The following is a 57,671-nucleotide window of genomic DNA, read 5'->3' as shown; positions in this document are numbered from 1 at the left end:
CGGCACCAATTAACCATGCCATCATCAACGGGGAAGAAGTTACTGGAGTATCCACATTTTTATTGCAACATGAAATTGATACAGGAAGTATTTTACTATCTAAAGAAGTTACAATTGCACCAGATGACAATGCCGGAATTTTGCATGATAAACTGATGCATACAGGAGCTGAAATACTGCTCAAAACTATAGCAGGTTTAAAAAACAATACACTTACACCAAAAGCACAGAGCAACTTATTAGCGGAAAGTGAATTAAAACATGCACCTAAAATATTTAAAGAAAACTGCCAAATTGACTGGAAAAAGGATGTAGACAGCATTTATAACTTGATTCGTGGCCTAAGCCCCTATCCAGCAGCCTTTACCAGCCTAGATAATAAAGTATTAAAACTATATGCAGTATCCAAAGAATATGCAACCCCAGATATTGCACAGGGAGATTATAAAACGGATGGAAAAACTTATCTTAAATTTGCAGGCAATAACGGCTATATCAGCGTAAAGCAATTACAGATTGAAGGTAAGAAAAAAATGGAAATCATTGACTTCTTAAGAGGGTACCGCTTTTAGTCGCTTTGCTCCTCCTCTTTTGTTACCTCAGCCGTATCCGTGACATACTCCATGATATCTGCTGGCTGGCAGTGCAATGCATGACAGATAGAAGCCAAAGTATCCAAACGCAATGCTTTGGCTTTTTGATTTTTAATAATCGAAAGGTTTGACAGTGTGATGCCTACCCTAGCACTAAGCTCATTCAATGACATTTTGCGATCGCGCATTACTTTGTCTAAATGTATAATAATTGGCATAATCAAAATTATATGTTTATTGAAAAACATGTATTTCATAAAAAAGTTTTGGTCATCGAAAATTTAATTTCTTGTAGAATCAAATGTATCATTTTTTTTTAGAAATTTAGTTTTTCAATACTATTCTTAGTCGCAATTCCGTTACACAAGCAAAGCGCATTCATTACCAAATGATTACATATTTATTTAGAAGTTCAAACACTATTATGACCGAATTCAGTCATTTTGGAATAATTTTTGTTGCGTTATAAAGTAAATAAAATTCCTCATAATCAACAAGATATAATCACATATCAACAACAAATATTAAAATAATTCGTTTTTATTTTGTATTTTTGCAAACATTTCAGAGAAGAAAGGTATTAATATAATTAATGAGACAGCTCAAAATTACACAATCGATTACCAATCGTGAGTCACAGTCGTTAGACAAGTACTTACACGAAATTGGTAAAGTAGACTTAATTACAGCAGAAGAAGAAGTTGAATTAGCACAACGTATTCGCGAAGGTGACCAAGTTGCCTTGGAGAAATTGACTAAAACCAACTTGCGTTTCGTCGTATCTGTAGCAAAACAATATCAGAATCAAGGATTAACCTTAGGTGATTTAATCAACGAAGGTAACTTGGGCTTAATAAAAGCAGCTAAACGTTTTGACGAAACAAAAGGTTTTAAATTTATCTCGTATGCGGTATGGTGGATTCGTCAATCAATCCTTCAAGCTATTGCAGAGCAATCTCGTATTGTGCGTTTACCTTTGAACCAGGTCGGTTCATTAAGTAAAATTAGTAAAGCATTCTCTAAATTAGAACAAGAGTATGAACGCGAGCCTTCACCAGAAGAATTAGCAGACATCCTTGAAACAACAGTCGATAAAGTTTCGGATACATTAAGTAACTCTGGAAGACATGTCTCTATGGACGCACCATTCGTGCAAGGGGAAGAAAATACCCTATTAGACGTATTAGAGAATCATGATCCAGATACAGATAGTTCCCTTATCGATGAATCTTTATCTGAGGAAATCAGACGTTCACTGTCAACGCTGACAGAGCGTGAAAGAGAAATAATTGTATTATTTTTCGGACTTGGATCAAACCACCAGTTATCCTTAGAAGAAATCGGTGAAAAATTCAATCTTACCCGCGAACGTGTCCGCCAGATCAAAGACAAAGCTTTACAACGCTTACGTCATACATCTCGTAGCAAGATCTTAAAATCTTATTTAGGTTAATAGTATTAACAGTATTTCTTAGATGCGCAGCCAAAAACTGCGCATTTTTTGTTCTATTAGATTAACACAGTCATTGCTACTCACTGTAAACGTACTGAACACCATTATTTAATTATACCATATTTACTTATTTCTTTGACCAGGTGCAAATGGTTTCGCAGATTTTGCTCCAACAGCTTTCTTGGCTTGTCCGGGAGGTACTTTACCGCTATTTCCAGCGGTTCTTGTCGTGTAACAAGAAGTCAAAAATACCATACAAATAAGGGGCAATACTAAACAAATCTTTCTCATAATAATTATGTTTAATTATAAAAGACTAATAACGTGCCAAATATATTTTTGCAGACATCCCAGCCCATAGAACACGATATAGTAATTTAAAAAATTATCCGATTAAAGATAATTCTCCCAACTTTTTAAATTGATAGATATGATCAAATTCATATTTCATTATTTTAATTTTTATAATTTATAAATTCTTTAAGAAATAGATAGCATATATAACTGAAATCGGGGATTTTAAAATTATAAATTCGCACGATCTTTATAGAAAATAAAACAGACAATTTTAACAGTAAAAAACGAATATGCAACAAGTGCTCATCCTTTTTATATTATCTCTATTTTCATTCAGTTGTTCAAGGGAAACTTCCGCATCGGATATGATAATCATTAAAAAAGATTGGTCTGTGCTAGATCTTGAATTTGAGAAATCCACAATTGAAGATTTTATTTTATTTGCATCGTCAAAAAACATAGAATTTGAAAGAGATTCTTTATTCTCTTATAGTCAATACGATAGTATAGAATTTTCTAAAGATGACGATTATGAACAGAAAATTTGTTTTACAAATGAACAGCTTGGTTTAAAATTTATTTTCTCTCAACAAAATGAAGATGAGGATAATCAGAACGCTAATCATACTTTCGAAAAATATGAAATTTCAAATTTTTCAAAAGTTAAATTTGCAAATGGCCTATTACCAAAATTTCCTTCAAAGGAACGTGATCGAATTTTCGTCAAAGATTCTTTATTAAACAGCATAGATTTGTATGAGGCCTACAGCAAGAATAATTACATTACTGCTGGAGTACAAAAAATAAATGACTCTATTTCTGAATTAAAAATAATCATTGGATCACAAAAAATAAATTAAACAAATAAAAACAAAGCAGAATCAAACCTACTTTGGTTCTTGAAAACTATTCATAAAGTTGCTATTTTCTTTATTTATAATTTCATCATCAAGAGCAGTAATTGAATGTATTGGAAAAGAAATAAAAACAATCGTCCCAACATCACTGATGTTTTCAAAATAAATTTTACCTCCTACCCGTTGGAGAAGATCCTTACATAATGAAACCCCAAGTCCTGCCCCTGTACCATTAACAGCTTTTCTATGATCCCAACTGTTTCTATTATTAAGCTTTTCAACAGTCGATTCTGGCATATTTATTCCTTCATTTTCTATATATAACAAGAATTCATTTCCTTTGATCTCCGAAACCCCTAAAGTAATTTTACCGGCATATTTACAAAACTTGACGGCATTACTAACAATGTTCCTAACGACAAAAGAAAATATATCCCTGCTCATATACAAATAAACATCTTTAGGAAGACTCTCTTCTAAAGAAATATTATTTGACATTAAATCTTTTTGAAATAACAACAAGACATGCTGAATCTGTTGAGAAATATTAAACGTTTCCTTGTTTTCTAAGTTATCACGGAGCTGAGATTCTGCCCATAAAAGCACCTCATCCAACATATTTTGTGAATGAGAGATCTCTGATCCTAATTGCAGTAAAACTTGTTCCATATCAAGTTTTGACATAAGCGATAAGTCAACGGTATTCAACAACATATTCATTGAAACAAAAGGAGTTCTTAAATCGTGTGAAGCAATTGACAATACCTTGATCTTAAAAAGTTCGGAAGCCTTCAATTCTTCATTATACTTTTTAATTTGATCAGCCTGCTCTTCAAGTGCTATATTAGTGCCTAAAAGTTTGACTTTTTCCCGCTTTAAAATGCGATTTTTCCGAATCAATTCATAGAGTAAAAATCCGATAATAATTTTACTCACAATAATCCCGGTTATCAGAATTGTAATAATTGTTTGACTTTCCATAATTTCTCACACCCTAATATCTTTCATGATCAAGTAATTGATCAATAAAAATACCATTACATTAAGCACTTTTACAAAAGATAGATGTTTTGTGGTATTTTAAAAAAAACCTAAAAATACCTAACAAGTAAATATAAGTATTTTTGAGTTCCAAGTATGTTTCAATATCTGTAACAATTTCTTAAATAGCATGAATTCAATAAAAAATACGAAAGGTCTTCTGTATTTTTACAGAAGACCTTTGAGATGGTACATGAATAAATTCGAGTTCTCGACAGTAATTACTTTTTTTAAGTACTATAATGAATATTTATTTTTACTATCGCCAAGCATATGATAAGACTTCATATTATTCTAGAGTAGGATTAAAAGTTCCACCCCAATCTTTATTCTGTGATATTTTAGGATTTTTATCAATCACAGATTGAGCTAATGGAAAAAAGTAATAAGTATCGGGTACAAGATTTACTTTATTTCCCGTATTTGGAACTTGTAAAACACTGTATTTAAACTGATTTTCCTTAAGCTGATAAGTTTTGGCAAGATTTGCGGCCTCATCCAAATCCATTTCAGCTCCATTACTAAGAATAGCAATAGCCTCTACACCATATTTGGTCGTATTATTAAGTATATTCAATTTTCGAGTTCTTCTCAGATCCCAGAAACGGTGTCCTTCAAAACAAAACTCAATATTCCGTTCTGCCAAAATTGCATCTCTCATCTGAGTACGGTCAATAGCGGTAATACCGTAATTTCCGTCACTTCCTGCTTCAATACCTGCACGCATCCTGATCTGTTTTAGAATGGTTAATGCGGTATTAAAATCCCCGGTTTCGTTTGCAGTTTCAGCATAGTTGATCATAACCTCCGCAAATCTCATCAGTACAAAATCCACATCATATTGAGTTTCTACTTCTGTTTGCTTCAGCGATAACTTTGAATTTTTAAGTATAAAAAATCCACTATATCGATTCAGATTTTCTGATGGTGTTTTAGCCTTAGGATTAATACCAAAGTTATCCAGATCTGCGGCTATACCCACAGAGGTATATTGACGTTTCCCTGATTTCCCAGAAACTTCGTAAATCTTGCCATTCCATACAATAGATTTGTCGAACCGAGGATCTCTATTTTCCCAATAAGATTGTAAAAACTGCTCATTCGTTTTAAAATACTTTCCTGTCGGATCTGAGAAAGTTTTACCATCTTTCATGGGAAATGACTTGACAAAATCCCATGTTGGAACTGCACCTGCTGCGCCTCTACTTTCAGAACCCGGGCGCACTCCATTATCCCAACTCGCCACTTTATTCGGATACGAATTGATTACAGCAAAAACAACTTCAGATCCCTTCTCCTGCAAAGCAATGTTAGCATAGTCTGGAGTCAAATTATATCCATCAGCCTTTAACTTATCATAGGCAGCTTTATTTGCAGCATGCGCTTCTGCCCAATACACATTATTATAAGGGTTAGTTGGATTAAATTGAGGGGAAGCCTTGTACAATAAAACTTTAGCTTTAAAAGATAGAGCAAAATTCCCATCGATTCTACCATAATCTCCTGAACTTTTGGCAATCATAGGCGGCAATAAGGCAATTGCCTGATCTAGATCTTTTATCATTAAATCAAAACATTCCTTCGTTGTGTTACGAGGTGTTTCTAAATCATCTTTCTCCAAATCCTGCGGTACAGTAATATAGGGTACACCACCATGATATCGAACCATATTAAAATACATATATGCTCTCATAAATAAAGCTTGCCCAAGAATAGCATTTTTTACATCTGCATTTAATGCTGCACTTTCGGTTACTTTTTGAATTGCAGTATTAATTCTACGGATAGTGGTATAATCCCAAGATTTATAAGCGGCATTGTTAACTGTGATAGCATCCAAAGGAAAAGATATGCCCATTAACTGCTCTGAATTGGCATCCGCTGAAGCATTCCAATTTCCAAACATGGGATAAAGATTCGTTATATAGGCATTCACAAGATTCGGATCGTTCCATACCTTGCTTTCGTCAAGTGAATTAAGATCTTCAATATCTAACACATTTTTACAAGACGCTACTGTAACTAAAAGTGCTATTAGGGTATAAAATATCGTTTTCATAGTTTTTTCAATTAAAATTTAACATCCAAACCCAAGGTAAATGTTTTCATAACAGGATAGGAATCATACATTTTCTGTTCCGGGTCGTGAAACTCGGTCATAGGAGAAAGCACAAATAGGTTTGTTCCATTAAAGAATACATTCACACTGTTTATTTTCATCGACTTTGTAATTGACTGCGGTAAACTATAGGATATATTTAAATCTCTTAGGCGCAAATATGCACCATTACGAATCCAAAAACTCGAAGCACCTGTTCCCGACTCCTGCCAGTTGGAACCCACTACTCTCGGATAATCTGCCTGTGGATTATCTGCTGTCCAAACATCGCCTGCCCAGATAGGATAATACGGTCGAAAAGTACCGCCATGCTGACGAATTCCTCCACCTTCCAAATTACTTATAACACGATCATATGCCAGTACTCCCTGCAATAAAGCTGAAACAGAAAAACCTTTCCAGTTTGCATTTAGCCCAAAACCGTAATTGATGCGTGGTGTATTATTTTCGGAAAGCAACGTCAGATCATTATCATCGATCTTACCATCTGGGCTTTCAGAATAATTAGCTCCACGAATATCTTTGTACAAAATCATACCTAAGTATGGATCACGACCATATGTTTTAAACCCACTGCTCTTCAGTGCATCTAATTGCTCCTGTGTTCTAACAAGATCCACAGCTTCAAAGCCGATGATTCGATTTTCAGGTCTTCCAATTCGAGATTCGAAATTGCGCGTTCCCCCAACAGCAAATGCAGGCTCTTCATCATAGACATCCCAACGATCTTTTGCATACCCCATATTAGCTGTGATTCCATAACCTACTTCACCCACACGATCATTCCAATTAATAGATACCTCTCCACCTTTATAACTTCGAGCAGCATAGTTTTCCGGAGCCAATGACCGTCCATAATTATCAGGAATTTTCAAAGTACGCCGTCCTAAAATATCTGTTTCCTTACGATTAAACACATCTATTGAGCCACTTAGTTTATTATTTACAAAACCAAAATCCAAACCGATATTAACACTTTTGGATGTCGTCCAAGTCAGGTTCTGTGTAGGTGTATCACCATAGGCAATACCATTATAATAACGATCACCAAACATGTAGCCACCCGCAGGCCTATATTTTTCCTGATACAAAAATTGTCCGATCCTTTGCGCATTAACATCAAGATCATTCCCTGTTGTTCCATATGAAGCTCTTAACTTTAGATCACTCACCGTATTTTTGATATCTAAGAAAAACTGTTCTTCCGACACACGCCAAGCAGCTGACATGGATGGAAAAAATCCCCACCGTTTATCACCGGGGAATAAGGGCGAACCATCATATCTAAATGAAAATTCAGCGATATATTTATCTGCATAGTTATAATTTGCACGTCCGATAAATCCCCTTCTAGAATTAATTGTTTCATACGCATCTGTAGCTCTAAAATTACGATCCGTCGGGTAAATAAACATTTGATCAATACTAACAATTGGATTTTCAGCACGGGATGTTACATAGGTTCCACCAGCTTTAAATTGTTCATAGACCAACAACGCATCAATGGCATGTTTATTAAATTTACGGTTATAATTCAAAAACCAGTTGACCTGATATTCCCACTCCCGTTGAGGAGAATAATCCATAAAAGGCTGTGCTTGACTAAAAGTAAAAATATTCACTTTGTCTTCTGAAGGTGGTGCAGGTATAAACCTATTTCCATCCGGATTCAGAGAAGTAAATGTGTAGTTCTTTTGGAAGGTCATAAATCTTTTACGCATATAATCTTCTGCGAGATAGCTACCTACAACTTTTGTAGACAAGCCCTCTATGAGTTTATCCAACTTATAATTCAACGTCATGATTGGGTTTACCTGACGAACTTTACGATCGATATATCGATTCCCAACTACTTGGTCAATCACATTCCAAGCTTGCCAGCTCCCCATGGGTGTCTGAACAGGATATGCTGTTGGAGAATTACTTGGAGATCCATCTGCATTTAAATAAAACGGATACATTTTAGGCCAATTGAATGTTACGCGATAAAAATCTGACACATCAAAATCATCATCATTAGCGGAAGTACTAAATGGCCAATAAAAACGCTTGGAATTGATTTGATTGGCCGAGATATTAACATCAATCGTAAAATCATCCGTAATCTTGGCACTGACATTACTCCTTAAATTGAATTTTTCATGATCCAATGATTTGTAAGATCCATTTTCTTTACGATAACTGACTAAATTATAATAAGTAATTCGGTCTCCACCACCCGACACTGAGATCGATTGTCGGTGACTAAAAGGGTTTCTCCAGATATTATCATTAACACTGTAGTCCTTATCCTTAAAATAATCAAACTCAGCCTGTCCATTGGGTGCTACCCATGGTTCTGTTTTAGAGCCATTTTCCCACAGAAATTGGGATACCCGATTTTGATAAGTCAGTTCATCAGCCGCAGTCGTAATATCTGCTAAAAGCGTTTGAGTAGGAGCACCAAAACTATAATTACTTTGCACATTAAATACAGGCTCCTGAGCTGATCCCTTTTTAGTTGTGACAACCACAACACCGTTACCTGCTCTTGTCCCGTAGACCGCAGCTGTTGCAGCATCTTTCAAAAAACTCATCTGATCCACTTCATTGGCTTCCAAAGCATCAAATGCCGCTTTATCCCGTACAATTCCGTCAATCACATACAAAGGTTCTGCAAAACTACCACGAATGCGTAGGCTTGAGGAAGCTCCCGCCATACCCGAAGTATTCGTAACATTTATACCTGCGGCACGTCCAGCTAAGGCATTAGAAAGGTTAGAAGGCGAAATATTCTTTAATTGTTCAGCATTGACCGAAGCCACTGAACCTGTAATATTTGCTTTTTTCTGCTTTCCATAACCAACTACTACAACCTCTTCTAAACTTTCCTGTTCTTGCTCTAGCGCAACTGTAATAGCAACTTTATCTTTTGAATCAATATTATAGTTACTAAGTACTTTGGTCTTGAAACCTACAAAACTGATTTTAATTTCGTATCCCTGCCCCTCTGGAATACGGTCAAACGAAAAAGTTCCTTCTGCATTCGTCGTATTCATCTGTTTATACTTCGTAGACAGATTTTCAATACTTACAGTAGCGCCACTGATGGGATTATTACTTCCATCCCTGACAACTCCACTTACAGAAGCTGTTGACTGGCCGTACCCTACATGAAATCCCATACTCAGTAATCCCAACATTCCGAGTCGAAGGGGCCAGTTAGTACGTGGACTTTTAAATCGAAGTAGCAGCACAGTTTGAAACTGATGCTTTTTAGATAAAAAGTTGTTCATAATTTGTTTGGTTTAATTGTTTATTATTGTGGATTGGTGTAGTTTATACCGGCATGATGTAAGTAGTTAATTTCCCTGATGATTTCTTCAAAGACATTCGTTTTATTCGTAAAAGTTCCGCTGTAAAATTTATTACTGATCAATGATTTATCGTATTGCAACTTGATGTCATAGTTTTGCATCAGAATTATCAAAACATCCTCTAGGGCTATATTTTTAAACTGGATGATCTGGTTGTTTTGAAGAAAATGACCACCCCGATCTGTTCCTATTGTATGAGTCTTTATCTCCTCGACAACCTTTAATTCACGATGATCCAAAGTAATCTCTTCGTGCGGCAAAAAGGTTCGCACTAATTCTTTCCCTCTCTGATGATCCACAGCTTTCACCTCTATTTTACCTTCCATCAATTTGATCTGGGTTTGAGTAGATCGCAATTCATCAACACTAAAAACCGTTCCTAAAGCTGTAGTGACTACACCGGTGGAATGTACACGAAATGGCTTGGATTTATCTTTGGCAACCTCAAATTTAGCTTTCCCCTTCAAATACAGCACTCTCTCCTGCTGGGTACTAAAATCTTCAGCATATTTGATTTCTGACTGCGGATAAAGTGTAATAACAGATCCGTCACTTGCCGTTAATAACATATTGTCATTGCCTGAATTTATGTAATATAGATTACTTATCTCCTCTTTCTCATCTTCAACAGAAGCTATTTGTCCAAGATGGGGTGCAGGCTTATTTAATAATGGATTTAAACTCACATAAAAGCCAAGAATAAAAACAACTATAGCAGCCGCAGCGGATACAATGCGAAGTAATTTCCTGTTATATTTTAAAACATTTTGCTTTTTAGCAAAAGCTAATATTTTATCTTTGATTTCCTGCTGATTGGGATAATCTAAATTTTCGTCAGTAAGATCCCATTCTTCTTTAGACAATAGCTGATCAAGAGATTCTCCCAAATGTGCTATGTAATCTTCCAGATAAGCAGCCTCTTCAGCCGAACATTGATTCTTTAGGTATCGATTGATAAGTTCTCTCGTAATCTTCATATAATAAGAATACGGCAGAAACGTCACTTACCCCCAAGCCTATTTTAAAAAAAATAGATGAATGATAAACACAAACATTTTTTTCAAAACTTTTAATGCCAAAGCGATATGATTTTCAACGGTTTTGGGTGTAATCGACAATCTTTCTGCGATCTCTTTATAAGTCAAATTTTCGAACCTGCTCATCATGAACACCTTTCTTCTAGATTCTGGCATTCTTGACACGATGTCCTCGTACCGTTCATTCAGTTCCTTTAAGCGATATAACTCTGACGGTGTGGGAACTTGATCAGTTTCAACTTTTATATGCAATAGATCCTGCCTCTTCCTTTCTTCTTTCACAATATCCAAAAGTGTGGTACGAGCAATGCAAAATAGTTGAGCTTCTATTTCCACATGCACGTTCTTTTGAAAAATATTATTCCAAAGCTTGATAAATACACGTTGTACAGTTTCTTCGGCAATATAAGTGGAAGAAGTCTTGCTTAAAGCATATTGATAGACTTTTCGGTTCCATTTTTCATAAATACGCTCAAATTCTGCGGTAGAGATCAAGGTTTGGTTAGACATATCTTAGGTTAGTGCCGAAACTAAGATAGCTATTAATACCAATTATTCATAATTATGTTACAATTGATTAAAAACAAATAAAATCATACACTAAACAGAGTTATAGGGGCTAGTAAATTTTATTTAAACCATTATTAAAAGAATTTAAAACCATAAAATATCTAAATGAATCAATTTAATCGCCTTTTAGAATAAAATAAAGATCAATAATTGAATATATATGTATCCATAGAAAAAAATATTCAAATTACATTTTCAATAACAAAGAAACGTAAACATATACTTACGAATTTTTAAAAAGTATCGATTGAAAAGGAAATTGATAGTAGTAGTGACATTTAACTTAATGAAATCATTGTAGATACTGGCAAATTTACTTAAGTTTATATAAAATATATGTTATGAAAATAGCCTTCTTTTCAACCAAGCCATACGATCGAGAATTCTTCGAAAAAGAAAATGAAAAATATGGTTTTGAACTTCATTTTTTTGAAACACATCTAGGACCTCATATCGTAAATGCAATTGAAAATGAAGATGCAGTATGCGTTTTTGTAAATGACAAACTAAATAGAAATGTCATTGAAACTCTTGCAAAAAAAGGAGTTAAGTACATTGCTTTAAGATGCGCGGGATTCAATAATGTTGATTTACAAGCTGCTAAAGATTTTGATATTCAAGTTTGCCGTGTCCCTGCTTATTCACCAGAAGCTGTAGCAGAACACGCAATGGCTATGCTATTGACCTTAAACAGAAAAACTCATAAGGCTTATAATCGTGTGCGTGAACAAAACTTTGCATTAAACGGTTTATTGGGTTTCAATCTCTACCAAAAGAAAATTGGTGTGGTCGGAACCGGTAAAATAGGAAAGGCATTTGTAAAAATAGCGCTGGGATTCGGAGCAGAGGTTATTGCGTATGATTTATACCCTGACGAAACGTTGATTAACCTAGGTGTAAAATATGTCGCATTGGAAACACTCTTTATGGAATCTGATATCATATCGCTGCACTGCCCCCTTACAGCAGACAACCATTATCTAATTAACAAAAAATCTATTGATAAAATGAAATATGGTGTCACAATAATCAATACGAGCAGAGGTAATCTGATTAATACCAATGATGCAATACAAGCATTAAAAACTAAAAAGATAGGCCTACTTGGTATTGATGTATATGAGCAGGAAGAGAAACTTTTCTTTAAAGATTTATCGGCAACAATTATTGACGATGACACCATTCAATTGTTATTGAGCTTCCCTAATGTTTTGGTTACTGCCCATCAGGCTTTTTTCACAGAGGAAGCATTAGAACAAATATCTCAAAGAACACTGAAAAGTATTGATGATCTGATAAAAAAAGGAACAACTGATCCAGAAGTATTACTATAATTGATTAGCTCCTGTAAAAAAATCCCAAGCTGCTTTAGCTATATCTGAAATAATACGTTCGTTCGTTTCCTGATTTTCTTTCGAATGGGTTACAAAGACACTGATCACAAAGTACTCACCGTTTGGAAGTAAAACAACTCCAACATCATTGAGTGCAGCCGTTATTCCAGTTTTCTTATTAGTTCCAGATGAGCCAGTCTTATGTGCTACAATTGTTTGATCAGGAAGTTGTCCTTTCAATTGTTTAAGACCTGTATTAGTAGACTTCATAGTTGTCCACAAAAAATCATACATCGGCATCGAAAGCAAATTATTCTTATTCACATAATAGGTCTGCAAAATTCGAGTCATTTCTTTGGGTGTTGACCAGTTCAAAAACTGTTTATCCCAATTACTTTGCATCGTCTTTTCATTAATTTTAATCGATATATCCTTAAATCCTTTTTTTGCGAAATAGCTTTCTACAACCTGAGGTCCGCCGAGAAGTTTTAAAAGAACATCACATCCTACATTGTCACTTAAAGTGATTGTATATTCCAGAATTTCCTTTATCGTAAGCGTTGTTCCGGTAGGATATTTTTCCCGAATTGGACTCCAAATTTCTGGTGTAAGATCACGCTTTGTAATTTCTATCTTTTGATCAAGTTTAAAATTACCCTTATCGATTTCTGTTAACATGACAATCGCCAATGGAAATTTAAAAACACTTTGCATAGGAAGTCGTCTATCGGCATTTACACCCAATGTATCACTATGATTAATGCCGTTTATTGCTACACCAACAACAGCATCTTTGTTCTGCATGATCTGCTGAATATTTTTTCTTAACCCCTCTATACTTTGTGCATGAGCAGTTATAGTAAATAGTAATGAAAAGAATGCAATTTGTAAGAGTTTTCCCATGAGATTTAAATCATTTATGTTCTGATATTTTAGGAAGAATAGATAACAGTTAACCTATCTATATATCCTCATTCATTTTGATTGCTTACTATTGATAATAGCAAGCAATCACAGTCGGTCGACCAACTGTAAAGTTAAAATTATTTTTTACTAATCACTGTTAACATCAAGTCAGGTTATTAAAAAAATAAGCCGTCTACACGAATGCAAACGGCTTTACTTATTATATATTGAGTTAGCTTCAATAAAATAAAGAAACAACCATCATTTACAACAATCTAATATACAAATAATTAACAAACTCATCGCAAAATTTTTTCCATTTTTTTCCCTTTTGCTAATTCATCTATTATCCTATCGAGATATCTAACTTTCTGTGTTAAAGGATTTTTAATTTCCTCTATACGATAACCACAGATTACACCAGTAATAAGACTGGCATTAACATTAAGATTTGCATTTTCAAAAAATGTTTCAAAATTTACTTTCTGATCAATTTGACCCTGCAACTGTTGTTCATCAAAACCGGTTAACCATTTTATAACCTGATGCAGCTCCTCTTTTGTTCTACCTTTCTTTTCAACTTTTTCGAGATAATGAGGATAAACCGATGCAAATATCATTTTTGCTATTCGTTCATCATGTCCAGCGGTACTTTTCATACTATTATTTTATTTGACGATGCTATTCAAGATCCCCTATTGGTTCCCAGAGTTCAATGATATTACCTTCAGGATCTAATACATGAATAAATTTTCCATAATCATACTCCGAAATTTCATCTACGATAGTGACATTATCTTTTTTTAATTCCTCAACCAACGCAACAAGGTTTTCGACGCGGTAATTGATCATAAAGGGCTTTACAGAAGGATTAAAATATTCAGAATCACGAGGAAATGTACACCATGCTGTCGCCCCCTTAACCGATGGATGATCAAGCTCGCACCATTTAAAAGTTGCGCCATATTCACCAGCTTCCAAACCTAGATTTTTGGCATACCAGTCGTTCATCTTTTGAGGATCCTCGCATTTAAAAAACACACCTCCAAGCCCAGTTACTTTTTTCATATTTAGGATTTCAATTAGTGATAAATTTCTAGAAATTATCGCTCATTTTATTAGAATAAATATACTAAAAAAATAGGTCCAATAATATGTTTCGTACTATTTCTTTACTCAGATTGATCTCCGTAATTTATTGCAAGCTGTATACTGCTAGCTCATGTTCATACAATTATAAAAATTTTCCCTTTCTTAAAATATATCCAATTTATTCTATATTTCAATTTTGACCAATATCAAGATGAGAACCTAGAAGTTTTATTTAATGCTATAACCACTTGTTGGAAGAGAATCATTTTTTTAAGAAAAATGAATTTTTACAAATTATGTTAACGCTACAAGAAAATAATCTCAAAAAAACAAATAACCTCTAATTTCTTAAATTGTTTTCAAACTAAACATTACAGGGAGGCTTCATATTTGCATGCTTCCTCTATCAATCGTTCTATATCGTTTCCACATATAAATGACTGTAAATGTTTAAATTTCGCCTCATCCCAATCATAAATTTTTAAATCACGCAATGAAATAATCGTATCCGATTGAAACCTAAACTTAATATGCTTTGCCGGATTTCCAGCAACAACACTATAGGGTGCAACATCTTTTGTAACAACAGCTCCTGAAGCAATAATAGCGCCCTCTCCAATCTGAATACCCGGAAGAATCATAGCACGCATCCCTATCCAAACACCATTACCAATTATAGTATCTCCTTTACTTTGATACGATTCTACGATAGATTCAACAAAAGGATATAAACTAAACCAATCAGACCGATGAGTATTATTTCCCCCCATCAATATTACAGCTTCAGCTGCTATGCAAACATGCGAACCAATATATAACTGATCTATTACCCAGGCAGGTTCCCATTGATTTAAACTGTACACATCTCCATACAAATAACGAACAACACATTCTTCAAAATTTCCAGTCCAGGCGTTACTGTAATAACTTGTGTTGCCCTTAATATGAATATTGGGATTGGTATGAGTTTCGTGCAAATATTCAACACGGGACCAATGCTTAATCTGATCTTGTTTTGTACTCATTCTAGAATCTTTTTATGCAATTTATAAAATATTCTCAAATAGGGTACGATATGAATATGATATAGGAAGTAGTTCTAAAAAAAAGGAGTATCATTTCTGATACTCCTTTTTTTTAGAACTACGCTAAATTTTATCCTGCTAAAGCTGCTTCGACAGCAGTGGTCAGCGAAGTTGTTGGACGACCGATCATAGTAGATAACTGTTTTTCATCATCATACAAATCACCATTTGCAGCTCCTTTATCAAAACTTGCGATAGCAGTTGCTAATCCTTCAGGTAAACCTGCTTCTATTAAAGCTTTCGCATAATCTGACTCACTTAAATTTTTATAAGGAATAACTTTCCCGGTTTGATTTGAAATCTCTTCAGCCAACTCAGCTAAGGTGTAAGCGTAGTCACCTGCTAACTCGTATACCTTATTTTGTTGATCTGCACTGGTTAAAACTACTGCTGCCGCTTCAGCATAATCAGCTCTCGCTGCAGATGCTATTTTCCCCTCTCCTGCACTACCAAATAATGCACCATTTTGTAAGGCTGTAGGAACAGAAGCGGTATAATTTTCAGTATACCAACCATTGCGCAAAATAGTAAAAGGCACACCCGATGATTTTAGAATTTCCTCCGTTAATAGATGTTCATTTGCCAACACCAATGAAGATTTATCAGCATGTAAAAGGCTCGTATATACAATCCATTCTACTCCCGCCTCTTTTGCAGCCTTGATAACGTTTTCATGTTGCGCCTGACGTTGTCCAATTTCATTTCCTGATATCAATAATAAATGATTAATTCCTTTCAATGACTCAACCAAAGTATCCGGTTTATTATAATCAAATAAGCGTGCTTCGACACCTAAGTCACCAGCTTTTTGAGTGTCACGCGCTAATGCAACTAAATTGTTGCTTGCAGTCTTTTCTTTTAATTTTCCCACTACCAGACGTCCTAGATGTCCAGTAGCACCTGTAATTCCTATTTTCATAAATCCTATATTGTAATAAATTTTGTTACATTTAAAAGCAAAAAAAACTAACGAAATTTCTTCGCGAAATTTTCCAATGTCAGCCCTTTTAAAGAATTAATCACCAACTGATCGGTATCAGAATAAAGCTGATCTAACTCCTTATTAATCTGTTTACCAACTGGACATTGCGGATTCGTATTCAAATTCTTTTTACCTAGCACTTCAGTATTCTTCACTGCCACATAGATATCTGCCAATGAAATTTGACTACTTGGCTTATTTAATCGAGAACCTCCCTCTTTGCCCTTACGTCCTATGACAAACCCTGCATCTTGCAATGCACTTAGTTCTTTCCGCACCATCGCAGCATTCGTGTTAATACTACCTGCAATCCAATCCGAGTTCACCCAATTTTCTCCACTATCAGCCAGCAATGTTAATATATGTATAGCTGTTGAAAATCTTGTATTATTCATATCACCAACAAAGTTAGGAATATTTTTTATATTGTAACAAATTTTATTACAATTGAATTTGAAATGACAATTCCCCGGAAAAAATCATAAAAATAGCATGAGATCCACAACAAGACTTAGGTCTAGATTATCCTAATGAAATATTATTAGAGATAACCCGTTCTGCATTTTAAATAGTGCTAATTTTTAAATTATTGATATTACTCTTAAAACTCCCAATATTCTTTCGTAATTTGCGAATAGGTTGTTCATTCTAAATCGTTTTGTCGTAAAAGCAATTTACTGATTATCAGAGTAATGAATAACTTCTTTATAGCCCTAAATCATAATGCGCAACGGGTTTCTTTAATTTATTAAATCTGTTTCAAAGGTCCTACCTCCAGTTTACATTCACCCTGGAATAATGACACCTGATACCGCTCAAACCTTTATCTTACCCAAGTGCATACTGTCTGTATTATTACCACCATAGCTCTCTACAAAAAAGATAAACACTTCATACGTCACTTCCTTTTTATGTTTCGGAATTTTAACATTTTGTTTGCCAGATATTAAGCTGTCTTTCGAGTCGTTCATCAAAAGTGGATATTCCCCCCCCATTATCTTCTGCATTATACAGGATTAAAAAGGAATCGTAAGACCTGGTGTTAAACTTCTTCTCCAGATAAACATCATATTCCCAAGTAACCCGAATCACTTGATTTTCTTGATCGAAATCCATCGTATAGGAAGTGATGGGATTCGGGCTTCCTTTGGCAATCATAAATTTCTGCCAGTCAACTACAAAATCGTCTTCTTTCTGAATAAGTGCTTCGTTCAAATTATAAGACATCGCCACATCATATGCCCGCTTAGGATAGCTGTATGCCTTATAACCAATATTGATAATGGGATTTAACATACTAATATGCGACCTCACAATTTTGAAGCGTGTTCTACTGAGCTGTTGCTCAGGTGTAGGTGCCCGTTTTTTAACGCGAGGGAGAGAACGCACATAATTTCCTGTTTTCGTTAAGACAAACACAACAGAACCTGCTTTCCCGGAAACAGTCCCATTAACGCCATTTTTGATGATTGCCATAATTACCTGATTAGTTTATAGATATTTAAGATAAACATTAAAAACGGAAACATCCTAATACCAGATTTTAATTAATAGCAATTTTTAATCAATTTTTATACAGTAATCAGTCAATATTGATACAGTCTACACTGAGTGATCACTGAGCAAGTACTGAACAAACACTGAACAAACACTGAACAAATAATGTTAAAAGTTATAATTTGGTAATCATCTGATCTTCGTTTGCTGCACCTAAAATTAAAGAGAGGAACCTCCGGTTGTGTAACAAAAATATTCTGGCTGAAACTCATTGCACTTAGTAAAACTGATGAAATGGAAGAAATAGGCATGAGCCTGCTCCGGCTCGCATGAAAAAACAGTTTACTGATTATCAGCGTAATGAATAACTTATTTATCTTATTTATAGCCCTAAATCATAATGCACAACGGGTTAGCGATATATTAAATCAAACTATTTATATTTTTTTTATCAAGAATTTTGGCAAAATTACCCAGTTGTTTCAGTTCAAATTGCAATTCGTTGTTCCAAGGAAGTCCATAACAAAGCCTCATACAGTTATTATATTGATCTTGGAGGGTAAACATCCGGCCTGGTGCAATACTTATATTGTGTTTAAGTGCAAATTCGTACAGTTCGGCCGTATCTATATTTTCATTAAACTCAACCCATAATGCAAGTCCTCCTTGTGGACGACTTATTTTAGTTCCTTCCGGAAAGTATGAAGCGATAGTATGGGCATAATGCTGAAAGTTGTCGGATAGTGTACTTCGAAGATGTCTAAGATGATTGTCGTACCGTCCAGATTTTAAAAAGTTACCTACAGCTTCGTGAACCACAGATGTTGAAGATATAGCATGTACGAGTTTTAACTTTAAAATCTGCTCTTTATACTTGCCCGGAGCAATCCAACCTACCCGATAACCTGGTGCCAAAGTCTTTGAAATAGAACTGCACCAAAGCACATTTCCTTCTGTATCATAAGATTTACAGCATTTTGGTCTTGTAGAACCAAAATACAAATCTCCATATACATCATCCTCTATTATTGGAATATGATGCTTTGCTAATAAATGAACAATTTCATATTTATTACTATCGGGAATACAGCTTCCCAACGGGGTATTATAATTTGGCACTAAGAGACATACATGAATAACTGGTATTATTTTTTTTAAAGACTCAATATCAATTCCTGTAATCGGATGGGTTGCCACTTCAATAACTTGTAATCCTAGACTTATAGCAAGCTGTAAAATACCAGGATAACAGGGACTTTCTAATGCTAAAGTATCACCCGGTTTAGTTAATGCCATTAAACATAAAGATAAAGCATGCATACCGCCATTAGTCGTTACCAAATCACTTTCTTGCAACTTCCCTCCCCATGCTAATGATCGGACAGCAATCATTCTTCGTAATTTTGAATTTCCTTCTATTGGTTCATATTCAGTTCCACCTTCCTTTAACGCCCTTGTAGCGAGAATAAGTTCTTTTTTCAATTTTGCTAATGGCAACAAATTACCAGAAGGAATACCAATAGAGAATAGTGTCAGATCTGATTTCCCCATATTTGCATATACACGACTAATAAGTTCCTTTGGCTCGACATTGTCAATGCCTAGTGAAGTTTTACTTACTTCCGTTAATGGAATCTTTAGGTAAGGCGCCGGACTAACAAAATAACCCGACTGAGGCTTGGATTGAATAAGAGACTGTGCTTCTAATTCAAGAAATACACGTTTGACAGTATTCACACTTACCCCTTGCTCTTGACTGAATGTTCGGATTGATGGCAGGCGATCACCAGGTTGCAATAAACCACTTTTAATTTGACTACTGATTTTACGAGCAATTTCATCGTATAAAAAATCTCTTTTCATAATATAAATATAACTGTATCCATTAAATAAATCAAAACTGATACTGTGCTCATAAATGATGTTCATGTACTTTTGATCAAATGAAAATTTAATGAGAAAAACAGCTATAAATTATGAAACAAAGATTCGATCTAACGGATGGATTAATGGCATTATAGGCGTATTATTATTCAGTGGCTCTCTTCCTGCAACAAGAATTGCGGTATTAGATTTAAATCCTATATTTCTAACAGTTTCCCGTGCCACTATTGCTGGGTTACTTGCTTTAGGCGGATTAATAATTTTTAAAGAGAGAAAACCTACACAAAAACAAATTATTCCTTTGTTTATAGTTGCAGTCGGTGTTGTAATTGGTTTCCCTCTTTTAAGCGCTTTAGCACTACAATATCTTACATCCGCAGATTCACTTGTATTTTTAGGACTACTTCCACTTGCAACCGCTAGTTTTGGCGTGCTTCGAGGTGGTGAAAGGCCGAAACCTTTATTCTGGTTATTCTCAATAATAGGTAGCCTTTTTATAATAGGTTATGCTATTGCACAAGGAATAACAACCTCACCACTTGGTAATTCATTGATGTTAGTTGCCGTGATACTGTGTGGATTAGGATATGCAGAAGGGGCGAAACTCTCAAAAACATTGGGGGGCTGGCAAGTAATTTCCTGGGCGCTAGTCTTATCACTGCCATTTATGATACCCCTAGTATTTTTTTACAGACCACTATCATTTGCAAACGTAGATATAAAGGCATGGTTCGGGCTAGCATACGTCTCGATTTTTAGCATGTTTATAGCTTTCATATTTTGGTATAAAGGATTAGCTCAAGGAGGAATTGCATCTATTGGACAGTTACAATTACTTCAACCGTTTCTTGGACTAGCCGTAGCATCAATTTTTTTGAATGAAAAAGTAAGTCTTAATATGATAGGAATAACGATGGCTGTCATACTCTGTGTTGCAGGATCAAAAAAATATGCTAAATAATAAATCCCATTTAAAATAAAATTATGTTTATACCCAATAATTTTAAAATTGAGCATGAAGCTGAGCAGATTGCTTTCATGAAAAAATATAGCTTTGCCACCATAATTACAGTAAAGAATAATATTCCAATTGCTACACAGCTACCTTTTGTTGTAAACGACACTTCAGATAAACTTATTCTTACTGCCCATTTTGCAAAAAATAATGAACAAGTCGCGTATATTTCAAAAAATACTTCGCTAGTCATCTTTACCGAGCCCCATGCTTATATATCTCCTCTACATTATGATAAAGTAGAAAGCGTACCTACTTGGGATTATATTGCTGTTCATGCTTATGGAACTGCAAAAATTATAACAGATGAAGAGGCTAAAATCAATGCTTTAGAGCAAATGATTTTATTTTATGAAAAAGATTACTTACAACAGTGGAATAATCTATCTGAAAAATTCAAAAAGGGAATGATGCAAGGTATAGTAATCTTCGAGTTAGAGGTAAATGAGTTACAAGGGCAGAAGAAATTAAGTCAAAATAAAACAAAAGAAGAACGTCAACGAATTATACAACAACTAAAAAGCAGTCCAAGTAAAATGGATAACGATCTTGCTTCATACATACAGGATACTTTATAATAGATAAATCGACAGGTCGTTACTATGAGCAGTTAGTTTTAAGAAACTAAATAATGAACTCAATGATTAGATTTCTTACATTTTATTAAAAAAAAGGGTTGACTTTCATCAATTTCTTCAATTTCAAATAGCCCAACATGCTTAAACTCGGATTCAATAGCATGCTCATCATAGAAAAAAAGCTTTACCCCTTCGAATACTTCATAACGATCCTTATCAATATATCTTCCTTTTTTGTAACTATTAGCCTTCTTAGAAATTGCCGTAAAAAACATATATCCGTTGACTTTGAGTTGATCATAACAATCCTGAATTAGTTTAATCCTTTCTTGGCTGTCCAATAAATGAATTAAAGCATAACAAAATATACCATCATATTTATTTTGATCAAAAGGCATATCAGTAACAGATCCATTAAAAATCAGCATATCCGATCCATAATGAGCCCTCGCCATCTTGATTGCTGTCTTCGATATTTCTATTCCCGTAACACCCATACCCTTATCTTTAAAAACCTGAGCATTACGACCATACCCTATTCCCGGGATAAGTACATTTTTAACAAGCTCTTTGATAAAAAAATCAGCCGTTAAAACCGCTGCTTTTGCTGGTTCGAAACCCCACATTTCATTTTTTTCAACAAAAGCAGATTCCCAAAATTCTGCTTTTTCTTCTTTATTTTTCATTTCTATCATCTAAATACCTCCGTCACTTGAAAAATAATACGCAATCCCCAAGTGACCAAAAGTAAAGTAAGAAAATTCTGTTAAAACATTACTGTTTAGTGAATTTTGGATTAATAAACTCCCATTCTTTGATATGTGCTGGTTGATGTTGATGATCTACTATAGTATCAAATTTTTTAATTAGTTCTGGATGCTGAGCAGCTAAATCCTGCTCTTCCTTTCTATCATTTTCAAGATCAAAAATCATCCAAGGTGTCTTACTGTAGCCTTTCTTACGGACATCTAATTTAACAGCTTTCCATTTCCCTAAACGGATTGCGATCTGTCCTCCGTTTTCAGGATATTCCCAATATAAAAAATCATGATCTTGTTGTTCATCTGTTTTTCCCAAAAGTGTTGGCAATAATGAAATACCATCGGTATTTTCAAGTTTTTGACCAGTGACTGCAGCTATTGTGGCCATAATATCATACTGCGCTGATGCAAAATCAGATTTCACTCCCGCCGAAATATTTCCTGGCCAAGATGCTATAAAAGGCACACGGATCCCTCCTTCGAATACATCCATTTTTAGACCTCTTAAGTCACCGACGCTTTTAAAGAATTTTGGATTTACACCGCCATTAAATGTCGTACCATTATCACTAGAAAACATAATGATTGTATTCTCATCAAGACCTAGCTCCGAGATTCGGTTCATTATTTTACCGACCTGAGCATCCAAATAAGTAATCATTGCAGCATATGTTGCATAAGGATATTTAGTAGCTGCATATCCTTGCTGTCCATAGTAAGGTTTTTCATCAAAAACACCTTTGTACATATCAATATATTCTTGAGGTGCCTGCAATGACACATGTGGTTGCGTAAATGGCAGATAAAGAAAAAATGGCTGTTCCTTATTCTCTGAAATAAATTTGAGTGCTTTTTCAGCCATTAGATCAGTTGCATATTCCTTCCCTATATAATAGTCAAAATCTGCGTCTGTCGCTGTCGCTGGATTAAGTGCCTTATGCACATCCATTACAGGGTTGTTCAATGTTAATCGCACATCATTTTCCCATAAGTGAGTTGGATAAAAATTGTGAGCTTGTTTCTGATCTAAAACCGAGATATAATAATCAAATCCCTGTCTCAAGGGGCTGCCTGGTGTATTATTCATACCTAATCCCCACTTACCCGCCATAGCTGTACGATATCCAATCTGCTTCAGCATCTTAGGAATGGTTAATGTGCCTTCCGGCAGGGGCATCTGCCCACCTTCAAGACTATCAGGAAATCCACCAAGTTCATAATTACCACGAATATAAGCATGCCCACCATGTTTACCGGTCATAAGCATAGCACGGGATGGTGCACAAACCGGAGTACTAGCATAATGTTGTGTAAAAGTCATCCCCTTCTCAGCCAATTTTAATAGATTAGGAGTTTTTATTTTCTGCTGCCCATAAGGTTCAATCTCACCATACCCCAAATCATCTGCATAAATATATATGATATTAGGTTTAGTACTCCTTTGTGCGTAAATGTTTCCAATAGCAAAAAATAGACTTACTAAGGTGCATATGTTTAAATTTCTAATCATCTTTATGGTTATTTTTTTTACAAAAACTACACGTGTAATATGTCGTTAAGTATTTAATATAAAAGGTATAATTCAAATTTATTATTATAGTCACAAAATAATAAAAAATGAATGCTTCCACCTAAAATACTTTTACTTTATCAGATATGGTCATCAATAAAAAAATATCAACTTCAATAGTTATTAAAAAAAAATCAGAATGAAGCTAAGGAAAAGATGCAAATTATTAAAAGCATAAAGATTATCGAACTAGGTTGGAATATTCAGATCAAAAAAAATAGCCCTAAGGCTATTTTTTTTAAATAATTCACTGTTAAAAACATGAATTAGCGATTTCCAGTAGTAATTACAATTTCATTACTATTAACAAGATCATGGTGAGAAATTTTAAAGCCCTTTACTTTTTTCCCATCAATTGAAATACCGTTAATATACCCTGCATCACCTTTACGATCCCTTTTGATTATCAACTTATCTTTACCATGATGATATTTTGAATCTAAATGTATCGTCACCTTATCAAATACGGGAGTTACAACCGTATACTCCGGCCTCCCTGGACATAACGGATATATCCCCATCATATTCATAGATGCCCAAGTAGACATTGTGCCTGTATCGTCATTACCAGGTATTCCTCCTGGTGCATTCTTAAAATGAGTTTCTAAAATCTCCGTTACTAATTTTTGAGTACGCCACTCCTCGCCTTCGATTTCCGAAAAGATATGCGGATAAAGCATATCAGGTTCATTAGTGACGTCAAAATATCCTTTATCAAAAGTAGCTTGAAGTTTTTCCACAAAATGACGCTTACCCCCCATTAATTTCACTAATCCAGGAATATCATGTGGAATAGCAAAAGTATAATTCCAAGCATTTCCTTCATGGAAACCAGGATTCGGTTCGAAATTAGCACCTTGCAAAGGATCAAAAGGGGTTAGAAATTTACCATCAGGAAGTATAGGTCTAAAAGTTCCATACTCTTTTGAATAGTAGTGCTTATAACCTTTTGCCCGCTCAGCAAACATTTTAGAATCCTCTTTCTTACCTAGTGAAGCCGCGAACTGTGAAAGGTTCCAGTCTGCAAGGAAATACTCAATTGAATGAGACACTGAGTTATCAAATTTGGCACGTAGTGGTACGTAACCGTATTTTACATAATCAGCATTATCAGGACGAATTTTATTGGTACTATCTATAGTTGTTGCTGATTTATAAAACGCCTCATATGCAGCTTCATGATCATAATCTCGAATACCTTTCATCCATGCATCAACGATAACGGGAATTGCGGGATCTCCATCCATGGTATAAGATTCGCGACCATACAGCTCCCATTTAGGCATCCATCCGCTTTCTTTATAAATATCGATCATAGAACGGATCATCTCTGTTTGTCGGTCAGGAAACAATAAACTCATTAACGGCTGGACATTGCGGTAAGTATCCCATAGAGAAAATACAGTATAACGATTTCCTGACGTTTTTAATGTTTGACGGGTCTCCATAGCGGGATATTGCCCATTAACATCCTGAAGAATATTTGGATGAATTAAAGCATGGTACAATGCTGTATAGAAGACTGTTTTCTGATCTTCAGTACCACCTTCAACTTCGATTTTCGACAAATCTTCATTCCATCTCTTAGAAGCGGCTAATCTTATTTGATCAAATCCGCCTTTGGGTTGTTCTTGATCTAAATTTTGTCTTGCATTTTCAACACTTACGAAGGAGACTCCCACCTGAACTTCAACCTGCTCGTTTTCAGAAGTTTCAAAGCTTAAATAAGCACCAATATCATCCCCGGACATTTCGTTATGATATGCTGTAAAAACTTTATACTTTCCAGCATCCTTATTCCAATCGTTTTCCCAAACTTCTCCTTGCTTCTGAAATTTCCAGTATCCCTTTTCCGAAGGTTTCTTACTCAACCTTAAGACAAAATAAATCGGATATACAGCTTGATTATTAACATAACAAAATGATCCCAATAACTTTGAACCTTCAATCTCTCGATCGTTAACAAATCGCATCGTAGCTCCCGTTTCATTCGTTAACCCTTCACCTAAATTAAGTAAAATATGGCTTTTACCCTTCGGAAAGGTAAATCTGGAAATTCCTGTTCGTAGTGTCGCTGTAGCTTCAGTTTTCACACCATATTTATCTAAATAATTGGTATAATAACCCGGTGCGGCACTTTCATTTTTGTAAGTACTTCCATAATTCCGATAATCGACATCAAGACGGCCTGTTGTTGGCATCAGCAAAAGACTCCCCATATCTGGACATCCTACACCGCTCAGGTTAACATGAGAAAATCCCGTAAAAAACTTATTATTATATTCATAGGGAGTAGACCACCATTGTGCATCCTTATTAAATTTGTTCAAAGATGACCCCATGACATTAAAAGGCGAAACGTTCATCAGCCCCTGCGGAACCTGTGCACCCGGATTAGTCGTACCATAGTTAGTTGTTCCAATAAATGGATTAACATATTCTACTGGTTTTTTTTGCGCCAATGTCGCATGCGAAAGAAAGAGAAAAATAAAACTATGACCGAGACTACGCCAATTTATAGTATTATTTAAAATAAGTACTTTTTGTCGTTTTGGTAGAGACTCTGTACAAATACGACCAAACTTAAAGGTTTTATATGTACTATTTAACCATGATTTGACAATTCTAAAATCTTTCAAAGTAACTAAGGTTTTTATTTTCATTTATTTTAATAAATTATTATTGCGCCATTTAAATAGGAATGCCACAATCTTTTTTAGCATTTAAATTATCGATCTACGTTATTAATTTGAGAATTACCCTAATCTATCTCCCTCTCACGGCTTACATTTTCATTCAGCTTTCCAGATAATTATATCAATTTTAATAATCTACATTTCAAGAAAAGATGACCTTGAACTCTATTCTAATAGGAGTGATAGTAGCATTAGAATAATTTCGTAAAAAATCCACATCAGATGTGTAGACTTACCTGTGAAATATGGATGCGCTCCCATCAAAGATTAAGATTACACCTATTCTCATCAAATAAAAAATAAGAATTATCCTAGCTACAATAATACATATAATTAGATGATCATACAATACAGAGTCATCCTTAAACAAAATTCAGCACATCCTTCATTTTATTTAAGATGGAGCAATATTGTTTTAATCTTTTCTCAAATTTAAATCTTCATTTTTATAAATCAATACGCGTATTTTTATTTCTTGTCTTATGGCAAGCAGTGCTAAACAAAATAAGGTTATAATTGTTAAAACTAAATTGTTTGAAATAGAAACAAGTATGAACGGTCTACCGTTAGGATTTAAAAAATTTATACTAGAAAACAATGGAATTTGCACACTTCACCAATTAAAAAAAAATGAAAATACTAATAAAATTTATGCTTACACTAGGTGTCAGTATAACTCTTCCCTGTATCACGGCCAAAGCTGCTGATAAAATTGCTGTAATAAATAACGTTACGCGAATAATTGAAAAAAATGTCCCTCCTGTCATTTTAAATCAGCACGGAAATATTGATTCATTAATCCAATATTTTCAATACACAACCAAATCATTAAAAGATGACATATCAGGATTAAGTGAAGCACAACTACAATTTAGTCCTGGAGAAGGAAAATGGTCAATAGGTCAATGTCTAGAGCATATCATACGCTCAGAAAGTCTGTTATTTGAAATGGCAAAAAAAGAATTGGGAAAAGCGCCACAGCCTAACCGGAAAAATGAAGTCAAATCAACTGATCAAGGTCTCATAAACATGATGACTGATCGAAGTCAAAAATTTCAGGCACCAAAAGAACTGCAACCCACAGGAAAATATAAAGATAGCAAAGTAGCAATAAAGGACTTTCTAGCAGCTAGAGAGCCTGTTTTATTATACATCAAAAATGCAAATATAGATGACCTTCGCAATCACATCAGTGACTATCCAACAGGCGTAGTTGATGGTTATCAAAACCTACTTTTTATCGCCGCTCACTGTGCTAGACACACTAAACAGATTGAAGAAGTATTAGCAGATCCAAATTTTCCAAAAAAATAAATTATGAAAAACCAAACATATCAAATCGACATTCAAGCACCAGCTTCAGTAGTATTTCACAAAATGCTAGATAAAGAAACCTATAAATTATGGACTTCCGAATTCAACCCTACATCAGATTATGAAGGAGGATGGAATAAAGGTGATAAAATTTACTTTATTGGACAAAATAAAGATGGTAAACGTGAAGGTATGGTAGCTAAAATTTTAGAAAATATCCCTAATGAATTTGTTTCCATTTATCATTACGGAATATTGGATGGAGATATAGAAATCACAGAGGGGCCTGCAGTCGAAAGCTGGGCAGGAGGTACAGAGAACTATCATTTTAAAGAACATAATGGAATAACAAATGTAACTGTTAAAGTAGATACCACAGAAGAATACCTATCTTACTTTGATGAAACTTGGCCCAAAGCCTTATCAAGATTAAAAGAAATTTGCGAATAATACCTATAACTATTCATTATGTTTGAAAAAGTTGAGAATTACTATCACAGTAAAAAAGAACCAATAAAAAGTTGTTTACTAGCATTAAAAGAAATTATTCTCAGACTGGATCCGCTTATAACAGAAACGCAGAAATGGGGCATGCCCTGTTTCTGCTATAAAAATAGAATATTTTGTTATCTGTCAATAGATTCAAAAAAAGATATTCCCTATATCATGATGGTAGAAGGCAGACATTTAGATATTCCAGCTCTTCAATCGGGAAATCGTTCTAAAATGAAAGTTTTTTATGTTGATCCCAACGCAGACTTCGATTTAGTTACGATCAATCACATCATGCAAGGAGCACTGAATCTTTATAGAAACGGCTTACTGAAAACAAGTACAAAAAATACATAAACAAAAATCCTCAACAATGTAGCTACCCTATTATAAAGAATAACAATAGGTTAATCTAGGATCATACACTATCAATTCTATGATCACACACCTCCACCCAAGTACAACCCTAGGATCATACAACAAGGACTATATGACCCCACTTGCACCACACAAGGACTAGCCTAGGATCATACAACACGAACTATACGATGATACTAGATCCACTAAACATACAGGCCTTCTGTACCTTTTCTATGCACAATATGCCCACATCAAATAACCAATGTAGCTTATTATATACTTATACGTTAAGCTATGATACATCACATAAAATCGTAATGAAATAAAAATTTTACATATATATAGTAATTGTTGGTCTATAAATTGATTGTATTAAGTTATGGCAAGATTTTTAAAAGTAATATTCTTATTAGCTATTATTGCGGTCTTCGGATGGTTGCTATGGTCTAAGTTTGAAAACAAAACTACAAAAGTTACTACACATCAACTTTTGATCGAGCGAATAGAAGCAATGGGCAAGCTTGAATTGGTCAAATATAGATTTAGCGATGTTGTTGAACATAAAAATATTACAACATTCTTACCCGACGCAAGTGTACTACTTATCATAAAAGCAGATGCCGTTGGATGTATCGATTTAACAAAAGTCAAACAAGAAGATATTGAAGTTTTTGGAGACTCTGTTTCTATGCGTTTACCTTTACCTGAAATTTGCTACATAAAGATAGATCATAAATCTTCCCGAGTTTACGATACCAAAATGGCATTCTTTCGAGAAGCTGACCTTGTAGATGAAGCCTATAAAAATGCGGAAAAGGAGATTGCAACCGAGGTGAAGAAATCAGACATATTGCAACAAACCCGAGCAAATGCACTAAATGTTTTCACCCCTTTACTTAAAGGACTAGGTTTTAATAAAATTAGTTTGTCTTTCGAATAATTACATCGATTAACATATTTTAATTGTAATCAATAAACGCGCAAATCGGAAGTTATGATTAAATCATAACTTCATAATTAGATCAAAATTTCACATCAAAAAAAATAAAACGAATTATTTTTTTTAGGAATCAACTTCATACATAGTCATGATTATTTGACAGTATAGCTATACTGTCAAATAATATACAATTATTAAAGTCGATCAACAGTTCTAAAACTTAAAATGAAATCAATCTATTGATATGAACGATCTAAATGCAACGCCATTTGTATATTACAACGTTTATAAGACGTATCTCGTCCTGCTATTTTTTTAAATCCTAATTTATGATATAAATTAATTGCTGGCTTTAAAATAGTATTACTTTCTAAATACAAATTTTGCGCTCCTAATTCCTTTGCCTTCTTTAATACCGCCTGCCCCAGTAGAAATCCAATATTTTTTCCTTGTGCGCTCGGTGAAACTGCCATTTTAGCCATTTCATAATCATAATCTTCTTGATGCATTTTAATCAAAGCACAAACCCCTACAGGCTTATTATTATAAATAAGCTACCTAGATTTTCCATTTCAAAACCTACCTATTTAATGATTTACTTAACTTTACAAATCCCCTTCTATCCGTTACGATATTACTCAAACAAAAAACTATAATCAGTACGAGAACTTACCTTCAAAAAATAACAATTATTAATACACAAAAACAAAATGAATACACGTAAAAATAACTTTTATGTCATCACAGGAGGGCCTGGTGTGGGCAAAACCACCTTGATTGATGCTTTAAAGTCTAAAGGATATTCTACGGTTGCAGAAGATGCCCGATCAATCATTAAACAGCAGATACTAAAAAGAGGAGATGCTTTACCCTGGAAAAATAAAGATTTATATGCTTTATTACTGCTTAATGCATCAGTAAAAAGCTATCATGCAATATCCAATAAGAACGATAACATTTACTTCTTTGATCGCGGTATAGTAGACACCATTTGTTATGCAGAAATGATTAACTTCAAAATTCCTACTGCAATGCTTCAAAATGCAAAAACCCATAAATACAATAGCACTGTATTTATACTTCCTCCTTGGTCACAGATCTATACAACTGACGATGAAAGAAAACAAACATGGGAAGAAGCTCTCTATACATTTGAAATTATGAAAAAAACTTATTTTAATAATGGTTATAATGTAATAGAAGTACCTATAGGAGCTGTTGATCTAAGGGTAGATTTTATATTGAAGCATATATAAACTTTTCCAGATCTGAATATTTCTGAGCAATTGCTCAAAATAAAAAACAATTTCAACGATCAAAATTCGTAATAATAAAGCATAATAATAAAGCAGTTACATTTGACCAATCCTTGATACCTATCCAAATTTTGGTTATCTTAGCCATATTGACAGCATACAGATATTTTTTTTGAAAAATAGTTTCTAGTCATTTACTTATCGCAACATAGTATAAGTTGTGTATCTTATTGGCTTTTGCCATCTATTTTAGAGATTATAAAAAAATCTCTTCATCTGCATACTCATTTGGAAGTATGGTCTAGAATTAAAAATTCGATTTTAAAGACGAATTATTGCACTCATCTATTTTAGATGAGTATACATGTTAATTATATTATATGACAAATTTTAAAGTTGGAATTATTGGTGCTGGCCCCAGCGGGCTAGCTATGCTACGAGCATTTGAATCGGAACAGAAAAAAGGTAATCCCATCCCAGAAATTAAATGCTACGAAAAACAGGACAATTGGGGTGGAATGTGGAACTTTACCTGGCGGACAGGTGTTGGTAAATACGGAGAACCCCTACATGGTAGCATGTACAAATACTTATGGTCTAATGGTCCAAAAGAATGTCTAGAATTTGCTGATTATACATTCACAGAACATTTCGGTCAAACAATATCCTCCTACCCTCCGCGAGAAGTACTTTTTGATTATATCCAGGGACGTATCAATCAAAGCAACGCCAGAGATTACATCCAATTTAATACCGTTGCAAGATGGGTGGATTATATTGAAGACAAAAAACAGTTTAGAGTTATCTTTGATAATCTAAAAAAGAATGAAACTTTTGAAGAATTTTTCGATTATTTAGTGGTTGGTACTGGTCATTTTTCCACCCCTAATCTCCCTTACTTTAAAGGAATAGAGAATTTCCCTGGCGCAGTTATGCACGCACATGATTTTAGAGGTGCTGACCAATTTAAAGATCAGCGCTTACTCCTTATCGGAAGTAGTTATTCCGCTGAAGATATTGGCGTACAATGCTACAAGCACGGAAGTAAATCTGTGACAATAGCTTATAGAACAAGTCCGATTGGGTGCAACTGGCCTGATGGCATAAAGGAGAAAGCAAAATTATCTCATTTCGAAGATAGTATAGCGTACTTCGAAGATGGCAGTCAAGAAGAGTTTGATGCGGTCATATTATGTACTGGTTATCAACATAAATTCCCATTTTTACCTGATAATATGCGATTAAAAACCAATAATTGTCTATATCCAGATGACTTGTTTAAAGGAGTAATCTTTAATCATAATGAACGTTTAATATTTTTAGGAATGCAAGATCAATATTATACTTTCAATATGTTTGATACACAAGCTTGGTTTGCACGTGATTACATGCTAGGAAAAATCCCGCTACCACCTAAAAAAGAACGCATTATAGAAATCAAAAAATGGATGGATGATGAAGCACTTACAAAAACAGGAGAAGATCATGTTGATTTTCAAACAAATTACATCAAAGATCTAATGAGTTATACAAATTACCCAAACTTTAATGTTGACAAAGTGGGCAGCATGTTTAAAAATTGGTTAAAGGACAAGGAAAATAATATTTTAAATTATCGAGATCAAATCTATACATCGGTCATAGATGGAACTCAAGCAGAAACTCATCATACAGCATGGATGGATGAACTTGATGATAGCCTGGAGAAATATCTTGAAGAAAGTAAAGAACCTGCTATATAATAAAATTTCTAAACTGATATTTGAATTCATTATAATAAAAGGAGGAAGCTAAAACTTCCTCCTTTTATTATAATCAATAGTTATTAAGACTAACATATACGCGTATCAATCCAAAAATTATCACGCATTTTCAATATTGATTCTGGAGTGACCCGATTTAAAATATAGGATTGTTCTGCGTTTAAAAGGTCCTTTTGATCCTGTTCATCTTCAACAAAAAGCATTCGCAAAATAGCATCATTTTCCAATGCTTCTATATCAGACTCCACTACTTTTGTATCATTCGATAGAAACCAATTTTTAGCTTCTTCCTTATTTAAAAATTTTAAATACATTAAACAAGAATCAAACTCTCCTAATTCTTTTACTACTTTTTCTGGATATTGATTTCGAATGTATTCTTCATATAGTTCACGTCTATTATTACGTAAAGCATAATTTCTTATTACCAATCGATGTGGATCACTCTCTATGCTAAATTTTTGAGGATTTTCTAAAAATCCGTAATGCTTATTGTATCGAACAACACGCGCATTCAAACTTTTTTTATCATTCTCCATAAAAATCTCTTCATTACTTATATACATAACAATCAAATGCTTATAGTGTTTAATTATTGTATACAGGAATTAAAAACAAAGAAATCTACGAATAAATAATATAATTTAAAAACGATTGTCAATACCACTTACAAGGCTCATCAGTAAGGAAAATTACATCTTTTACAAAAAAGTAAATTCACCTTTAAAAACTATTTCTTTATCTACTAAACTATAATTTTCATCATATTCAGCTTGATAAAAAATGACGTAAATTGGTTGTGTTAAATCTGTAACTGACATCAATTTATCTGCTTCCAAAATATCGATTTTGTCAATAGTACGATTCCCTGTCCAACTTTTAGCAGTACCTTTCGCATTCGGATCAAACCGATGATCTTGAGCTGATGTAAAATACCAGTAACTTGGTACATCATTACTCAACGTTAAAGTTTGATTTGGATTAAATTGCTCATCTGCCATTCCAGTATTTTCAAACCATGAAACTTCATGATCGATAATTCCCAATGCTGCGAGATAAACGTCCTTATCCAATGTCGCCCCTACTAAAAAGCCTTCCATCCCTTCTGAGTTTAGTTGAAAAGTGAATGGAGATTTAGCAAGTTTATACTGATCAAAAGTGCTGGAGATTATTTCCCCTCCTTGGATGATACTAACTTCCAGTTGTTGACAAAAACTCATTATAGAAGTAAATAATAAGCCCAAAGTCATAATCAATCTAGTCATGTAAAACGTGTATAATAAAATTTTAAATTAATAACACAAAGTAAAGTAAATCCTAAAAGACTAAAACCCCTGTTTTCCGCTAATTTTGAACGATTAATTAGATTAAAATAAAAAAACACGATTATCATTTAAAAGCTATTTTATAATCTCGTAATTTTAACAATCTTTTTATACACTTACTTCTGTCTTTGCAAAAACCAAAAATAAGTGTCTTTAACACAACACAGCTATTGATGAAATACATTCAACTATTCATTGCGTTCATGTTTACGGCAAATAACCTATCTGCTCAAAAAAAAATTACGATCGGGCAAACTGATCAGATATACTCTACAATACTCAAAGAAAATAGGAAAATAAACATATATCTACCAGAAGGATATAATGTTGCTGATACAATTAAATATCCAATAATTTACATATTAGATGGTGGCATAGAAGAAGATTTTATTCATATAGTTGGAATCGTTCGCTATTATACACAACCCTGGATTGCGCAGTTTCCAAAATCAATTGTTGTCGGTATCGAAAATACGAATAGAAAGAGAGATTTCACATTTGCAGTGTCCAACTTGGACTTCCTGGAAAAAGAAGGTTTTAAAAAAGAGAATTTTCCACAATACGGAAAATCTGAAGCTTACATTTCATTTCTTCAAAAGGAACTACAGCCCTACATGGAAAATAAATATAACGCTAATAAAGACCGTACTCTTATTGGAGAATCATTAGCTGGTCTATTAGCGTCTGAAATACTCTTAAAACAACCTGATTTATTTACTAAATATATTATTATTGCGCCTAGTTTATGGTGGGGAGAGCAAAAGCTCTTATTTGAAACGGCAAATTTATTAAATGCTAACATCAAAAAAACACTTAACGTATATTTAGGAGTTCCAAATAAAGATGAAGATATAAAAATGTATAATGAATCAATAAAGTTTTCACAATCATTAAAGAAAAACAATAATATCAATTTGTCATTTGATTACTTACCAACCGAATTACATGCAACGATCGTACACCAGGCAGTATACAATGCTTTCAAAAAATTATACCCTAAAAACTAAATAATATTAAAATCAATTTGTAATTTTTAGACGGTGCTAGTTCGGTTAACTTTCAATTTTTTATAGCAAGTAATATCCTGAAAATATGTTAAATTTACTAGACTTTCAACATCAATACGATAATTGAGAAAGCGTCAATTATAAATTTCATCTCCTAAAAATCGATTTATGAATACTATTTTGAGAAATTTATTAGCGATAGTGGCGGGTGTGGTCATTGGCAGTATAGTTAATATGATATTTATTACAATCAGTAGTTCTATCATACCTCCACCAGATGGTGCAGATGTAACCACGACAGAAGGACTAAAAGCATCAATGCATATGTTTGAACCAAAGCATTTTGTCTTTCCTTTTTTAGCACATGCCATCGGAACTTTAGTCGGAGCATGTATAACAACCTGGTTAGTCAAAGGGAAAAAACTTAGCTTTGCGTTTATAATAGCTGTCTTTTTCTTAGCAGGTGGTGTAGCAAGTGTCTTTATGTTGCCCTCTCCAATGTGGTACACAATACTAGATTTGACTATAGCTTATATCCCAATGGCATACTTGGGGGGAAAATTAGGATTAAGACTAAAATTGCAAAGTAACCACTCCTGAAACTTTTATTATAACTTCTTTAACAGAAAGAAGTGAGCATTCCTTCATAAACAGCTTATCAAAATACGCTATAACAGCATTTCGAATAATGTGAAAGAATTATTTTGATAATGAGCAGGCATATCAATAGCTTCTTTAATACGAACTACATCAACAATTGTAAAACCACATTTCTCGTAATATTGATTCAATCGCTCATTTCCCGCCGTAGTATCCATTCTAATAAAGAATTTACTTCGCTCTCTGGCCAGAGCCTTAACAAATGCTATAATCTTAATAACGAAATTCTGACCTCTAAAAAGTGGGTTTGTAGCGATACGGTGAATATAAATTGCCGGATCTTTGTCTTTCTCTTGCCATATAATAGGATCTGAAGTTGTTAACAAAAAGACACAAGCGATTTGATTATTCAGAACAATCTTATAATGTTGTCCATTTTTTATCTCTTCAAGTACAGCTCGAGCTTCAAATCCTTTCCAATTCACTTTTCCTAAAGCATGTTGATAGGCAATTGCCTGCTCATACAATTCCATATGTGCAGACAAATCGTGAGGAGTACTTTTTTCTATAATCATGCAGTTAAAATACAGTATTCCTTATAAATATAGATGATTAAACTACAATATTGTCCATTCATAAGTTTTTTCTGTCACATTATAGTTTTATCTTTGATGCATGACTATTGAAGAACTAAAAGAATATTTTAATACGGTTTCATTACCAAATGAAATACAAATTACCGTGGATATGCATATCTTTGATTTACCTAAATTTCTGCAGGCAAACTTAGCGGCACTTGATCGCTGGAACAGAGAGTTAGAAAAATGTCCTTCCTATGTGCGTTTAATAAACTTAAAGAAAGCTATTGAAAATCAATAACCACAATTACAACATTTTAAGAATTACAAATCGTCTTATTGCTGCAACAAGCTATGTTGAGTTGCAGTAAAAATATTTCTAAAGACAATGTTCATTTCCTGTTCGCGCTGCGCGGCACCTATTCCGCAGCCAGGGAATAATTCCACAGTATTATTTTTAATAGCTGATACAAAGTTGCGGCTTGTAACTGCGATTTTCTCATAAATCTCAACGTTTTCAATCCCCAGCAATATATTACCCCAAGATTCTTCTGTCAAACAATAAATTTGACGCTTACGTTCAATAAAATCACATTGCATCTCATCCAAACGTTTAAACAGATTTTTACCTTTGTCCTTTAACCAATCTGCATCTTGAGATTTTAAAATATAATATTTTTCAACAAGATCAATAAATCTATTATACATCCCAATAAAATTGCTCAGCAAGGTTAATTCCGCAAAAGGAATAAACGGATACTGATAAAGAAAATCAGGCCAGGTACTTTCAGATTCATTAATCAAAAAACTGCGAGAGTTTCCCACAAAATGATTTTCAACAGAAAAACTATGGCTAGCCGTGCATTCTAATCCAAAAGTATCCCAATCATAATGAATCAATACATCATCCCGATCAAAAAAGAACGAATGGATCACTTGCTGACCGTTTTTATCGAGCACAGGTTTACCATCTTCCGTAATGATACAATTGGCGGTAAAATGACTTAAATGCGGAGCACCAGTGGCATATTTCCAATGACCATGAATACGATATCCCCCATCCGCTCTTTCTGCATATCCAGATGCTCGTCCACTTCCTCCCAGACAAACTTCCGGATTTTGAAAAATTTCTTTTCCTATTTGCGGATCAATAAAACCGACAAATAAATTAGCTCCCGAACATAAAGTTATTGTCCATGCCAAACCACCATCATGATAGGCCAATTCTTCTAAAAATTTCATTCCATCTAAAAGAGTTAATCCCAGTCCCCCAAGAGATTTCGGAACCCAAATTTTAAACCACTTTTCACGAAATGCTAAATCTAACTGCTTTGCAGTCATCCTTTTTAAAGAAATTGCCTCTTGTTGTTGGTCTTTTATCAGATTAATTTGATCTTGAGTAAGTATCATATGTTAGTTCATGTTTAAGAATTCTCTTCCAGTTAAAATAACCAAAGAAAGCCATCACAAATAAAAATACAGTCAGTGCTGCGAATAGTAGTAAATCTTTATGATAAAGCAAAGGGATCGCCATGAGATTACTAATATTTAATAATATCCAATTTTCTATTTTCCGCTTTGCCAGCAACCACATGCCTGCCCATGCAGTACAAGATACCAAGGCATCCCATAGCGGAACATCTGAATCTGTAGCATGTAACAATCCGAAATAGAATATGGTAAATCCTATAATACATATCAATAAGACAATAATCCAATCCTTACGTGATGCGGTCGATATGATATGTTGATGATTACTATTTTGCTGCCAGTAAATCCAACCATAAATACTCATTAATAAGTAATACATGTTCAAGGCAATTTCACCGTATAGTTTTGCGAAATATAAAACGTAAATGGATATCACAATACCAGAAATACCAAAAAGGTAATTAATAGGTTTATTGGACTTTGCAAACCAGACCTGCAATATACCAAAGCCTACTGCTAGCCATTCTGCGAGGGATGTAGCTTTAACCTGCTGAAAAAAATCGTTTAAAATTTGATTTAACTGCATTTAATATGTGTGTAAAATAAAAACAATACACACTTAGGGAGTCGCTATAAATGCACGATTTGTGAAATTAAAATCCCTACGCCAGCATTATCCGGATCAGGTATATAACAACAATTGCTCACTGTGATGAGCAATTGTTGTTATTGGGTATAATCTCAGCCTGTAACAGTAAATAATACTTCAAGCACCCCATAAGTATGGTGAAAAGAAATTAATCTTTAAAATTCTCTAATTTTAATGCTGTATGTGTACGCTTTCTAGTGGCTTCACACAGTTCAACATTATCATTTAATGATTGCCCATGTGAAGGAATCATTTCACGCAATTTCTTGCGATATTCGTCTGCTTTTGCACGTTCAGGAAAACATCTTTTCAGTAATTTAATCATGATAGCGACAGAAGTCGATGCTCCTGGTGAAGCTCCTAGTAAGGCTGCAATAGAACCATCTGCTGCGGATACAACTTCTGTTCCAAATTCAAGAACACCACCATGTTTAGCATCTTTTTTGATTACTTGAACACGTTGACCAGCAACCTCAATTTTCCAGTCTTCTAATTTTGCCGTAGGCATAAACTGCTTCAAAGCATCCAATTTATCTTTTGGACTTTTCATCACCTCAGAAATCAAATATTTAGTCAAATCCATATTATCCCGACCTACGGATAACATCGGTTTAATATTCGACAACTTAATCGATGCAGGTAAATCAAAGTAAGAACCTTGTTTTAAGAATTTAGTAGAAAAACCAGCATATGGACCAAATAATAAGGCCTGCTTACCATCAATATAGCGGGTATCAAGATGTGGAACAGACATCGGAGGAGCACCGATAGATGCTTTACCATATACTTTAGCGTTATGATCTTTAATAACATCCTCATTCACACAACGTAACCACTGTCCGCCAACTGGAAAACCACCATATCCTTTTGATTCTGGAATTCCAGATTTTTCTAACAGCAATAAAGAATGTCCACCAGCACCAATAAATACAAACTTGGCATTAATTGTTCTTTTCTCTCCAGTTTTCAAATCCTTAACTTCCAACTCCCAAGTGCCATTGTCATTCCGTTCAATGTCGCGGACTTCTTGTGTAAGATGTAATGTAATATTATCTTTTGCATCTAGATGTTGTACCAAATCACGCGTTAGAGCGCCAAAGTTCACATCAGTTCCTAAGATCATTTTCGTGGCCGCAATTTTATCATCAGCAGGACGACCTTTCATCATAAGTGGAATCCACTCATTCAAAACAGCTTTATCTTCGGTATATTCCATGCCTTTAAACAAGTTATTCTTGGATAGTGCATCATATCTTTTACGAAGAAAATCAATATCTTTTTCGCCAAAAACAGCACTCATATGAGGTACTGAGCGAATAAAATCTTCAGGTTTTGTTATGACCCCTTTATCAACTAAATAGGTCCAAAATTGCTTGGAAACCTCAAATTGTTCTGCAATGCTGATTGCTTTATCAATTTTTACAGAACCATCCGCTTGTTGTGGGGTATAATTCAACTCACATAATGCAGAGTGACCAGTTCCAGCATTATTCCATGCATCCGAACTCTCTGCTGCAACAACATCCAAGCGCTCTAAAATCTCTATTTTAATATCTGGGCTTAACTCATTGATAAGTGTGCCCAAAGTTGCGCTCATGATACCTGCGCCAATTAAAACGACGTCTACCTCTTTGGTATTTTTTGTTTTTTTACTCATGTCTTCGTGATTGATGCAAATTTAATATAGATTTTTATATTAACGCAATCCTTTTGTCAAAAAACTGTACTTTTTAAAATCACTTATTCAAAAATACCATACTATTATTAAGAATTCCCTAACACAGCAATTTTTATGAATAGCTGCTAGCATGACAATAGTGGTATTATAAAGACTCTGGGTAATGTTAATTCAAATTATTATTTAGAATTAACGAATTAAATTGATCCGAGTGTTGCGATTGTAGTATACTTTTAACATTTTTGCAAGCACCCTTATTACATATAATACATAAGAATGAAACTACTTGAAGGAAAAACAGCTCTAATTACTGGAGCATCAAAAGGAATAGGAAGAAAAATTGCTGAAGTATTTGCCCAAAACGGTGCAAATGTAGCATTCACATATTTATCATCTGTGGAAAAAGGCCAAGCTTTAGAGCAAGAACTTCAGGCTTTTGGAACTACTGTAAAAGGTTATCGTTCAGATGCATCAAAATTTGATGAGGCTGAAAAACTCATCAATGATATTGTTTCAGATTTTGGAACTATTGATGTGGTTGTTAATAATGCTGGAATAACAAAAGATGGTTTGTTAATGCGCATGACTGAGGAAAACTGGGATGATGTGATCAATGTAAATTTAAAATCAGTATTCAATGTCACTAAAGCAGCTTCTAAAATCATGATGAAAAACCGTAAAGGATCTTTCATCAATATGAGTTCAGTAGTAGGTATACAAGGAAATGCTGGTCAAGCTAATTATGCAGCTTCTAAAGCTGGTATTATTGGTTTCTCTAAATCAGTGGCAAAAGAATTAGGCTCAAGAAATATTAGATCAAACGTAGTTGCTCCAGGTTTTATACGCACAGAAATGACCGATATTTTAGATCCTAAAATTGTTGCTGGATGGGAAGCTGGTATTCCTATGAAACGCGCAGGTCAAGCAGAAGATGTTGCAAATGCATGTCTATTTCTTGCATCGGACCTTTCAACATATGTCACAGGACAAGTATTGCCTGTAGATGGTGGTATGGTATAATATATATATAATACATATAAAAAAGGTTCTTGAAGTGATCAAGGACCTTTTTTTATTGTAAAAGCTTTTATATGTCTATATTTGCACTGAAATTTTAATCGTATGAACTGGGATCGGGTATTTGCTATTCAAAATGACACAGAATTTAATGAAATTTGCTTGGAAACTTTTCATTTTCAAATGGAAAACACAAGCATTTACAGACAGTATGTGCAGTATTTGAATAAAAAAACTCATACAATAGATCATTATACGAAAATTCCGTTTCTCCCAATCGAACTATTCAAATCTCAAGAAATTATAGCTGACAACTTCAGTCCTGAAATTGTATTCACAAGCTCAGGTACAACAGGAATCACCACAAGTAAGCATCTGGTGGCTAAAAAAGAAGTATATGAAAAAAGCTTTCGCACTGCTTTTGAACAATTTTATGGAAAAATAGACAACATTGCCATTTTGGCGCTACTTCCATCCTATTTAGAACGAACAGGTTCTTCATTGATCTACATGATCAATGATTTAATGCAACATAGTCAACAACCCGAAAGTGACTATTTCTTATACAATCATGAGGAACTTTATCAAACCCTTATAAAATTAAAAGCTAAAGGCACGAAAACCTTGCTATTCGGTGTGACATTTGCACTTCTTGATTTTATTGAAAAATATGAATTGACATTTCCGGAGTTAATCATTATGGAAACTGGGGGAATGAAAGGAAAACGTAAAGAAATGGTCCGTGAGGAAATTCATGATTTATTATGTAAAAGCTTTCAAGTTCCAGGAATACATTCGGAATATGGAATGACTGAATTGCTATCACAGGGCTATTCATATGGTAACGGGATATTCAGACACCCCAACTGGATGAAGATCTTAATTCGGGAAACAAATGATCCGCTAACGCTTGCTGAAAATAAAAAAACAGGCGCTATCAATGTTATTGACTTAGCAAATCGATATTCGTGTTCTTTTATTGCAACCCAAGACCTCGGAAAAATCTATGATGATGGATCTTTTGAAGTCTTAGGTCGCTTTGATCAAAGTGATATACGTGGTTGTAATCTTCTCGTCCAATAAGTTTTATTTTAAGCTGGGATACAATCATAAACTTCAATATTATACACGGAAGTAAAAACTTGTTTTGCCTTAAATGATACTTCCCTATCTTATCGTGCCGAATCGGCTTTCTAACGCTGTATCCCCCGCCTGTCACATTAACAAATGAGCAAACCTATCGTTATTTCAACAAAATTGACACTTTTTAGATTAGGCTCAACGCAAAACAACTCCTTCCGAATTACATATTTAAAGATGAGATATTATTCCGACTTTCTTATAATTTCTTAAGGAATCAATCTTTCTTTATTAATTTTTTATTTATTTAAAAAATTCAATTAGACTTACTATACCTCCCACAACATCAAAATATTTTTTTCCCATCAGTAAGAAAAAAACTTTGCATATAATACATTTCTTCCTTAATTTTAGCATAGAAAAGATTAATTAACCTATTTTAAAATTATGATTAGAGTATTAACAAACCTAGGCGTGGCCATATCGGCCTATGGTATCCTTCATCAAAACAAAGAAGAAGATGAACAGACTCAAAAAGAATTGTTAGAGGCGCTGAAAGAAATTGAAATCGATTCCAATCACATGTACATCAGTCACGGAAACCATAAGATGGCCCAGAAGTCTTTCCGTATATTCTACAGTCAGCTTCGACTGTTTTTTGATAGGATATACCTTAAAAAAAACACAGAGGTAGATCCAGTCATTTTGAAATTTCACGAACTCTTTCAGACTTACGAAAACATCTACAGTCAAGATATGGATCTGGAAGAACCATTGACACACTATCAGCTTCAACTTTTAAAAGTAGAGATCATGGAGAAATTTCCTGCATTAAAAGACTCCCTATTAAAAAAAGGTATAGGGCAGGTCCTGATATTAGAGATCCAGGCTGCAATAGAAAGCCTTTTTAATGGCGCAGAAATAAAGATTTATTATTATCATTATCTGTTCTTCAATAAATTGTTACAATCGCTAACAAATATTGCTCAGGATAGCCGAAACAAAGATTGGGAACGTCGCTTTATCGAGACCATGATCAATATCAACTTCAATCATATGGGATTTTTTAATCGCTGCTGTGAGCTAATAAACTCTCAGCTTCAAAATCTTTGCGAAGACCATCAAATGATGTCTATTGATATAAACGGGCTTAGAATAAGCCAAGCTTCCCGTGATCCTAAATTATACTTTGATACTACCCGTAAGCATCTTGCAGACCTGCTCATCGAATATGCGGAACAAAGAAAAAACATAAAAAAACCAAGATGTTTATATACATCAGATACCAAATCGGAAGATTGTACTGGCGTCTTGAGCAATTTAACTGCAGGTGGGGCCAGCACCTTCTACCATTACTTTCAAAAAGAAAACTTTTTAAAAGCAGAAAATAAGAAGTCAGGTGCTAAAAACTTTGCAGATAATGTAAAATTAAGCAATGGCGCTAATCTGACGGAGGCACAGCTCCTCAAGTTTGACAAAGGTAAACATCGTAATGACATTAGGAGTTTAGCCATAAAACTGAAAGCTATCCTTGAGCAGATTGAAATTGATCTCGATAATTCATATGGATCACCTAAAAATAGGCGCTGATACTGCTCAAGAAAAATATTTCCCATGGTCTACCTTCTTTTTTCAGCTAAAAATGAAGGTAGACTAAAATAATTTGCGAATTCGCTACGATGTCTTCAAAAGACAAATTAATTTCATCCTAAAAAGCCCTCTCAATACTATGCTCAGCCATGTTTTTTACAAGAATCTCAATTTCTTGTAAAAAGGACAAAAATCCCAAAAATCTTTGAAAAGATCGTATTTCTTTGTTCTTAATTACCTTTAAGACTATTTAAACAGTTGTTTACAAAAAATCACATCGTCTAGAATTCCTAAAGCCGTGCTATATATTTGAATTTAAACGTACGAATAAAGTATTTCGAACGCTTCCCAAAAGTGACTATTTCAAGAAAATAAAAAATGCAGTAGTTCCTTTCGAAAAATATTAATTGTCGGTGATGTGTAGGATGCCGCCGTTAATGTGAAACCAGCCATGACTCCCTAGCTCCAGAAGAGCTAGGGTTTCAATGACTTAAAATTTAAAAAGAATATTATGAAAACAGATAAGACAAGAAAAAGTAAAATACTACCGCCATACCCGATTTGAGATTTGTATTTGTCCTTTATTTTGAAATAGACAAATGGAATTAAGAACATAAAAGCCTGACATAAAGATGATATAGAAAAAATTGGTGATGGCAATATTACGGGTTTGTGCCATTTCTAAAATTAGAAACCAGCTAAATAAAAAAATGAAAACAAATTGATTGGCCAAATAAGGAGTCCAGGCGCCAATTCAAAACACAACACTCTGATAGTTGGAGGCTGTGGGGGCCAGTACATCTAAAAATGCTACTGTGATCAGTTAACCTAATGATAATTTAACTTAAAACAAAATGGCAACATTTCAGTTGAATAACCCTAGTAACCCTGGAGATCCAGCAAGTTACTCATTGGGAAGCCCGTCTTGTTCAGGAAATAATCAGATCTGTTCTATAGAAGCACCAAATGCAGGTGGTGTTCCTACCATTTCAAATGCTCTACGCAATGAAATGTTACAAGCTCTGAATACGAGAACAAGCACAACAAATGTAAAATTAAAAGCTTAAATAAGATTTTAATTTTTACATTTAATACGAAAGAGCTATCATTTTTTTGATAGCTCTTTCCTCTAATTTTATTGGATAACAAAACACGGTATTTCTCGATCTTCCTCAGTAAGTAAAAAGCCAAATTCCTTGAGACTACGTTGCAATTCTATAAAATCCGATTGTCCTTTAAACATATATTTATTGAGATTTTTAGATTCGTTTACAACCGGTGGCCTATCTGCATTCAAGTCAAGCATAAATGCAAAATCATCTATAGCTTGACCATTATGATCTGATTTTCCGACTTGCCTTCCTTCATCTTTGATGACCCAACACCTTACCCTTCTTGATTCGATGAATGTTTTTACTCCAAGCTTTAGCTCCAGATCCCTTATCATGGCAAGCATTCTTCTCTTTTCATCTAGCTCCAGATCAAAATTAGCTTCATAACTTACAGCATATTTCTGATTCCAGATTTGTTGATAGCCCGACTTTTCTCTTTCAAATATAAATCGCTCTTTATCAAATCTGTCAATCATAATACGACTATCTTTCATATAAGGTAATTCGGTGGTTTTTCCATAACAGTAAAGAAAAGCAGGTACTATATCTGCGTTTACAATATACTCCCGCACTTCACGCTGTGCACTGTCTACTTCTTGACTGAATTTGCTATAGGCGCCTTCAATATAACCGGTAAGAAATGAATACTTCCCCTTCTGATTTTTCATCAGCGGAATCCCATAATCGAACACCAAATAATCATCTTTAATCGGAAATTCGATTATACCTTTATCAAATACCTTATTAACCATTGCCTGATCCACAAACTCAGAATAAGTGATGGCCACCACCTTTCCTTTATAGATCCAGACCATATGTGAAACAGTCTGATGCGGAAAATAGCTCGACCAAACTTTGTCTTCTACCACATAGTCCAATTTATTGGCTTTAAAGACTTCGTTATGGGCCCGAAATGCTTCTGCTCGATTTTTCTTTTCATCTGAGATGGATATTATTTTTAACCTTCCCTTATTTTCCTGTTCCACCTTATTTAATCGGGGCAGTGCGGCGATACAGCTCGTGCATGAAGTATTCATAAAATCGAGAATAACCAATTCTTCAGGAAGCTGGCTGACCGAGCCGATCTCTTTCCCCTCTATTGTTATACCAATAGCATCAGAAGGGACTTTTTCGCCGATTCTAACTGTTTTTTGTACGGTATCTTTTTTAAATGTAGGTTCTTGTGCTAACAGAAAAGTCGGCAGAAAACATAGTAAATAACATAAATTTCTCATACTATCGTATCGTTTGTGTAAGTGTTGAATTATTGATGATTTCCTGAGGGATCAGAAACGTATAAAAAGGATCGTTAGGTAATAACTGATACTCCTTACCTCCTATCTGACGTTTTAATATAGTTGCTGTTTGACTGTTTAAATTCAGGCGTTTCAGATCGGACCATCTTCTCTGACGCATCACCAGTTCCTTTCTCCGTTCTTCTAAAATGATTTGGAGCAATTGCGATGGATTCTGTACAGCAATGGGTTTAAAAGTTTCTCTTCGATACCGTTTCTCCAATAAACTATTCAGCGAGGTCAGGGCTTCATTAATCTGATCTGACCGCACCAAGCATTCAGCTTTTGTCAAGATCAATTCATCTACCGCAAGACCGCTGAATGGAGCTTGATTAAATTCGCCATCATAATTACCTTTGAATGAAAAAGTACTGTCTTCATTCTCCATAAACAACAGGTTTTTGCGGAGATCGTGATCAGCATAGCTTTGAAGAAAATTAGGATCCACTTTCCAAACTGTATAATAATACGTATAGGTTCCTGTTGAGATAGCCTGAAAGATCACTTCCTCGTTAAACTGTTTAAATGGACTCTCTTCGTCTTTTCTTAAAGTATTATAGTCCATGAGCATACTGTTATCTACCAGAGCTTTATTTGTATAAAACAAAGCCTTCTCATAATCCTGCATATAGAGGTAGATCCTTGAAAACAGTGCTGCTGCAGCAGTTTTAGATGGCCTTGAAGGAAGTCCATTTATCATGGGCAACAGATTTTCGGCCTGCTCCAAATCTCTTAATAGTAGATCAAAATATTCATTCAAAGTGACACGTACACTTTTTTCCTCCACATTGGGAGAGGTACGATAAGGTAAAGCAGGTATATCTCCATTCGAACCATCTTTTTGTGGAACTGCCGTAAATATTTCAGCCAGACTGAATAAAGCATAAGCCCTATAAAAGTATGCTGCCCCCTCTAGTTGTTCACGCCTGGTTCCTCCGGGCAATTCTTTCAATATCGATAAAACTTGGTTGGCGATGTAGACCGCTTGATAAGGTGATGCCCACTGCGTTATAACCGGTGCTGTTTCCTTATCCCAGATATAAAGCATGCGGTCTTCATAGTCCCCTAAACTGCTCCAGTTATCGGCACTGATGGAAAAATTATCTGCACAGAGCTCTCCAACATAAGGATACCCCATATTTATTGTGCCATATCCGTCCAGTAAAGCTTGACAGTCCTCAAACGTATTGGGGATAGCCAGTTTAGTATCGGGTTTTGTTTCCAAAAAATTACTGCAGGACTGCAGGCAGAGTAAGATCAGGCTCAGCAGGATTCGGTTGTATAGTAGATGATAATTCATAAATTTAGATTTAAAATGATGCCTTGGCACCTATTGTATAAAGTCTAGGTGTAGGGATCAAGAAGTTAAAATCAGGATCGTTTTTATATTTTGATTTGCGCCATACCATCAGATTGAGGTTATCAGCATTCACATAAAGCTGTATTGATCTGAAGCTCTTCGAATGGAGATTCAGCTGATACTGCAAGTTGATATCTTTTAACCTGACATGGTCAGCAGGTTCAATCAAGACTTCTGAATTTTGATAAAACTGGTCTCTTTGACCATTCATCGGATATATAAAAGCAGGCACATTGGTATGCATTTCATCACCGGGCTTTTTCCACCGCAGGTTAAAATCATCTTGCATTTGCCAGTATTGCGCTAAGCCATTATAATTGATGCTTTGGCGTCTGTAGAAATACTTTAATTTATATTGTAGATTGGCACGTAAAGACCATGATCTCCATGAGAAAGTATTAGCTAGAAACCCTGCGTATAAAGGTACGCTGGACCCCATGTAGTTGACATCTTCTATGCCCACAGACATGATTTTGGAATAATCCTGAGACATCTCACCATTATAATAGCCCAATGGAGCTCCGGTTTCATGGTCTAATCCTGCAAAGCGAAATGCATATAGGCCGTACAGATCCCTACCGACAACTGGATTAGGCGCAGTGGTAGCCCACATATAACTGGAAACACTCGAATGTTTGTAATTATATTTGGTAACCACACTCTTACCATAGGTAAATATCAGATTAGAATTCCATTTGTAATCTCCTGCGACAATATTGGTACTCTGCAGATTCAGTTCAACACCCTGATTCCTAAAATTAGCAATATTGACTGCTTGCGTATAAAAACCAGTTGTCGGATCAATATTGGCTAATGCAACCAGATCCTTTGCCTCTTTATTATAAAACTCAACATTCCCATTTATACGTCCATTGGTCATCGCGAAATCTACGCCCACATTAAAAATCCCTACACGTTCGGCACGATAATCTGGATTTGGCGGATTGACCATGTAGGCGTTCGTATATCCTGTATACGGAAAAACGCCATCGTATGCAATTGTTGGATAGGCCGATATCTGGGTCGTTATATTTCCGTTCACACCATAGGTAGTCCTGAGTTTTAGGTATGAAAAAGTTCCTTTAGGAAAGAACTCTTCTTTACTGATCTCCCAGGCGGCACCCAGTGACCAAAGCGGTTGCCATTTACGGTTAGAAGCAACGCCAAATAGATTCGCTGCATCACGGCGGACGCTACCGGAAACTACATACCGGTTATGGAGGATATACGATCCATTGATAAAAAGTGACACGAACCGTTGCTTATATTCTTCTATTTTATTGCCATTGAAGATCTGAGCCCTACCCTGAAATCCATTTAACAAAGGGAAACTTGATTTAAAATCAACAAGTGTAAACTCGATACGATCTGCATGATAACCATACAGTTTATAGCCTTCAATACGGTTATCCATACTTTTTAACTCTGCTCCTCCCAATACATTTAGAACACCTGCTCCCAGTTCTTTATCAAACTTTACAATTGCTCTTAAATAATGTGAAGTGAGATCGCCAATTCGTTTACTATAAATATCACCTACAGGTACATTATAGGTTAAAGAATTAGGTGTAAATTGGGTGTATAAATTAATATAATGCTGGGTATAGTACGAATCAAGCGATTCCAGATTTGTGGTTTTGCTTAATGACCGCTGAAATTGATAAGAAGTAATGAGCTCCCAAGGTTTACTGAATTTATAGCTGGCCGCTATACTCAATGTCGCATCAGTGATGCGTGTATTATTTTCGCTCGCATACAGTTCATTCATGATATTATAACGCTCCGGAAAGAGCCGGCCACCGGCAAGCGTATCAATATACGATTTCCGAAAAGTGACAGTTTCCAGATCAATACCTACGCCATGATCATCAACAAGGCGTAAGTAAGGATAAAAAGATTTTCCTGCACCTGAATATAGGGAACCATATCCAACTTTAGAGTCACTTCCCTGTCCCTTCTTTCCGTTATCTGAAAATGCGATATTGAAATCAACTGAAAATCGATCCGTTGGTCGAATACTACTAACAAACTTAGCACTGATTCGGTCTGAATTATTATTTTTAATACTTTCAAGTGATTTATCAAATCCCAGACTACCTCTAAAATCCATCTTTTTACTTCCGTATGCTAAACTTGCAAAATATTGCTGGGTAATGTTATTACGGTAGATATAGTTCATGTAATCATCCCGAACATCATTTTTTTCAAATGCAATCTTTTGTTGCTGATAGCTCTCCTGATCGATTTTTCCAGAACGGACTTTATCCAGTAAGCTAACAATAGGCGATAATGTGTAGTCAGGATAATTGATCATCCAATCGTAGTAGTTATTTTCAAATAGAAATTCTTCCGACTCGATAAAATCCTTACTCGACATATGGGGCAGTTTATAAATATCAGGTTTTTGTCCAATTTGGAAATTGGAACTTAGGTCCAATTGTATACGATCGGTTTTACTGCCCGACTTAGAAGTAATCACAATCACACCATTTCCTGAACGTGTCCCCCATATCGAAGCGGCAGCAGCATCTTTAAGAATCGTTATATTTTCTATATCATTGGGATTGATATTACTCAGGTCTCCTTCATAAGGGAAATTATCCAAAATGATCAATGGACTCCATGCCCCTAAAAGTGTCGAATTTCCACGTTGATAAAGTTGCTCTTCAGGCTTCAGGTTAGGTACACGTTTTTCAAATCGTAGCGAAGGTGACAATCCTTCCAATCGATTAATAAAATGAGAAGATTTACTGATATTTAGCTGTTCATTCGTTAGGACTTCAAAGCTCCCGGTCGCTCTTTCTTTTGGTATTTTTTGGTATCCTGTAGACACCACTTCAACCTCGTCAAGCTGATTTTCAACAGGATTTAGTTGCACATGCAATACCACTCCGGACGTATAATCCAGCTCTAGGGTTTTATAGCCGACAGATGTAAACTTCACTTTGCCCGTACGCTGAGTGACAGCGACGCTGAAAGAACCATCTTTCTTTGTCGATGTCTTCACGTTATCTGCTTCAACACGCACGGATACAGCTTGTAACGGCTTCTTATCTACAGCAGAAATAACCGTTCCCTGCAACACATAATTTTGCTTATTCTGAGCTTGTGCGGATACCGATCCGAAAGTCATCATCAGCAGTAAAAGCAATACTGCTGAAAACGTTGATTTTGTCAATCGAAGCACAAAAGCCTCATTCACATAATCCCTAACACCTCCTTGTATTTGATTTGAAAAGCATTTTAAGCGATTAGACTGATTATTAATGCAAAACCACTCAGATGCCCAACAAAAGAAATTGGAGCGCTTAAATCTTCTTATTTTAGATAATGCGCTTTCCGCGTAGGGATTAAGTAGGGATGAAGCATAGATAAAGCGTTGATAGTGCGTTAGTAGTGCGTAAATGGGTACCGTTTTACGCACTATCCATGCATTACCAGTATTTAGCATACGCATTACGTACGCTTGAGCAACACATGAACAACCAAATTCCCGTACTTGCCTAGCGCATGCCAGTCGTAGCACTGCTAAGCTATTAACCTCAGTAGCTCTTTGGTAGCTCTCCAGTACATTCCCAGTATCCTTTTGGTACCTTTTCAGTAGGGCATTCGTGAATAAGCCGTACTCTGACCGTACAGCAAGACCGATTTTAGCAAGTACATTCTTTATGAAAATCAATAAAAAAGCAAAGCCATTGGTTCGGATCTTGTTCGGACTTTCTTTTAACCTTCTTTTACCCTTGTAGTACGTTTCCCCGTAACTGCACAACACTTGCAAAGTACCTGCACCGTCCCTTCCCTTGTGCATCGACGGCAAAAGTACGGCGCACATACGGTGCAACGACGTCCGGAGGTAAAACAAGGTTCGAAGCAGGTTAAAAGCCGGTATAGAGCGGGTACCTGATGGACAATGCTTCGATTTGCTGTTTGCCACATCCAGCAAACTTCTACTAACTTTCTCTTCCCTGTCTTGACCTTTTCTTCTACCTCCACTTGACTTTTGTTCGACCGTGCTTCGACTTTTCATGCACTGTAGCCGATGAAATCCCGAGGCCGACTCGAAGCCCAGTCGCAGAAACTTAGAAGTTGGTGTTAAGTTGGTTAAGAAAAAATCAGAAGTTTCTAGCCTTCTCATTTTTCTAGTCTTTCTTTGCTTACCTTCTGCTATTTCTGTGGTATTTTGTTGCTTGTTTATTACCGATTCATTACCATTTCTAGGCTTATTCTTTAATTCTTGGAGGCTTCTCCTTGCAGACTCCGTTACACCTTGCTTGCCTTTTCTGTGCTCTTTTATTACCGTTTGTTCGGTATATTGACGATCAGTTATCAAAGATGTACCAATGGATTGCAGAGCCAGCCCATACTCAGGTACAAGGCAGTCCCTAAGGATAACCATACCTTCACCAGCATCGTATAAACGAAAGACTAAATCAGCATTAGTTGCATGTGCAATATTATTTTCTAGCGCTTTTTTAACAATGGTATATTTAGGAAATACCCCGTAATTAATGCACTTATTTATTATCGTATAAATGGATTTGATAACACCCTTCAAATAGGCATGTACTCTCCCATCCTTATAAAAATTGTTCATTTTTAAGGTTTATAATTTTGGCATTTACCTGACATGCAATAGATATCCAGAAGAGCTTCCAATTGAAACTAATCAGGAGCTCATTGCGCCGAGGCTTTAAATAAGTGATGGAATCGAAAAGCGTTAAATGGTCATCATAAAGATCATATATTGGTCTACGGTACGCTTTCATCGATTAAGTCATCGTAATGACTTATAATCGTATAAGATTATGGGGGGATTAATTTTCTTAAATGGCTCTGTTCAATTATCATAACTCGTTATTGGTAACGAGTCTACTTTCGGCTAGATGCTATTTAACTATAGCTGGGCTCTACAACCGCGCTATAAGGATTCGACGCCTGCAAATACGGTATACAGTAGAGGCCCATATGCTACAGTATGTCCCGAAGGTACATAAAATATCAATATGGGCATTAATACTACTGCCTCGATTTGCTTTAATTGTCGAATTTTATAGCCGAGACTCTTTTATTAATGCCTAAACAAACACAATAATACTTATCCTTTTCTCGATATTTGAAAAATATAAATAGTATAATCTCTAGCATTCATTTTGTAACTCACAGGAACATTTTGTATATTTACAATAATTATATTATACCAAATTATGATTACTGAAAGCAATGACAACGAGATTTTTACTACCATAGGTAAAAACCTACATACAGTTCGACACTCCCTTAAATTAACACTTGAGGCGGTTGCATCTGAAATAGATGTTACCTATCCAGTTCTAAGTAAAATTGAGAATGGTCGATACTTGGGGCTTAGTATTGGATTATTAAAGAAGTTATGCAATTATTATAAAATTACGATAGCTCAAGTTCTAGATATAGAAGGGCATCAAATTTTTAATTATTCACAATATATAAATCAACCTGCGGGTAATCATTCTATGACGAATAACATAGCAGATGGATATGAACTAGCTATTCAGTCACTTAAAGAACAAATCGAATATTTAAAAAACCAAAATCAAGATTTGCTAAATAAATTATTAAACACAAAATAGTAAATTTGACATAAAACATTAGAGATGATAAATAATACCATTGATATAATAGCTCTTATCAGAATAGCTGGTAGAAATATTGAAGCTCTTCGTAACATCAAAAAGAAATCTGTCGAATCTTTAGCACAAGAACTAGGCCTAACCAAGGAAGAATTAATTGGAATTGAAGAAGGTACTGTTGAGGATTTATCTCTTAAAAAATTATCAGAGATAGCTAATTATTTTAATTGCACTTTACAACAGTTATTAGATCTTCAAATAGTCCAAATACTTAATCATAGTCAATATATTGCTGGTGGTGATCGAGAAGTTAAATATACACAGGAATTAAAAGGTGGTTATGATGAGTACATCAAACACCTCAAAGAAGAGATCCATGAGTTAAAGAGAACAAAATCAGAAAGGTAGAGATGAATATTCGGTATTAAAGCTGTAGTAAAATTATATTTTCGAAGAAGACTATATAGTCATAGAGAATAGTCATTTAAAAATCAATTATAATATAATAAACAAAAATGAAAAAAATATTTTTATCTGTTCTTCTATTATCTTTTGGACTAGGTTTAACTTATGGCCAATATTCGACCAATCGATATAGTATTACAGACAAAGTACCGAAAATAATTTATAAAGATCTTAAAGATAGAAACTTCCCTAACATAGAGGTTTTAGGCAAGCAGTATTCTGGTGAAAGCGGATTAACGTTGAAAGCCGATAGTATAAAGACGGTAGAAGTAAGTAAGGAAAAACAAGCTATTATAATAGGATTAACTGCTCATTATAAACCAGAATTCATTACTTTATCTGATCTTAGAAAAAATTATACGAATATGCAATCAGATCGAGTAATCTTTCAGATAGAAGATAAAATAATTCAGGATGATCCGGATACAACTTTTGTCGACATCAGTAATATTATGACGATTTCTGTATCTCCTGTTAAATTTATCGGTGACCTAGACGATCTTTATATGGTAACCCTAAGGGTACGTAATGAAAAAAACATTAAAGATCTAAATACGATACGTATTCGCTGATATCTGTCCTAAATTATCATATCTCCTATCTCGTCAAGTTAGGAGATACTTAAGTTTTGTCTTGTTGGAGATGGCTTTGTGAAGTCCGCCATCAACTCCATTGAATGTTTGCAATAATAGTAATAAAGCCTTCCCATTTTTAATAAAAAAATAGAAAGACTCAAATATACGTGACTAAAAAATATTTTTTAGCATCTCGATAAAGCGGAAAAAAACTCTTTTTTTATAGAATAATGATATTCAATTTGATTTATATATATATTTTAAGGCACTACAGATAAGATCTATCATTCACGATGTAATAATATAATTAAAACTTCAAAGATTTAGTAAGATTCAACCAGATTCTTTCAATTATAGACTGATCTTCGGTGATGATATCAGCATCAGCAAGGATACCCGGTTTCAGTTTGATAACAGAGTCTTTCTCGCTCCTACTTAAGGTCACCTTAGAGAAGAAAACACTATCTCTAATCGGGATATCGGAGATGTAATGAACCTTTCCTCTAAGATAGCCATACTCCTGATAAGGATAGCTCTGAACTTTAATCAACACATCTTGTCCTATTTTCACCTTAGACGACTTGCTCTGTGGAATCAATATCTCACCATAATAGTCTTCCTTATTGGCGTTGACATAAAACAGCTCTTCACCCATTTTAATCAATTGATTTTCTTGTAAAAAGTCACCATAGATCAAAGTACCCTCCGAAGGACTAGTAATCACGTATTGTTTTTTCCAATTTTCAGCATCACTAATGAATGTGTTTAGGGATTGATAGAATTTCTTTTCTTCTTCAAACATCTGATTATTGATCTCGGACATCTCTTTGTCTTTTGAGAGTCGATTGCTCTGGTTGCTAATAATCGTATTTTCCATCTGAGGAATAGATTGCCGCTTGGAGAGTAAAAGAGCTTCTTTCTGATGTAATTCTAGCTGACTGATCACTTTCTTTTCTGCCAGGATCTGATATTTGGCATATTCTTCTTCAGCAAGTGACAGCTCTCTTTTGTAAAGATCAAAGCTCTGCTGGATTCTTTGGCTCTGTTCATTGATATATTTAACCTCATTCTGGATAAAGCTTTTCCGTTTCTGATAGATTCCCTCTTTATTAATCGCTACATAATTTAGATAAGCGAGATAAAAGTTATGGTAGCTGTTCTGGAGCTCACCTAATTCCAACTCTGTTGGGGTAACGATATTCTTTAGATCTGTTAACTCAATGGTACTACTCCGCACCTGTTTCATCTTATCAAGCAAATTTAGTATTTGATCGTGGTCTGCTACGCTTTCCACATAGGCAATATTTGTATTTTTATCTACAGGAACACCGTCTTTGATCAGAATCTTCACTAGGTTTCCATTTACTTTACCTGTAAGCACCTTAGGAGCACTGCTCGTATTGAATTTCATGGATACATGTACCACTTCTGGATAGCTTATGAAAAATGTTAGACCAAAGATCATAAATAGCGTCAATACAATAAAGGTTATCCCCCTTTTGAGCAACCATGATGGTGGTTTTGAAATGATTTCATGTAAATCTTCAGAATGAATATCTTCTTCCATAAGCCTACTTTTTGCCATAATCGTTAATTTCCTAGTTCGAGTTGATTTTTAACGAGTTCATAGTAACTGCCTCGCAGTGCGGTCAATTCCTGATGCGTTCCCTCTTCTACTACTGCTCCTTTTTCTAATACGATGATGTTATCTGCATTTTTAACTGTACTAAGTCGATGGGCAACCACTATGACGGTCCGTTTGTTGAAAAACTGATCCAGCTTCTCCACGATTTCTTTCTCATTATTAGCATCCAAAGAATTGGTAGCTTCATCCAAAAAAATATAGGCCGGGTTTTTATATACTGCTCTGGCAATCATAAGGCGTTGGCGCTGACCCTGACTGATCCCTTTACCGGCTGTACCGATCTTTGTTGCTAAACCAAAGGGTTCATCGGCAATAAATTGTTCCATATTGGCCACACTGATCGCGCTCTCCATGAGTTTTTTGTCGGCGACCTCTTCGTTGACAGCGATGTTACGTTCAATAGTATCCGCATACACGTAATTTTCCTGAAGTACCGATCCACAGCTCTCACGCCATACTCCAAAATCAATCTGGTCCAATTTTTTTCCTCCGATCAGTATTTCGCCTTCTTCGGGATTATAATATCGCAAAAGAAGCTTTATTATGGTTGTTTTCCCACTACCACTTGTTCCTACGATGGCTGTTGTTTTCCCCTCAGGGAAAGTCAGGTTCAGTTTGGTAAAAATAGGATCATTTCCAGCTCCCATATAACGGAAGGTCAAGTTTTTGATCTCAATCGTCCTGTTATCAGGTAACTTTGTAAGATAATCTTTCTGGATATTTTCTTCCTCCTCGGTTTCATAGATCTCGTTTAGTCTTTCCAAACTGATTTTGGCATCCTGATAGGACTGCATAAAGTCCAGTAGAGACTCAACGGGATTACTTACCATACCGACAATATACTGAATCGCCATCATTCCCCCCAGAGTAATATCACCATCTATAACTGCTTTGGCACTGATATATGTGATCAGAATTCCTTTTGCCTGGTTGATCGCCATTGAGCCTAGGGACTGGTACTGAGATAATGCAAGACTTTCAACCTTAAATTTGAAAAGTTTAGCTTGCAAGGCTTCCCAACCCCATCTTTTTTGCTTCTGAGCATTATTGAGTTTAATATCTTTGATGCTCTGGATCATTTCAACCATGTAAGTCTGGTTTTCAGAAGCGATCTTAAATCTTTTCTCGTCAAGCTGACGTCGATATTTCATAAAAGCCAATATCCATAACGTATACAGTACTGTTGCCGCAAAGAATACTAGAAAGATCGTTTTGTTATAGATCAAGAGCAATAAACCAAAGATCACCATATTAACAAGTGAAAATAGGGTATTCAGAGTACTTCCGGTGAGAAAAGTTTCTATTCGTTGCTGGTCGGACATCCGCTGCATGATATCGCCATGGGTCTTTAGATCAAAGAAATTCATTGGAAGTTTCATTACCTTGATCAACAGATCTGTTAGTATGGAGATATTAACCCGTGTGCTGATGTGGAGCATAATCCAAGAACGGATGAAGGATACTGCGGTACTTCCAATAAAAAGCATCAGTTGCGCAATCAGGATCAGGTTAATAAAACTAATGTTTTTGGTATTGATCCCAATATCAACTACTGACTGGGTGAGAAAAGGTGTTATCAGTGACAGAATGGTTCCAAGTACCATACCTAAGATCAATTGAACAAACAGCTTTTTGTATTTAAAGAAATAGGTGAAGATCTTACCCCACCCTAATTTTAATTCCTGCTCATCCTCGTCTATTTGGTAAAAATCTGGACCAGGACTCAATACGAGTGATAGACCCGCATGTAGCTCTTTGGTCGAAAACCAGTTTTTGGAAAATTCTTTCTTATCATAACTGAGCAATC

52 protein-coding genes (2 of these 52 only partly in view) are annotated in these 57,671 nt (G+C 34.9%); 22 read left to right on the top strand and 30 right to left on the bottom strand.

The genetic code is table 11. The features are described 5' to 3' along the window. On the top strand, positions 1-572 hold the 3' portion of the coding sequence (gene fmt, locus WH188_RS03115) for a methionyl-tRNA formyltransferase (protein WP_315398067.1). 346 nt of this gene lie to the left of the window's left edge; 572 of the gene's 918 nt are visible here — the last part of the coding sequence; its start codon lies off the left edge, out of view; it ends in the stop codon at positions 570-572. Here fmt and WH188_RS03110 read toward each other — a convergent pair. Continuing rightward, a complete protein-coding gene (locus tag WH188_RS03110) occupies positions 569-811 on the bottom strand; it encodes a helix-turn-helix domain-containing protein (protein ID WP_339423524.1) in 243 nt (80 codons plus the stop codon). The genes fmt and WH188_RS03110 overlap by 4 nt on opposite strands. Positions 812-1,185: 374 nt before the next feature. Between WH188_RS03110 and WH188_RS03105 the strand changes: the two genes are divergently transcribed. After that, positions 1,186-2,046 carry a sigma-70 family RNA polymerase sigma factor gene (locus WH188_RS03105; protein ID WP_021189489.1) on the top strand — a complete coding sequence of 287 codons (861 nt, stop codon included), beginning with the start codon at positions 1,186-1,188 and terminating at the stop codon, positions 2,044-2,046. A gap of 123 nt (positions 2,047-2,169) precedes the next feature. Here WH188_RS03105 and WH188_RS03100 read toward each other — a convergent pair whose 3' ends face one another. After that, positions 2,170-2,337: a hypothetical protein gene (locus tag WH188_RS03100; protein WP_156169556.1), complete on the bottom strand. Its 168-nt coding sequence runs from the start codon at positions 2,335-2,337 to the stop codon at positions 2,170-2,172. Between the two features lie 296 nt (positions 2,338-2,633). Here WH188_RS03100 and WH188_RS03095 point away from each other — a divergent pair, with 296 nt between their 5' ends. After that, the gene (locus tag WH188_RS03095) at positions 2,634-3,203 is read left to right on the top strand and encodes a hypothetical protein (RefSeq protein WP_339423247.1); all 570 of its coding nucleotides are present in this window, start codon (positions 2,634-2,636) and stop codon (positions 3,201-3,203) included. Positions 3,204-3,230: 27 nt separating this feature from the next. Here the strand turns inward: WH188_RS03095 and WH188_RS03090 are convergent, their stop codons facing one another. The 5 genes from WH188_RS03090 to WH188_RS03070 all read right to left on the bottom strand — a co-directional run bounded on the left by WH188_RS03090 (position 3,231) and on the right by WH188_RS03070 (position 11,263). After that, on the bottom strand, positions 3,231-4,181 hold the full coding sequence (locus WH188_RS03090) for a sensor histidine kinase (protein WP_339423246.1): 951 nt from the start codon (positions 4,179-4,181) through the stop codon (positions 3,231-3,233). Between the two features lie 349 nt (positions 4,182-4,530). Next, positions 4,531-6,300: a RagB/SusD family nutrient uptake outer membrane protein gene (locus tag WH188_RS03085; protein ID WP_132771088.1), complete on the bottom strand. Its 1,770-nt coding sequence runs from the start codon at positions 6,298-6,300 to the stop codon at positions 4,531-4,533. Positions 6,301-6,311: 11 nt separating this feature from the next. Further along, positions 6,312-9,635, bottom strand: coding sequence for a SusC/RagA family TonB-linked outer membrane protein (locus WH188_RS03080; protein WP_339423245.1), 3,324 nt, complete (start codon positions 9,633-9,635; stop codon positions 6,312-6,314). A 23-nt stretch (positions 9,636-9,658) separates the two neighbouring features. Beyond that, the gene (locus WH188_RS03075; protein WP_339423243.1) at positions 9,659-10,693 is read right to left on the bottom strand and encodes a FecR family protein; all 1,035 of its coding nucleotides are present in this window, start codon (positions 10,691-10,693) and stop codon (positions 9,659-9,661) included. A 39-nt stretch (positions 10,694-10,732) separates the two neighbouring features. Beyond that, positions 10,733-11,263 carry a sigma-70 family RNA polymerase sigma factor gene (locus tag WH188_RS03070; RefSeq protein WP_339423242.1) on the bottom strand — a complete coding sequence of 177 codons (531 nt, stop codon included), beginning with the start codon at positions 11,261-11,263 and terminating at the stop codon, positions 10,733-10,735. Positions 11,264-11,664: 401 nt separating this feature from the next. On the opposite strand from WH188_RS03070, the gene WH188_RS03065 reads away from it, so the two are divergent. After that, positions 11,665-12,657 carry a 2-hydroxyacid dehydrogenase gene (locus WH188_RS03065; protein ID WP_339423241.1) on the top strand — a complete coding sequence of 331 codons (993 nt, stop codon included), beginning with the start codon at positions 11,665-11,667 and terminating at the stop codon, positions 12,655-12,657. Here WH188_RS03065 and bla read toward each other — a convergent pair. From bla to WH188_RS03025, 8 genes are all read right to left on the bottom strand, one after another. Beyond that, positions 12,652-13,560, bottom strand: a complete 909-nt coding sequence (bla, locus tag WH188_RS03060) for a class A beta-lactamase, subclass A2 (protein ID WP_339423240.1) — start codon at positions 13,558-13,560, stop codon at positions 12,652-12,654. The two genes, WH188_RS03065 and bla, sit on opposite strands and share 6 nt — an antisense overlap. Before the next feature lie 302 nt (positions 13,561-13,862). Continuing rightward, positions 13,863-14,222, bottom strand: a complete 360-nt coding sequence (locus WH188_RS03055; RefSeq protein WP_339423239.1) for a DUF2200 domain-containing protein — start codon at positions 14,220-14,222, stop codon at positions 13,863-13,865. Positions 14,223-14,244: 22 nt separating this feature from the next. Next, complete coding sequence (locus WH188_RS03050) at positions 14,245-14,631, bottom strand: VOC family protein (RefSeq protein WP_339423238.1); 387 nt, start codon at positions 14,629-14,631, stop codon at positions 14,245-14,247. A gap of 395 nt (positions 14,632-15,026) precedes the next feature. Continuing rightward, positions 15,027-15,680 carry a CatB-related O-acetyltransferase gene (locus WH188_RS03045; protein WP_183914941.1) on the bottom strand — a complete coding sequence of 218 codons (654 nt, stop codon included), beginning with the start codon at positions 15,678-15,680 and terminating at the stop codon, positions 15,027-15,029. A gap of 130 nt (positions 15,681-15,810) precedes the next feature. Then, entirely contained in the window at positions 15,811-16,659 is an 849-nt protein-coding gene (locus WH188_RS03040) for an SDR family oxidoreductase (protein ID WP_339423237.1), read from the bottom strand. 47 nt (positions 16,660-16,706) lie between these two features. Beyond that, positions 16,707-17,117 (bottom strand): Rrf2 family transcriptional regulator, encoded by a 411-nt coding sequence (locus tag WH188_RS03035; RefSeq protein WP_021189475.1) that lies wholly within the window; start codon positions 17,115-17,117, stop codon positions 16,707-16,709. 529 nt (positions 17,118-17,646) lie between these two features. Beyond that, the gene (locus WH188_RS03030; RefSeq protein WP_339423236.1) at positions 17,647-18,198 is read right to left on the bottom strand and encodes a DUF6266 family protein; all 552 of its coding nucleotides are present in this window, start codon (positions 18,196-18,198) and stop codon (positions 17,647-17,649) included. Between the two features lie 444 nt (positions 18,199-18,642). Further along, on the bottom strand, positions 18,643-20,082 hold the full coding sequence (locus tag WH188_RS03025; protein ID WP_339423235.1) for an aminotransferase-like domain-containing protein: 1,440 nt from the start codon (positions 20,080-20,082) through the stop codon (positions 18,643-18,645). 91 nt (positions 20,083-20,173) lie between these two features. On the opposite strand from WH188_RS03025, the gene WH188_RS03020 reads away from it, so the two are divergent. Both WH188_RS03020 and WH188_RS03015 read left to right on the top strand, forming a co-directional pair. Next, entirely contained in the window at positions 20,174-21,064 is an 891-nt protein-coding gene (locus WH188_RS03020) for a DMT family transporter (protein WP_339423234.1), read from the top strand. A 23-nt stretch (positions 21,065-21,087) separates the two neighbouring features. Next, the gene (locus WH188_RS03015; protein WP_339423233.1) at positions 21,088-21,696 is read left to right on the top strand and encodes an FMN-binding negative transcriptional regulator; all 609 of its coding nucleotides are present in this window, start codon (positions 21,088-21,090) and stop codon (positions 21,694-21,696) included. A gap of 59 nt (positions 21,697-21,755) precedes the next feature. On the opposite strand, the gene WH188_RS03010 is transcribed toward WH188_RS03015, so the two are convergent. The 3 genes from WH188_RS03010 to WH188_RS03000 form a co-directional block, all read right to left on the bottom strand. Continuing rightward, positions 21,756-22,382, bottom strand: a complete 627-nt coding sequence (locus tag WH188_RS03010; RefSeq protein WP_339423232.1) for a class I SAM-dependent methyltransferase — start codon at positions 22,380-22,382, stop codon at positions 21,756-21,758. Positions 22,383-22,470: 88 nt separating this feature from the next. Further along, positions 22,471-23,967 carry an arylsulfatase gene (locus WH188_RS03005; RefSeq protein WP_339423231.1) on the bottom strand — a complete coding sequence of 499 codons (1,497 nt, stop codon included), beginning with the start codon at positions 23,965-23,967 and terminating at the stop codon, positions 22,471-22,473. 326 nt (positions 23,968-24,293) lie between these two features. Next, the gene (locus WH188_RS03000) at positions 24,294-26,690 is read right to left on the bottom strand and encodes a GH92 family glycosyl hydrolase (protein ID WP_339423230.1); all 2,397 of its coding nucleotides are present in this window, start codon (positions 26,688-26,690) and stop codon (positions 24,294-24,296) included. A gap of 663 nt (positions 26,691-27,353) precedes the next feature. Between WH188_RS03000 and WH188_RS02995 the strand changes: the two genes are divergently transcribed. The 4 genes from WH188_RS02995 (at position 27,354) to WH188_RS02980 (ending at position 29,829) form a co-directional block, all read left to right on the top strand. Next, on the top strand, positions 27,354-28,037 hold the full coding sequence (locus tag WH188_RS02995) for a DinB family protein (protein WP_132771071.1): 684 nt from the start codon (positions 27,354-27,356) through the stop codon (positions 28,035-28,037). Between the two features lie 3 nt (positions 28,038-28,040). Then, positions 28,041-28,487, top strand: coding sequence for an SRPBCC domain-containing protein (locus WH188_RS02990; RefSeq protein ID WP_021190776.1), 447 nt, complete (start codon positions 28,041-28,043; stop codon positions 28,485-28,487). A gap of 18 nt (positions 28,488-28,505) precedes the next feature. Further along, complete coding sequence (locus WH188_RS02985) at positions 28,506-28,886, top strand: DUF1801 domain-containing protein (RefSeq protein WP_339423229.1); 381 nt, start codon at positions 28,506-28,508, stop codon at positions 28,884-28,886. Positions 28,887-29,268: 382 nt separating this feature from the next. Beyond that, complete coding sequence (locus tag WH188_RS02980; protein ID WP_021190778.1) at positions 29,269-29,829, top strand: DUF4230 domain-containing protein; 561 nt, start codon at positions 29,269-29,271, stop codon at positions 29,827-29,829. A 236-nt stretch (positions 29,830-30,065) separates the two neighbouring features. Here WH188_RS02980 and WH188_RS02975 read toward each other — a convergent pair whose 3' ends face one another. Continuing rightward, a complete protein-coding gene (locus WH188_RS02975) occupies positions 30,066-30,380 on the bottom strand; it encodes a GNAT family N-acetyltransferase (protein ID WP_262708433.1) in 315 nt (104 codons plus the stop codon). Positions 30,381-30,539: 159 nt separating this feature from the next. Here WH188_RS02975 and WH188_RS02970 point away from each other — a divergent pair, with 159 nt between their 5' ends. Both WH188_RS02970 and WH188_RS02965 read left to right on the top strand, forming a co-directional pair. Continuing rightward, positions 30,540-31,085 (top strand): AAA family ATPase, encoded by a 546-nt coding sequence (locus WH188_RS02970; protein ID WP_132772753.1) that lies wholly within the window; start codon positions 30,540-30,542, stop codon positions 31,083-31,085. Between the two features lie 380 nt (positions 31,086-31,465). Next, complete coding sequence (locus tag WH188_RS02965; protein ID WP_021190781.1) at positions 31,466-32,827, top strand: NAD(P)-binding domain-containing protein; 1,362 nt, start codon at positions 31,466-31,468, stop codon at positions 32,825-32,827. Positions 32,828-32,916: 89 nt separating this feature from the next. Here the strand turns inward: WH188_RS02965 and WH188_RS02960 are convergent, their stop codons facing one another. Both WH188_RS02960 and WH188_RS02955 read right to left on the bottom strand, forming a co-directional pair. After that, positions 32,917-33,387 (bottom strand): hypothetical protein, encoded by a 471-nt coding sequence (locus tag WH188_RS02960; RefSeq protein ID WP_132772755.1) that lies wholly within the window; start codon positions 33,385-33,387, stop codon positions 32,917-32,919. Positions 33,388-33,549: 162 nt separating this feature from the next. After that, a complete protein-coding gene (locus tag WH188_RS02955; protein ID WP_132772757.1) occupies positions 33,550-34,113 on the bottom strand; it encodes a hypothetical protein in 564 nt (187 codons plus the stop codon). Positions 34,114-34,346: 233 nt separating this feature from the next. On the opposite strand from WH188_RS02955, the gene WH188_RS02950 reads away from it, so the two are divergent. Together WH188_RS02950 and WH188_RS02945 are read left to right on the top strand one after the other, a co-directional pair. Then, positions 34,347-35,180: an alpha/beta hydrolase gene (locus WH188_RS02950; RefSeq protein WP_132772758.1), complete on the top strand. Its 834-nt coding sequence runs from the start codon at positions 34,347-34,349 to the stop codon at positions 35,178-35,180. Between the two features lie 234 nt (positions 35,181-35,414). After that, positions 35,415-35,780 carry a hypothetical protein gene (locus WH188_RS02945; RefSeq protein ID WP_207902500.1) on the top strand — a complete coding sequence of 122 codons (366 nt, stop codon included), beginning with the start codon at positions 35,415-35,417 and terminating at the stop codon, positions 35,778-35,780. 68 nt (positions 35,781-35,848) lie between these two features. Here the strand turns inward: WH188_RS02945 and WH188_RS02940 are convergent, their stop codons facing one another. Further along, positions 35,849-36,355 carry a GNAT family N-acetyltransferase gene (locus tag WH188_RS02940; RefSeq protein WP_132772761.1) on the bottom strand — a complete coding sequence of 169 codons (507 nt, stop codon included), beginning with the start codon at positions 36,353-36,355 and terminating at the stop codon, positions 35,849-35,851. Between the two features lie 100 nt (positions 36,356-36,455). Here WH188_RS02940 and WH188_RS02935 point away from each other — a divergent pair, with 100 nt between their 5' ends. After that, entirely contained in the window at positions 36,456-36,659 is a 204-nt protein-coding gene (locus WH188_RS02935; protein WP_021190787.1) for a DUF6965 family protein, read from the top strand. Positions 36,660-36,694: 35 nt separating this feature from the next. Here WH188_RS02935 and WH188_RS02930 read toward each other — a convergent pair whose 3' ends face one another. From WH188_RS02930 to WH188_RS02920, 3 genes are all read right to left on the bottom strand, one after another. After that, positions 36,695-37,768, bottom strand: a complete 1,074-nt coding sequence (locus WH188_RS02930; protein WP_132772762.1) for an acyl-CoA dehydrogenase — start codon at positions 37,766-37,768, stop codon at positions 36,695-36,697. Then, positions 37,743-38,375 carry a nicotinamide riboside transporter PnuC gene (gene pnuC / locus WH188_RS02925; protein ID WP_132772764.1) on the bottom strand — a complete coding sequence of 211 codons (633 nt, stop codon included), beginning with the start codon at positions 38,373-38,375 and terminating at the stop codon, positions 37,743-37,745. Before pnuC ends, WH188_RS02930 begins: the two co-directional genes overlap by 26 nt. A 211-nt stretch (positions 38,376-38,586) precedes the next feature. Continuing rightward, on the bottom strand, positions 38,587-40,095 hold the full coding sequence (locus tag WH188_RS02920) for a malate:quinone oxidoreductase (protein ID WP_132772765.1): 1,509 nt from the start codon (positions 40,093-40,095) through the stop codon (positions 38,587-38,589). 297 nt (positions 40,096-40,392) lie between these two features. Here WH188_RS02920 and fabG point away from each other — a divergent pair, with 297 nt between their 5' ends. The 4 genes from fabG (at position 40,393) to WH188_RS02900 (ending at position 44,870) form a co-directional block, all read left to right on the top strand. Then, the gene (gene fabG, locus WH188_RS02915) at positions 40,393-41,136 is read left to right on the top strand and encodes a 3-oxoacyl-[acyl-carrier-protein] reductase (protein WP_132772767.1); all 744 of its coding nucleotides are present in this window, start codon (positions 40,393-40,395) and stop codon (positions 41,134-41,136) included. 102 nt (positions 41,137-41,238) lie between these two features. Further along, positions 41,239-42,216, top strand: a complete 978-nt coding sequence (locus WH188_RS02910) for a LuxE/PaaK family acyltransferase (protein ID WP_132772769.1) — start codon at positions 41,239-41,241, stop codon at positions 42,214-42,216. 444 nt (positions 42,217-42,660) lie between these two features. Further along, complete coding sequence (locus tag WH188_RS02905; protein ID WP_339423227.1) at positions 42,661-43,803, top strand: hypothetical protein; 1,143 nt, start codon at positions 42,661-42,663, stop codon at positions 43,801-43,803. Between the two features lie 854 nt (positions 43,804-44,657). Then, positions 44,658-44,870, top strand: a complete 213-nt coding sequence (locus tag WH188_RS02900) for a hypothetical protein (RefSeq protein WP_132772772.1) — start codon at positions 44,658-44,660, stop codon at positions 44,868-44,870. 68 nt (positions 44,871-44,938) lie between these two features. Here the strand turns inward: WH188_RS02900 and WH188_RS02895 are convergent, their stop codons facing one another. The 3 genes from WH188_RS02895 to WH188_RS02885 are packed head-to-tail and all read right to left on the bottom strand — an operon-like array spanning position 44,939 to position 52,164. After that, entirely contained in the window at positions 44,939-46,150 is a 1,212-nt protein-coding gene (locus WH188_RS02895; RefSeq protein WP_339423226.1) for a TlpA family protein disulfide reductase, read from the bottom strand. A 1-nt stretch (position 46,151) separates the two neighbouring features. After that, positions 46,152-47,510 carry a RagB/SusD family nutrient uptake outer membrane protein gene (locus tag WH188_RS02890; protein ID WP_132772775.1) on the bottom strand — a complete coding sequence of 453 codons (1,359 nt, stop codon included), beginning with the start codon at positions 47,508-47,510 and terminating at the stop codon, positions 46,152-46,154. Positions 47,511-47,520: 10 nt separating this feature from the next. Beyond that, on the bottom strand, positions 47,521-52,164 hold the full coding sequence (locus tag WH188_RS02885) for a SusC/RagA family TonB-linked outer membrane protein (protein WP_339423225.1): 4,644 nt from the start codon (positions 52,162-52,164) through the stop codon (positions 47,521-47,523). 610 nt (positions 52,165-52,774) lie between these two features. On the opposite strand from WH188_RS02885, the gene WH188_RS02880 reads away from it, so the two are divergent. The 3 genes from WH188_RS02880 to WH188_RS02870 all read left to right on the top strand — a co-directional run bounded on the left by WH188_RS02880 (position 52,775) and on the right by WH188_RS02870 (position 54,216). Continuing rightward, entirely contained in the window at positions 52,775-53,179 is a 405-nt protein-coding gene (locus tag WH188_RS02880) for a helix-turn-helix domain-containing protein (protein WP_132772778.1), read from the top strand. Between the two features lie 24 nt (positions 53,180-53,203). Further along, complete coding sequence (locus tag WH188_RS02875) at positions 53,204-53,587, top strand: helix-turn-helix domain-containing protein (protein WP_132772780.1); 384 nt, start codon at positions 53,204-53,206, stop codon at positions 53,585-53,587. Between the two features lie 107 nt (positions 53,588-53,694). Further along, complete coding sequence (locus tag WH188_RS02870; RefSeq protein WP_132772782.1) at positions 53,695-54,216, top strand: hypothetical protein; 522 nt, start codon at positions 53,695-53,697, stop codon at positions 54,214-54,216. Positions 54,217-54,526: 310 nt separating this feature from the next. Here WH188_RS02870 and WH188_RS02865 read toward each other — a convergent pair whose 3' ends face one another. Continuing rightward, on the bottom strand, positions 54,527-55,786 hold the full coding sequence (locus WH188_RS02865; RefSeq protein WP_165905972.1) for an HlyD family secretion protein: 1,260 nt from the start codon (positions 55,784-55,786) through the stop codon (positions 54,527-54,529). Positions 55,787-55,809: 23 nt separating this feature from the next. After that, positions 55,810-57,671 carry the 3' portion of a peptidase domain-containing ABC transporter gene (locus WH188_RS02860; protein ID WP_132772785.1) on the bottom strand. Its footprint extends 325 nt past the window's final position, so 1,862 of the gene's 2,187 nt are visible here — the last part of the coding sequence; the start codon falls outside the window, past its right edge; the stop codon is at positions 55,810-55,812.

Source organism: Sphingobacterium sp. MYb388 (genome assembly GCF_037479535.1).
Lineage (GTDB): Bacteria > Bacteroidota > Bacteroidia > Sphingobacteriales > Sphingobacteriaceae > Sphingobacterium > Sphingobacterium anhuiense.
This window is presented reverse-complemented; position numbering and strand designations above follow the sequence as displayed.

Bases quoted from the DNA above. Each gene is read 5' to 3' on its own strand.
- WH188_RS03025 (WP_339423235.1), bottom strand. From the start codon at position 20,082: ATGAAAAGAGATTTTTTATACGATGAAATTGCTCGTAAAATCAGTAGT.
- WH188_RS02900 (WP_132772772.1), top strand. From the start codon at position 44,658: ATGGCAACATTTCAGTTGAATAACCCTAGTAACCCTGGAGATCCAGCA.
- bla (WP_339423240.1), bottom strand. From the start codon at position 13,560: ATGGGAAAACTCTTACAAATTGCATTCTTTTCATTACTATTTACTATA.
- WH188_RS02965 (WP_021190781.1), top strand. From the start codon at position 31,466: ATGACAAATTTTAAAGTTGGAATTATTGGTGCTGGCCCCAGCGGGCTA.
- WH188_RS03080 (WP_339423245.1), bottom strand. From the start codon at position 9,635: ATGAACAACTTTTTATCTAAAAAGCATCAGTTTCAAACTGTGCTGCTA.
- WH188_RS02945 (WP_207902500.1), top strand. From the start codon at position 35,415: ATGATATTTATTACAATCAGTAGTTCTATCATACCTCCACCAGATGGT.
- WH188_RS02910 (WP_132772769.1), top strand. From the start codon at position 41,239: ATGAACTGGGATCGGGTATTTGCTATTCAAAATGACACAGAATTTAAT.
- WH188_RS03085 (WP_132771088.1), bottom strand. From the start codon at position 6,300: ATGAAAACGATATTTTATACCCTAATAGCACTTTTAGTTACAGTAGCG.
- WH188_RS02985 (WP_339423229.1), top strand. From the start codon at position 28,506: ATGTTTGAAAAAGTTGAGAATTACTATCACAGTAAAAAAGAACCAATA.
- WH188_RS03075 (WP_339423243.1), bottom strand. From the start codon at position 10,693: ATGAAGATTACGAGAGAACTTATCAATCGATACCTAAAGAATCAATGT.
- WH188_RS03090 (WP_339423246.1), bottom strand. From the start codon at position 4,181: ATGGAAAGTCAAACAATTATTACAATTCTGATAACCGGGATTATTGTG.
- WH188_RS03015 (WP_339423233.1), top strand. From the start codon at position 21,088: ATGTTTATACCCAATAATTTTAAAATTGAGCATGAAGCTGAGCAGATT.
- WH188_RS03055 (WP_339423239.1), bottom strand. From the start codon at position 14,222: ATGAAAAGTACCGCTGGACATGATGAACGAATAGCAAAAATGATATTT.
- WH188_RS03020 (WP_339423234.1), top strand. From the start codon at position 20,174: ATGAGAAAAACAGCTATAAATTATGAAACAAAGATTCGATCTAACGGA.
- WH188_RS02870 (WP_132772782.1), top strand. From the start codon at position 53,695: ATGAAAAAAATATTTTTATCTGTTCTTCTATTATCTTTTGGACTAGGT.
- WH188_RS02890 (WP_132772775.1), bottom strand. From the start codon at position 47,510: ATGAATTATCATCTACTATACAACCGAATCCTGCTGAGCCTGATCTTA.
- WH188_RS02940 (WP_132772761.1), bottom strand. From the start codon at position 36,355: ATGATTATAGAAAAAAGTACTCCTCACGATTTGTCTGCACATATGGAA.
- WH188_RS02970 (WP_132772753.1), top strand. From the start codon at position 30,540: ATGAATACACGTAAAAATAACTTTTATGTCATCACAGGAGGGCCTGGT.
- WH188_RS03045 (WP_183914941.1), bottom strand. From the start codon at position 15,680: ATGAGTACAAAACAAGATCAGATTAAGCATTGGTCCCGTGTTGAATAT.
- WH188_RS02895 (WP_339423226.1), bottom strand. From the start codon at position 46,150: ATGAGAAATTTATGTTATTTACTATGTTTTCTGCCGACTTTTCTGTTA.
- WH188_RS02885 (WP_339423225.1), bottom strand. From the start codon at position 52,164: ATGAACAATTTTTATAAGGATGGGAGAGTACATGCCTATTTGAAGGGT.
- WH188_RS03030 (WP_339423236.1), bottom strand. From the start codon at position 18,198: ATGGCAATCATCAAAAATGGCGTTAATGGGACTGTTTCCGGGAAAGCA.
- WH188_RS03040 (WP_339423237.1), bottom strand. From the start codon at position 16,659: ATGAAAATAGGAATTACAGGTGCTACTGGACATCTAGGACGTCTGGTA.
- WH188_RS02995 (WP_132771071.1), top strand. From the start codon at position 27,354: ATGAAAATACTAATAAAATTTATGCTTACACTAGGTGTCAGTATAACT.
- fabG (WP_132772767.1), top strand. From the start codon at position 40,393: ATGAAACTACTTGAAGGAAAAACAGCTCTAATTACTGGAGCATCAAAA.
- WH188_RS03105 (WP_021189489.1), top strand. From the start codon at position 1,186: ATGAGACAGCTCAAAATTACACAATCGATTACCAATCGTGAGTCACAG.
- WH188_RS02950 (WP_132772758.1), top strand. From the start codon at position 34,347: ATGAAATACATTCAACTATTCATTGCGTTCATGTTTACGGCAAATAAC.
- WH188_RS03100 (WP_156169556.1), bottom strand. From the start codon at position 2,337: ATGAGAAAGATTTGTTTAGTATTGCCCCTTATTTGTATGGTATTTTTG.
- WH188_RS02930 (WP_132772762.1), bottom strand. From the start codon at position 37,768: ATGATACTTACTCAAGATCAAATTAATCTGATAAAAGACCAACAACAA.
- WH188_RS02865 (WP_165905972.1), bottom strand. From the start codon at position 55,786: ATGGAAGAAGATATTCATTCTGAAGATTTACATGAAATCATTTCAAAA.
- WH188_RS02905 (WP_339423227.1), top strand. From the start codon at position 42,661: ATGATTAGAGTATTAACAAACCTAGGCGTGGCCATATCGGCCTATGGT.
- WH188_RS03095 (WP_339423247.1), top strand. From the start codon at position 2,634: ATGCAACAAGTGCTCATCCTTTTTATATTATCTCTATTTTCATTCAGT.
- WH188_RS02880 (WP_132772778.1), top strand. From the start codon at position 52,775: ATGATTACTGAAAGCAATGACAACGAGATTTTTACTACCATAGGTAAA.
- WH188_RS03070 (WP_339423242.1), bottom strand. From the start codon at position 11,263: ATGTCTAACCAAACCTTGATCTCTACCGCAGAATTTGAGCGTATTTAT.
- WH188_RS03050 (WP_339423238.1), bottom strand. From the start codon at position 14,631: ATGAAAAAAGTAACTGGGCTTGGAGGTGTGTTTTTTAAATGCGAGGAT.
- WH188_RS02980 (WP_021190778.1), top strand. From the start codon at position 29,269: ATGGCAAGATTTTTAAAAGTAATATTCTTATTAGCTATTATTGCGGTC.
- WH188_RS03000 (WP_339423230.1), bottom strand. From the start codon at position 26,690: ATGAAAATAAAAACCTTAGTTACTTTGAAAGATTTTAGAATTGTCAAA.
- WH188_RS03035 (WP_021189475.1), bottom strand. From the start codon at position 17,117: ATGAATAATACAAGATTTTCAACAGCTATACATATATTAACATTGCTG.
- WH188_RS03065 (WP_339423241.1), top strand. From the start codon at position 11,665: ATGAAAATAGCCTTCTTTTCAACCAAGCCATACGATCGAGAATTCTTC.
- WH188_RS02935 (WP_021190787.1), top strand. From the start codon at position 36,456: ATGACTATTGAAGAACTAAAAGAATATTTTAATACGGTTTCATTACCA.
- WH188_RS02960 (WP_132772755.1), bottom strand. From the start codon at position 33,387: ATGGAGAATGATAAAAAAAGTTTGAATGCGCGTGTTGTTCGATACAAT.
- WH188_RS02990 (WP_021190776.1), top strand. From the start codon at position 28,041: ATGAAAAACCAAACATATCAAATCGACATTCAAGCACCAGCTTCAGTA.
- WH188_RS03010 (WP_339423232.1), bottom strand. From the start codon at position 22,382: ATGAAAAATAAAGAAGAAAAAGCAGAATTTTGGGAATCTGCTTTTGTT.
- WH188_RS03005 (WP_339423231.1), bottom strand. From the start codon at position 23,967: ATGATTAGAAATTTAAACATATGCACCTTAGTAAGTCTATTTTTTGCT.
- WH188_RS02955 (WP_132772757.1), bottom strand. From the start codon at position 34,113: ATGACTAGATTGATTATGACTTTGGGCTTATTATTTACTTCTATAATG.
- WH188_RS02875 (WP_132772780.1), top strand. From the start codon at position 53,204: ATGATAAATAATACCATTGATATAATAGCTCTTATCAGAATAGCTGGT.
- pnuC (WP_132772764.1), bottom strand. From the start codon at position 38,375: ATGCAGTTAAATCAAATTTTAAACGATTTTTTTCAGCAGGTTAAAGCT.
- WH188_RS02920 (WP_132772765.1), bottom strand. From the start codon at position 40,095: ATGAGTAAAAAAACAAAAAATACCAAAGAGGTAGACGTCGTTTTAATT.
- WH188_RS03110 (WP_339423524.1), bottom strand. From the start codon at position 811: ATGCCAATTATTATACATTTAGACAAAGTAATGCGCGATCGCAAAATG.